This window comes from Clostridium akagii DSM 12554 (genome assembly GCF_000686725.1).
Lineage (GTDB): Bacteria > Bacillota > Clostridia > Clostridiales > Clostridiaceae > Clostridium_I > Clostridium_I akagii.
In genome coordinates this window covers 1-57,671 of the sequence record NZ_KK366009.1, presented here as the reverse complement: position 1 = coordinate 57,671, position 57,671 = coordinate 1, and the positions used below count along the sequence as shown (strand labels likewise).

Genomic DNA, 57,671 nt, shown 5'->3' with positions numbered 1-57,671 from the left:
TTTTAACCTCCAGTTTTCCAAACCAAACTTCCTCAGTTTTGTCCCAAATACGATTTTGAACAAACTTAAAATAGTCTATATTTATCTATAACTTAATAATAGGTTGTTAATCATTTGTATTTTAGGTTGCATAACAATAAGATGTGATGATTGCCACTCTTCTCCTGAACCAACTAGAAATACTCTATTAAAAACCTTTTTTAAATTTGAAAAGTGTTTACAATTTTCTATTTCATCTATTCTCCAACCCGATAAAGGAAGTCCAAAATCCCCATTATTTTTATTGCATTCAGATAGTAAATAAATAATAAAGTTATCATTTAGACTATCATGCATGTTTTCTATATATTCTTGTGTTTTTATTTCAATTGCTATTCCCCTTTGCTGATGGAGTGGGCTATTTCTATGATTATTATCCCTAAATATTGATTTAAGGCTGCTATCTATATTATTTTCTTTACATAATTGCTCATATGCTAATTTTGCTTCTGGACGTAGATTACTTGCCCACACGCCATAAAACTTTTTATTATATGTAAAAGCCCTAACCTTTTCAAAAATACTTGGTATCAACCTAACTGTTGGCACGGTTATAAATTCAATTAAATTCATACCTACCTTAAGATCTATCTGAACTGGCGACTGCTGAAAATCATTATGATAAGCCATTGCCGTCAAAACCTGCACCAAATTATTTGTTTTAATAATTTCCGTACAATTACCTCTATTTATCTCTTCTAAAAATGGAGCACGAACAAATTCATAATGTATTTCATCATTATTATTTTTCCTAAACATAGCGGCTAGTATTTTCAAATCAATTTTTTCTAACATAAGATATTTTTTCCTTTCCTCTAGATTGGATTATATGGAAGGAACTTATAGCAGTGCTGGTAAATTTCAATATAATATTTATTTTGTATAATATATTCTCTCCAGAAATGATCTATTAAAGCTGAGCAATCATTCTGACTTCTTTGTAAGTTCTTCCACCCGATTCATATTTAAACACTTCTTTTTTTTCAAAACCCAATTTCGAATACAGAGCAATAGCAACTGGATTATCAACTTCAGCACTTGTATAAAGTTGTATATGACCATATTTGTTTAAAATAAATTTCATAAATTTTTGTAAAGCCACTTTCCCCATTCCTTGGTTTTGATATTTCACATCTACCATAAATCTGCTCATCGACCATCCTTTCAGTTCAACATCAAAATCGTATAAAATGAAACCAATCATTATATTTTCATTGTAAATACCTAATGGATATAAATTAGGTTCATATGCCGCTTGGACTAAAGAAAACATATTGGATGCGACAAATTTGTTCTGTTCTTCACTTAACTTAAGGTCTATACATTTCTGATAATTTGTTATATCAATTTCTTTAAACTTAATATTCATCTTGCTAATTTCACTCATTAATTTCTCCTTACGAAATATTTTTTTCTTGCAATATAGGCTTTATTCTAAACCAAATGAAAACTCTATAATGGATTTTTCATTAATATCGATATTTTCTACAAATATTTTGTCAATTACTGTCTTAAATTTTCCACTAAAACAACTTAATTCATTGATTACATTATCAAACTCTTTCTGCTCCTTCAATCTACCCACAGTTAAGTGAGGACAATATGTTATCTTCTTGATTAAAAAATTCTGTAATATCCCACTGTATAATTTATCGTGTAATTCAATTATATTGTCATTTCCCTTCTTCACATTAAGAAATAAAAAACCATCTCTAAAATCACCTGTGATATCCTTCAATTGGATATCAAACTTTTTTATTCCTTTCAATGATTCCTTAAAATGCTCATTTAACTCATTAGTGGATATATTACTTTCAAACGGGAAAACGATAGTGATATGAGGTGGGATGCACTTTACGAGTGGGTAATACTTTTCTCTTATGCTATTTATACTATTGTAGTTGTTGAATTTAGGAAATAAGATTACTGATCTTTTCAAAAAATCCCTCCTCTGTAAATGAACTTTGCTCCACAGCATATGTTGAAAGATTTACCTTAAATCTATCCTTAATCATCTTTTCATTTTACTAAAATCCCATAGCAGTTTTTACACTCTCCATTTTTTCCCTTGATGTAAGCATTTCTAAAAGTTTAAATGCCACATAAGGAGCTGTTTCTGGGCAATACGAAGTAATAATATTTTTATCAACTACAATTGGTTCATTTAAAACATTAACACCAAATTCTTTTAACTGTTTTTGCCTATATGCATCTCTTAGATGATATGTAGTAGCTTTACGATTTTTTAAAACTCCGCTTTTACCCACTGGCAACGCTGCCACACAAATAGTAGCAATAATTTTTCCTTTTGAATCAAACTTTCTTATTAAATTCAGAAAGCGCTCATCATAAGCTTCTTCATAAAATCCAAATTCTTCAAATCCACCAGGAATGGCTAGTGCATCATAGTCATCAACATTAATTTCATCTATTGTTTTATCTACTAATACAGGAATATTAAATGTACTTTTAACTTGTTTATGAAATCCACAAGTTACTACTGGAACATCATATCCATAATCATTTCTTGCCCAGCCCATAACATCTACAAATACACTAAATTCCATTGTTTCAAATCCCTTAGCTAAAAAAAGTAATGTTTTCATTTGCCGCCTCCATATTTTTATTTGATATTTTATCGTCACATAAATATCTTTCTACTCAAATAATTTAAAGCAATTTCTTTAACTCTGTTTTTAAACTCTTTTTCATTTCTTCTAGTTCTTCATCAGACGGTATATACTTTTCACTATACATTTCCTCTTTTAATAATTTCCAAACAGGTCCAGGATTTGGTGTATCCGCAGCACACCTTAGGAATAAATGCCAATGAATATATATTCCTTCTCCTTGCCCTAATAACTCATAATTTAATTTATCGGGCTTAAATGCATTGTATGTAGCCTCAGCTACTAATGACATTTCATTTAGGAACTTGTTTCTAAAAAATGTATTTCAGTAGCATGTACCTTGCATAAAAATAAAGTATATCCTTTAAAACGTTGATAATCCCCTAATATGACATAACCAGTTTCTAACTCCTTAACAAAATATCTGTTTTTACCTTCAATGGTTTCTTGAATTCTATCACATACTGTGCACATACAAATCTCCCCACTGCCGATATCGGTTCAGTTCTATATTATGATTCCAAAGCAACTTAAAATACTACTGCATCATAAATCGCATTATATACCTTAGTTAAATCGTAACATAAATATATAACTATGGAAATATCAAGATTTGAGGTGAATGCTCATAGTTCAATCCAATATCTCTGAACTAATCCTTCATCCTCGTGTACTTCATTTTCAAATATTCCACCACAAGATTTTATTGTCTTTGCAGAAGCAATATTATCAGAATCACATGTAATTAATACTTTTTTCATTTCCAATTTTCTACATTCATCCAATGTAATTTTCAGCATTTCCGTAGCATAACCTTTTCTGCGTTCAATTTTTCTTACACTATAGCCAATATGCCCTCCGTAATTATATAAATATTCATTTAATGAATGCCTTAGATTAATCATACCAACTAAACTGTTATCTTCTTCCCTTATTGCCAGGAACACATTTGCAGTTACCTCAGTATGTTTTGTATTCTCTTTTTCGTTATCTAGTACAAACTTTATCCATTCTTCATAAACATCATAGTTTTGCAAATATGATGCTCCCGCCATATCATCACCGTTTTCCATAAATCCTTTTTTGTACTCTAAAACCTGCTCTTTATATTCCATAGATGGTCTTAATAATCTCATAACATTCCTCCCTAGTATTATTTTATGAGGTGCAAAGATAATTGTTTTTAATATATTCCATCCATTTACTTTGCATTTTTTTCTCTGTTATACCAAAAATATCTACAAAGTTATTTGGTTTTTTTATTAAATCATATAGCTTATTGTAACCAAACTCTTCAATTATTGATTCTATTATGGTGTATGAGTATTGATACCCATTGAGCTTAAAAAACGTTTCATAATCCTCGCCAGTATCTAGATCTTTGAATGTAGGAATACAATTTTTTAGTAATCCATTCTTAACGGTTTCCCTTATCCATTTTGCATCATTATCTTTTGCTTCATAACCAGCGATTCCCTCATTAAGCCATCTTGGTGTATTCTCATTTATTTTATTTACTATTATATGAGTAAACTCATGGACCGCTGTATTTAACACGTTATCGAAATTTGAGCCTGGTGGTGGATTTAAAGGAGATGCTATTATAATTTTACCACCACCGATTCCACCTCTTATCCAATCCGGTGCATTGGATAATCCTAAAGCAGTATGAAGCTCGTTACGGCCTGAATAAATCTCAATAGTTATTTTTTCTTGCAATTTTTGCTTATAATTTGTTGTAATTCTCCTATAATTATCTTCGAGAACATGTGCTACTGTATGGAGGCATGTCCTGTCTATTTCTGCATTATAAATTATAAAATGCTCAGTTTCTTTTCCTAAATTTAATTTATAATCTACCATTAATTCATCAACTTTACTCATCATTTTAACATCATTCAAATTTGGATTTTTATCTATGTACCACTGGTATGTTTGCTTTAATCCCTTTTCCAGTGAAATTGTAGGAATATACAAACCGTCTTCTATCAATTTTTTTATATCAAGCATGTATGTTACATCTCTAAAAGGGAAATATGACCTTGACGCCAATTTTATTCGGTTTATATCTATTTTTTTTATGATAGGACTTTTACCTACAACTTCGCCACATTTTGTTATAAAAGTTCCCCAAGAAACTATTTCTGGATTTGTAACATTGTATATCTTTGAAACATTTTTGTTATTCATTGAACTTTCAAATACTCTAATCAAATCATCAATATGTATGAATTGAGTTGTAATACTATTTCCAAAAGGTAACGGAATAGCTTTATTATTTCTAATCCTATCAAAAAAATATGCTTCTCTATATAAATTATTATTTTCACCATAAATATATGTAGGTCTAAAAATCATGTATGGAAGTCCGCTATTTATAACAAGATCCTCTGCTTCTTTTTTATTAACACCATACTTTCCCCAGTTAGGGTTTTCTCCTTTTTCAAAGCATTCTTGTATAAGAACATTACTTGGCTTATATACTGCTCCTGATGAGCAAAATATATACTTTTTTAATAGGCTATTACAAGTTGAACTTAACAAAACCTCCACATCATATTTTGTATATGCAGATATATCAAAAATGAATTCATATTTTCTTCCCTTTAAAACTTCTTGCATTTCCTTCCTTGATTTCCTATCACAAATCAAATGTTCTCTAAATCCATCATAATCTATTTTTTTATTTCCTCTTGTAAGAATATCAACATTATAACCTTGTTCAATAAGATATTTCGCCAAAGAACTACTTACAAACGTAGTTCCTCCCATAACCAAAATAGACTTCATTTAAACACTCCTTCTACTATTTGAATACCATTATTACATAAGGTGTTACAAATTATTAAATTTTCTATTCAAATAGTTCGTTTACAATTGGGATAATATTAATTAGTGGTTCTTCATAAGGATGAATTTCTTTTATAACTTTAATGGCATTCTTAACGTATTCTCTGTTACATCTTATTTCAATCTTACATTCTTCGCCCTCAGATATTTTACCAACTTCACCATTAAAGGGATCCGAGCCTTCTAATGGTCTCCAATATCCTCTTACCCTTGTTATAGATATAACATTATCATAATTCCCAACTTTACCTGCCTTTATTTTATTAAGTTCATTTCTTAATTTTATGATATATTCTTCTGGAACATACATTTCAATTTTCACTTCTTTAAATTCCATTATAATGATCTCTCCTTTCATTTTCTTCGCTGTATATCTTTGATATATTACATCCAATCCAGTACCCCATAAAATTAAATGATATACCCAATGCTCAGTTTATTAACATTAACGAAGAGTATCTACTATCATTTTTTAGCCTATGATCTCAATACGTTTTGTAGTGATTCGAACATTTTTTCTTTTCTGCTTCATCATTAAACTTACCAAAATAGTCCAGTATTTCTATAGAAAAATCTATAAAGGCATTTCCCACCGCCGTAATAATATTATTATCTCTCACTACATTTTCATTTACATAGGTATCCCTTGGAAATGGATCTTCTTGTACCATAGGAAAATATTCCTTAAGCTTATCTTCAGTTAAAGCAGTGGTATATTTTTTCTCTTTTAATATACCTGCTCTAGCTAAATACTGTGGGCCTGCACATATTGCAGATAATAGTTTTCCTTGATCATTTAGTTTATTTATGAGCTCTGTTAACTCACGTCTTTGCTCGTCATTTAAACCATCAACATCTTTATACTCCACAGCTTCTTTAACTGTAGTTATTGGATAATAGCACATACCCGAAGTACTTTTTATAACCTTAATTTCATAAGCAATTGGAACTATTTCTTTACCTATTAAATGACAAGCTAATGTCATTTCAAAATCCACCATATTATCATAAATAAAGCATAAAATTTTTCCCATTAAATAGTCATACTCCTTTACAAACCATATATCACCTATTTTATATTAACCTTTATTGACAATTATACATTTATTGTCTGCCTAATTTCAACATATTATCAATAATCACTCATTTATGATGAACTTTATACCTTTTAAAATCACTATTGTGGAAGTTCTTTATCCCGTAAATCAAAAAAGTATTCAATAGTTTCTTTATCCTTTGAGCTTCCATAGAGGTTAACGCTAAAAGTAATACTGTCATAATCAACTGATGGTATTATGGCAACTTTGAATAATCATTAATCAATTTATGGATTTCATTCAATAGAACAGGAAAATCAGTATATCCATCACGAGCAATAAAATGTTTGCCTGATGAAAGAATAATAAGATTTGCATCTAGGGCTTTTGCTAGTTTTTGTGTAGCTTCGGTTGGAACAATATCATCATCTGTTGCAGTAATAACAATTCTTGATGAAATGAGACTTTTTATTCTTGCAATATCAAGTGATTCATCTAAAAATTCTTGAATGCCTTCTGTTTGGACATCCATTGGATTTTCATTTATGAACCCCGACGCAAGTATTGTACCTTTGATTTTTATGCTTTTTTCTAGAATATAACGCAGTGCCGTAACACATCCAAGACTATGACCAATAAATATCGTATTTTCATCAATATCTAAAATATTTTTACGAAGATGTTTAAGCCAGGGTTCAAGATGTGGATCACTGGAATTAGGCATATTAAGAATATGAATTTTAACATTACTATTTTTAAACTGATCTTTCAGCCATGGAAACCACTCTGCCTTACTGGAAGATGTATAACCATGGATAACATAGATATTAGTACTTTTCATTTTATCATTTCTCCTAATTATATGAATATTTCATTTATTGCTGATGCAATATAACTAAGGGTTTTCATTATATTTATTAAAACTACTCAGCTAAAAAATCAGATATCATTTTTATAAAATTGGTTTTCCATTTTGATTACCTGTCTTAACCAAATGAGTTTTTCCAAACCTTGTATCCACATAAATATCTTCAAATTCTATATTTAATGCTAAAACTTGCTTGTCATACATTTTCCTAACTATTTTCTCGCCTTTTGCACTTTTATAAACAGACTTGCTCATATTCAAACCTCTATAAATTTGACAATTTAGTAGGGTATAATAATACTACAATTGAAGATATTGTCCCAATGCATGCTCCAAGAATTAATGGACAGATAATAAATCGTTGAAAAATAGTGTTTTGCCTTAACTTATCAGTAATTAAAACACCCAAAATAGAAGCCAAAAACAGTCCAACTATATATGTAATTCGATAAGAATTAGAGACTTTAAGTGATGATCTACAATTACTACATTCATATGATTTATGTCCTAATATCTTTGTTTTATCAGTCATTTCATATTTACAAACTGGGCATTTCATTTTAAACATTCTTTCCCTCCTAGCCATCTTAAACATGGCACATTATTTTACCTTTGCGCCTTAAAATATAAAAATACTATATAAAATATTGTTAATGAAAAACGATTTTATTTGGAAATCGCACAGTAAAAAGCTATCGTTATCTAGCTATCCTAGAACCACTTCCACCTAATGAAATTGATGCACCAAGCATAAATCCCAAATCATATAAACGACCTCTATTATTGGTTTCATAAATACGTACATTGACGTTAAATATACTAATTATAAATGTAATTGGTGCGATTAATCCATGCCATAAACCAGCCCAAAATCCAGCACGCTTAGCATTGGGTAACTTATACTTTGAATTTTGTCCCGCAACTGCAAGTATATTTGTCATAATACCATTCATCTCCTTTTAACTAATTATTTAAATTATATTACCTAACTTCAAAAAAGAATTACATTAAAATTAGTTTCATACATATCTCCGCTATTGAAGATATTTCCAGTAACATTTATGATACAACTCTCAACAAATCACCTCTTCAACCTTCTTAATAATAGCCTCTATACTTGGAAACAGGCTTGGATATTTAGTCTCTTTATTTTCAACAAAAATTACCCCATCTTCTTTAAGTATTTTTACATTTCTTTGTACACTTGGTTTACTGTACATTGTGGGATTAATATGAGTTGCAAAAATAATAGGCGCCTTAGTTGATAATAAATTTGTAGTAAGCATATTATCTGCTATTCCATTTGCTGCCTTTCCAATGGTATTAGCAGAAACGGGTGCAACAAGCATTAAATCAGCCTTATATGACAGTGACTGGTGATTCATATCATAAGCTTTGGGAAGTTCAAACTGTTCAATCTGGATTGGTGTTCCTGCCTCTCTCTGCACCATAAGTGGTGTAACAAAATTAACTGCATTTGTAGTCATAACAACATGTACTTCAGCCCCTCGTTTTTTTAATTCCTTAATTAATATAAGTGACTTATCTGCTGGACTACATGCTGTGATTCCTAAAGTTATTATTTTTCCAGATAACATATTTATCCCTCCATTTTTATATTATTTTTACTATTATGTATTAACCTTACGCACTAAGTATACAATTATCATCAGTTGAATTTCAACAGGCAATTAATATAATGTTTATATTGTTGTTTTAAAAAGTATTTACAACTCAGGTATAAATATGTATAATAATATCATCACGTTATATATCGAAGTGATATATAACGTGATGATATCAATTTTAATATATGAAAGGAGTTAACTTTAATGATTGAATTCATAATACTTGGTTTCCTTATGACCAGGAACATGACTGGCTACGATATTAAACAGACAATGAACATAAGTACCTCAAATTTTATGGATGCTAGTTTTGGCAGCATTTACCCATCCTTAAAAAGATTAGTACAAAAAAAGTTAATATATCTTGAGGAAATCGCAACCAATGGTAAATTGAAAAAAATATACTCTATAACAGATCAAGGTAAAGAAGAATTTATTATATGGCTAAAATCCCCAATAGAAGTTTCTAAGACCAATACTACAAGTGCATTATCTAAAATATTTTTTTTTGATAACCTAAATAATGAAGAGATAACTAATTCAATAAATACATATATAAATGATTTAACTAAATTGAAAAATAATTTATTAGATGTAAAGGAAATGCTTAAAAAGCATGATAATAACTTCGAAATTTCCACACTGAATTTTGGGTTAGATTTCTATGACTTCACTATAAATTGGTACAAAAATTATTTGGACAGTGTAAATAAAAAACTATAAAAAGAAAACTATACCAGGGGGAAAATTATGAAAACTACAATTTATTATTTTTCTGGAACAGGAAACTCATTAAAAGTAGCGAAGAATTTAGCTGAGAAGTTAGGACATACAGAAGTCATACCAATTACTAGTGCTATAAAAGAAAATAGTGGGATTTTATTTTCTTCAGAAAGAGTTGGTATTGTTTATCCTGTGTATATTTGGGGTATTCCTCAAATAGTATCTAAATTCATTAAAAAAATATCAAAAACAAATAAGATTAATTATTTGTTTGCTATAGCTACTAATCATACACAAGTAGCTGGTTCTTTAATGATATTAGCTAATAGACTTCGTTCTAGAAGGTTAAAACTTTCAGCAGGATTTTCAGTAATTATGCCTAATAGTTATACACTTTCACAAAAGGAACATTCTATGGATAACTTAAAACCTTTATTTACTGCCTCAGAAAAAAGATTGGACGAAATATCATTACTTATAAAAGATGAAAATGAATGTGAAATTGAAAGAGGTCCTCTCAATCAACGTATTATAAATACTGGACTTATTAATCACTTTGTATCTTTTATTTTTCCATGGCTGGACATACCTTTTTCCACTGATAATAAATGTATTTCATGTGGATTGTGTGAAAAAATATGCCCAGTTCAGAATATTAAATTAAGAAAGGGTAAACCTGTTTGGCTGCATAAATGTGAACAATGTTTTCGATGTATAAATTTATGCCCCCAGCAATCAATACAATATTTAAATAAAACTTCTGGCAAATTCAGATATAAAAATCCTTATGTTAACTTAGATGATTTGATAAAAAAATAATTCAAATAGGAGATGTTTTTATATGAAAATCATAGTATTAAATGGAAGTCCTAAAGGTGACCTCAGTGCTACAATGCAGTATATTAAATATATTCAAAAAAAATTTAGCCAACATGAATTAAAAATAATTAATATTGCTGAAAGAATTGGTCAGATAGAAAAAGATAAAAAAGTTTTTGATGATATCATTAATGAAATTAAGAGCAGTGATGGAGTTATTTGGGGATTTCCTCTTTATTTTTTCCTTGTTTCTTCACAATATAAAAGATTTATAGAATTAATTTTTGAAAGAAATGTAGAAGCTGCCTTTAAGGGAATATATACTTCAATTTTAGCTACATCAGTTAAGTTACTTGACCATACTGCAATAAATTATATGAATTCTATTTGTGATGATTTAAATATGAACTATGTAGATTACTTCTCAGCACATATGGACGATTTAGAAAAAGAAAGTGAAAGAAAAAATTTGTTACAATTTGCCCAGAACTATTTTGATGCAATAGAAAATAGAAGAGTCACTTTTAAAAATTATAGCTCAATAAACTATTCGCCAATACAATATAATTCCGAAACAAATTCTGGTAAAATAGATGTTTTGAGTAAAAAAATGGTTATAGTAACTGATTCTTTAGAAGACAGTAATTTAAAAAACATGATAGAACAATTTAGAAACTCATTCTCTAGTAATATCGAGCTAATAAGTCTTAAAGATATAGATATAAAAGGCGGGTGCCTAGGATGCATAAGGTGTGGATACGATTTTACATGTGCTTACACTGGTAAAGATGGTTTTATTGACTTTTATAATAGCAAAATGAAGACTGCTGATATAATAATCTTTGCTGGCACCATTAAAGACAGGTATTTATCTTCTATCTGGAAAAGATACTTTGATAGATCATTTTTTAATGCACACACACCCTCTCTTTCTGGCAAGCAACTAGGATTTATAATATCCGGTCCTCTAAGGCAGATACCTAATTTAATGGAAATGCTAGAAGGATATGCACAATGGCAGATGTCAAACATAGTAGGATTTGTAACTGATGAGCAAAAAACATCTAAGGAAATTGATGAACAGTTATATTCTTTAGCACTGAATGTTACTCATTTTTCAATTATGGATTACCATAAGCCTTATACCTTTCTTGGAACAGGTTTTTGGAAGATAGCTAGAGATGAAATATGGGGAAATTTAAGATTCCCGTTTATCGCTGACTATAAGGCTTACAGGGAACTTAATATATATGATTTTCCCCAAAAGAACTATAAATCTAGGATAAAAAACTTAATATTGATTCTAATGGTTAAAATTCCAGCTATAAGAAAAGAAACTTATGCAAATAGATTAAAACCTAACATAATTGCTTCCTTAAAGAAAATTGTAGAAGATCCAAACTTATAATCCAGATAAAAACAGTGAATTTGATTTTTCCAATTCTAAAGGAAGCATTTCTACCTCCTCAATTAGTGAATAATGTAACGTAATTTATTTTAGTGTGCGTCCATTATAACATTTAAGTGGACGTTCTTCTACTCCTATCATACAATAATTACAGTTTATACACCTTGATCCATTTTGCTTACCTTCACTAAATTTTCTGATATTTCTATCTTGAATTTTTCATAAGAGAAAATAAATTCTTTCTTTTATTGTCATTTTATTTATAAGGAAAGTAATGTGGGATTTTAGATTGAAATTCTTTTAACCTTACTATATGATTATCACCATTAAATTCAATCAGTGATACACCATCAAATTCTCCTATATTTCCATCATATTCACATTTGAAATACCATTCAACTGCAATCATATTTCCTTCATGAATAAATTGCTTTATATCCCACACTTTTACTGTTCCTCTTTTATTCCACTCTTCAAACCATTTTTGAATAACTTCTACTCCAATGTACTCAGGTCCATAACATTCACTGTAGATTGCTTTTGAATCAAAAATTTCTTTTAATAGCAAACCATTCTTATTTAACCAAGACTGAAAATAGTTTTTAATAATTTTTTCTCGTTCCATAATCAGATTCACCTTCCTCCATCCAGTCTTTTGATTTTATTTGTAAATTCCACTACATCCTGATTAATAAATTCTACATTTTCATTCTTGCCTTTTTCTGATTTAGAAAATACATAACACTTTTTATTCTTATAAGGAAATTCACCTTTTTCTTTCTCAATAATCCAGTCATAAGTTCTTCTACCAATTAGAATAGTATCAACTGTGTTGTAGAATTCAGAATATCCATTATCTCCTTCACCTTCAGTTTTAAACAACCATTCCAAAGAATCATCTTCTGTCGCTATGTAACCATCTAAACTTGTTGCAATATATAAAACTAACTTTCTATTGTTAGACATATATAAACCTCCATATTTATAAAATTCAATCTAATTATAAAATATATTTAGTGAACAATAATTTACGATTGGCCAATAATAAATTAATATGATGTCTTAAATACGCTTACTTTTATTACTATAATTATTAGTCGGGTAGGAATGGAGTCTTATGCATCTTTCCACCTAATAACCAGTCTTTCGTGTTTTCACGCACCCGGCTCAAACCACTATTTACCTCGAGCAAACTGAAAATCAAATTTAACTTATATTTACCTAATATAATGGATAGTTATATACTTCTGATTGGGAAAAATAAATACAATTGCCCATTTTCTTTAGGGCAATTATAATCAACTACATCACTTTCTAAATATAACCCTTTTGTAAAATTGTCTTCCCAAGGTTTGAAATTTCTTGAAATATCACTCATTAATCCCCAAACACCTAAAATATTTCCTTTTCATCTTTCTTTTCCATAAATTCAATCTCATCAAAACGATTATCGGCATTTTCCCATAACTTTTTTAGTTCCCCTTTTTTTAACAATCAAATTGAAATGTTTAGACATATTTTCTGTATTTTTCAGGTTATACTCTGTTTGTTCCACAGGTATGTTAATAAAATCAAATTCAACAAAATATTTTCTTATATCTTCAATATCAACATAAAAATGAGGAACATTCATTTCTGTGTCATCTTCATCTCTCAAGATAGTATTATTATCAATATGTTTATACAGATCAGCATTTTGATATGTCAAACTATCTTTTGAGAGTAGGGTAATAAATAATTCTCCTTTGTTTTTTAATACTCTCTTTATTTCTTCAAGGGATTTAATAAACCCTTGAGTATCTGCATGATAGATAACATTGTAAGCTATTATACAATCAAATGTACCATTAGCAAATGGTAGGTTAAGCATGTCGCATACGTCTGCTGTAATATTTAAACGTTCTTTCTCTGCCCAGTTTTTTAAGTGATTTACAGCATAATCGGATAAGTCTACAGAATTCACTTCAAATCCTTTTTGTGCAAAATAAATTGAGTGTCTCCCCAATCCGCATCCTAAATCAAGAAACTTTTTAAATCCTTTTGATTTCCATGATTCAGTTAAATAACATGACTCTATTGTTGGAATTAACCATTGGTTACTTTCATTTTTGCTCCAATCCCAAGCTTTTGATTCAGTCATATATTCTCCTCCTTTTTTAGCAATAGTGCCTTCATATAGTAATGATTTTATTATCTTTATAAAAAGTATTAAGCTTTTACGCAAAAAAACAATATATAAATTATTTAAATTACATTAACTACATTAAACCCTTGTTTTTCAGCTTTCTCCACGAAATTTTCTCCATCGATATGAATACAATAGACTTGTTTTCTATATTTTTTAGGAATAATTTCACTTAAAACCCTTAGTGATGTGTGTACATTACCCTTAAAGTCCTTAAGGCACGTATCATGATATATTATATTACCTAACTTCAAAAAAGGGATTACGTCAAAATTAGTTTCATATGTATCTCCACTATAAAAAATATCATTTCCCTCATAAAATTTTAATGTATAAGAATATGTATTAATTGTTTTAGAATGCTTAGTTAGTGAAGGGAAAATCTCCAAATCCAAAGAATCTATTTTTCTATTTTTAGTATCCATTATCATAAAACTCTCGTCTTCAATCAAGCCAAGAAGTTCTAAAAAACTCCTTACTTTATCTTTTTCATAAAAATAAACGTTTGTTACTATCTTGTACTTCCAATAGCAAAATCCAATGAAACTGGCTAAGGAACCTACATGATCTGAGTGCATATGTGTAATTAATACATGAATATATTTTACTCTCGCAATTAAATTTTTTTCTACAATTGTTTTAAATACAGATTCCCCACAATCTATAAGTAATAATGTCTCATTCTTTTTCAAATAAGCAGAGGTATTTCCTTCTTTAGTATTATATCCTGATCCTCTCCCTAAAAAATATAATTTATTCACAACATCACTCCTTGTATATTTACATTAATATGGTAACATTTAGTGTTTCATTTCAAATTCCGTTTTCCACTTGTCATTTTTCAGCCAGTTGAACAACTGTTTAGATTGAATATAACTTTTTTTCCCATCATTATTAAGTTGAAGTACATCTCTAATATATTGAATATTAAGAGCATTCTTTGAACCAAGATAGAAAGCTGGTTGTATAGTTATATTAACTTTATTTGAATAAGATATATTAAGTATTGAAGGTCCGACATTTGCTTTAAATAAAGCAACATTTTGTGATTTTGGGATTTTGCCTCTGTATATTGTGGCTCCATGTAGCCAATATGTAATTTCACTCAAAGTAATTTTTTGATTTCTTGGCGCCCATGAAAATGCGGCAGGCGAATCATCTACTAAACTAACAACTCCCCCCCTTGCTATACTTTTAAGTTCCATGGTAGAAATCACCCTAGCATTATCGGTAACTTGCTGCACAGATTTTGAAGAATCATTCTCTTTACTATGTTTTGCCACATAACCTGCTATGAAAATTAGAGATATTATTAATATCAAAACACAATATATTATAGTTTTTTTATTACTAGCCATATAACCCCCAATTAAATATCATAGTTCCTATAATTAATTCATAATTATTTACACAATTACTATTTTAAAATAAGCATTTATATATTTTTTAATATTATTAAACTCAAGCCTAAATACTCCATTAATACTATTTTCATAACTTATGTTTTTTATTATTTCACATCCATAATAATATCCTGTTCTATAAGACGTGAATTTTTGAGTTTTGACACAAAATAATTTATTATATATGCTATTATCAAATTCTTCATCATCAATTATTTTTTTAAGATTTATCCCCATATTTGTTTTCATTTTTTTGCAATTAGTAATCCATTCACCAACTTCATTATTCTCTAACAATCCAAACCAATATGCTGAATTTTCCGGTATGCCAAATAGTATCATACTCATATATGTAGCCATACCTTCTACAATTAATGTTCTAAAATATTTATCATCAATTAAATTATAATTATCTGGATAGAACTCTTTATTTAAATCATAATGTGCTGCGTGAATCATTTCGTGTGACATAAAAGCATCTAAATTATATTTTCCCTTAGAACGTAGCATGATTGCTTTTAAATCAACAAAAACATAAGAGTAGTTATTTATAATTATACTATGTCCATCTATAACCCCGTCTCCAATAAAAATTATTAGTCCAATATCATTTTTAAATCCATTTTTTTCCATCATATTGGCCATTTTTTTGAATTTAATAATTAGAGTGTTTGATAAGTTAATTACATCGTCAATATCTAAATCAGTTTGTAGAGAACTCATAATATCTTGGTCAAATGGTTTTTTATAACAAAATACTTTAAAATATTCTTTAAAAAAAACTTCTTGATCGATTATTTCATTTATATTATTGGATCTCATTTCCTTAATTGCTAGATTCATTATTTTATTTTCCATAAGATTCTCCTACTAATAAAATCTAAAATTACATATATATGTTGATTTTAATATTACACAGAATTTATAAAGATGCAATGCTCAATCAAATTTTAGTATATGATATAAAATATCCTTTTATTTCATATCATATCATTTATTACAAATAATCTCTATATAAGCGACAAATTTTATTTGGCTTAATTTAAAAACTTATTTATTAATGTACAAGGCTAAGCTGTGGATAAGCGCTATATTTTTATAAACATAGTTAAAATCAAAAGACCCCATATTTAGACATTTAAGCCTAAATATGAGGTCTTTTATGATTGTACAAATGAAAATTTTATTTGTTAGCTGATTGTTCAACAGCAACTGCAACAGCAACTGTAGCTCCAACCATTGGATTATTACCCATTCCGATAAGACCCATCATTTCAACGTGAGCTGGAACTGATGATGATCCTGCGAATTGTGCATCTGAATGCATTCTTCCCATAGTATCAGTCATACCGTATGAAGCTGGACCTGCTCCCATGTTATCAGGGTGAAGTGTTCTTCCAGTACCACCACCTGAAGCAACTGAGAAATATTTCTTTCCTTGATTAATACATTCTTTTTTGTATGTTCCAGCAACTGGATGTTGGAATCTTGTTGGGTTAGTTGAGTTTCCTGTTATTGAAACATCAACGCCCTCACTATGCATTATAGCAACGCCTTCTCTAACATCGTCAGCGCCGTAACATCTAACAGCACCTCTTGCTCCATCTGAGTAAGCAGTTTCTTTAACTACTGTAAGCTCTGATGTATAATAATCGAATTTAGTTTGAACATATGTAAATCCGTTTATTCTTGAAATTATAAATGCAGCATCTTTTCCAAGACCGTTAAGTATTACTCTTAAAGGCTCTTTTCTTACTTTGTTTGCAGCAATAGCAAGTCCAATTGCTCCTTCAGCAGCAGCAAAAGATTCGTGTCCTGCAAGGAATGCGAAACATTTTGTTTCTTCTCTTAAAAGCATTGCAGCTAAGTTACCATGTCCTAATCCAACTTTTCTGTCATCTGCAACTGATCCAGGGATACAAAAAGCTTGTAAACCTTCTCCTATTGCTTCAGAAGCTTTGTCAGCTTTAGTACATCCTTTTTTAATTGCGATTGCAGCACCTACTGTGTAAGCCCAACACGCGTTTTCAAAGCAAATTGGCTGAATTTTTCTAACTATATCATAAACGTTTATTCCCTTTTCATCACAAACTGCTTTAGCTTCTTCTATTGTATTCATACCATATTTCTTTAATACTGGTATGATTTGGTCAATTCTTCTTTCATAACTTTCAAATAATGCCATTATGTTTTCCCTCCTTACCTCTTATTCTTGTCTTGGATCGATAACTTTTACAGCTTCTGCAAATCTACCATAACTTGAAGTAGCTTTTTCCATTGCTTCGTTAGCGTCCACGCCTTTTTTGATCATATCCATTACTTTACCAAAGTTTACAAATTCATAACCTATAACTTCATTGTTAGCATCTAGTGCTACATGTTTAACGTAACCTTCAGCCATTTCTAAATATCTTGTTCCTTTAGCCTTAGTTCCGTACATAGTACCAACTTGGCTTCTAAGTCCTTTTCCTAAGTCCTCAAGACCTGCTCCGATAGGTAGTCCACCTTCTGAGAAAGCTGTTTGAGTTCTTCCGTATACTATTTGCAAGAATAATTCTCTCATTGCTGTGTTTATAGCATCACAAACAAGATCAGTGTTTAATGCTTCAAGAATTGTTTTTCCAGGCAGTATTTCTGAAGCCATAGCTGCTGAATGAGTCATTCCTGAACATCCGATTGTTTCTATTAATGCTTCTTCGATAATACCTTCTTTAACATTAAGAGTTAATTTACATGCACCTTGTTGTGGAGCACACCAACCTATTCCGTGTGTTAAACCTGATATATCTTTTATTTCTTTAGATTGTACCCATTTTCCTTCTTCTGGGATTGGCGCTGATCCGTGATTAGGTCCTTTAGCAACGCACATCATACTTGCTACTTCTGTTGAATAAATCATTAAAATTTCTCCTTCCTACACAAATACTTAATTCGTTAATACTTTAACAAAAAAGATATTGTATTGTACATAACAATACATAGTAACTACATAAGTAATTACAACAACCATTTAATTTTAACAAATAAACCTCACAGTAACAACATTTTTTCAAAAAAACATTATTATAAGAGCTGTTTTTATTATTTTTAATCTACTGATTATATAATATAATCTAAATATGTATATTTTTTAACACTCTTTAGAAATATATATGTCAAACTAAAAATACAACTTGACTATAATACATCCCCATGGTATAATTCTTAATGTTGACTTTGCCGATGTGGCGGAACGGCATACGCTCACGACTCAAAATCGTGCGGGAAACCATGTGGGTTCGAATCCCACCATCGGCACCAAGATTTTTTAAGAAACCTGTTAAGTGTTGAAACCATTGTGTTTCATAACTTAACAGGTTTTTATTTTTAATATGTTTAGGTAATTCTAAATCTATTATTTTATTCCAAATAGGTAAAACTAAAGCAATAAATGGACTTACAATGCAAATGCTGTGGATTTTAGTCCCATTATATTTTGCATAAAGTAATTTATTTTATTCTCTTTAGAATTCTTCTACTATTAACCCTCATTTAAGGGTGCATACACATTTTATTTCCTATGATGCAAAATTAAAATATAATAAATTCAAACTCGCCTGTAGCTTATACAATGGCACATTATTATGATTATGCCTATCCTCTCCATTCTCCGCTAATTTTGTGTTTTCTGCAAATTCATGCACATGCGTTTGTATCCCTGTTGAAGACTGTTTGGTTAGGCCATTATTACCTTTATCAAATGTAGGAAGATTAAGTATTTCCTGCTTACTTGGTATTCTATTTACCGGCAATTTATTAATATGCACATTAGCTTCTATTGCTGTAGAATGTGCACCTCCAACATCATGATATGCGATCATCATATTTTTCATATATTATAAATTATAAGTACCCTAAGAATATATAAAAAATCGTCTCAAATTAATAAAATAATATGAAACAATCCCTTAAAATCCAATAACATATCTAATTTAAAATTGTAATGAAATATTTTTCAAAAGTACAATACTTAAAGGATAACTATAACACTACATTATTTAATAGACTCTGAAAAGTCATTCAATAATTATTTATTTTAATGTATCTAAACTGCCCTTCCAGGAATTATTGCATCTAATATTCCTACAACCAAAGCTGCTAATATCGCCCCAATTATGGATACCCTCATATAAGGAACTAAAAATTGAGTGGCATATATTATCACCACAGTGACCAAGAACCCACTTATCCCCCTTCCAAAAGGTGATGCATCAACTCCCATAATTAACTCTACTAAATAATCTAATACAATTATTATAGCTGCAGCTAACAAAAAACCCCACAGCCCATTTATTGTAAAACCTGGTGTTACATATGACGTTATTGATAAAATAATAGCCACATATACTAATCTCCAAATCCAATGTAAACCACCCTTATCGTGGGTATTTTTACTTTTTTCAAAATCTTTGTTATGTGCCATTTATAATTACCTCCATTATCAAAATAATAACTATTTATAAGACATATATAATTTGTTCATATTGTAACTAAATTATTCAATTTTTAAAGAACCTTGTTCGCATTTTCATTTATAATTTACATCACATTCTTTTCAATATGTTAACTAACCCAAGGTTATAGTGCAGATACTTAATATACCATTACCTATATAATTTTGAGTGTTAAAAAGAGCTCCTTTAAGAGCTCTTAAATATTACCTTCGCGTATTTGAAAGTAAATCTGCTACGATATCACATGTAACCGTTATGTAATCAGCTGTCCATAGTGCCCCCGAAGAGTTTATTAAGACTGGTGACAATCCAGAAAGTACATGGGTTTCAATTTCTCCACTTCCCACAGCTTCACGGTTTACCTCGTGACCATTTAACAAATTTATAGTTTCTTCAACTATTTCCATATGACTAAGCTCCTCAGTTCCAATGTCAATAAATAAATCTTTTATTGTTTACTTTGTCACTATATTTATACGCAATATAAAAGAAACACTCATTTGTGAATGTTTCTTTATTAATTCTTGCTCTCTTTATTTCTCTAACTACATGCATAATGTCACAGATTATGCCCCCATTACTGCAAACTTTTTTAATTATATTCTTAATCCCCTGATTTTTGCAAATAATTTCCTTGCTGCCCCTAAATAATAACAACAACAACAATAATAATAATAATAATAATAATATATTGTACGTTCACTTGCTGGAATGCTTAACTCAGCTTCATATTCCCTATTATTGATATCTCCTTTTTCAAGTTCTCTATCTGGCTCTTTAAAATAAACAATTTGGATTTCACCTATGAACATCTTTTGTTTTATTACTAAACAAATTTCATCATTGCCTATATATTTCATTGTTCCCTTGTAGCAAATGTAATAGTTCCTGTGCCATAAGTCTCCATATGTTTTGTATGTCACTAATAATACTGATGAAGAATGTATCAATAATAAATCAGGTAATTATGGTAAAAAAAATCTGTTAATATTTTTTTCAAAATCTGTAACGAAATCTATGTTTTATTTTCTTCATGAATCTTTTTGTGTTAAATTACAAATACTACTAGTGTACTCAAGTACATATGTATTGGAAAACTTAGGAGGTATCATTAGATGGAAACAAAAAACGCTAAACAACATGTTCAAGATGTAACAACTAAGCTTCAAGATGCAAAGAATTGTTTGAACCAAGCACTTAGCTCAGTAGAAAAACCTGAAAATAAACAACAAATTGCAAATACTCTTGACTCAGTAGATATTGCTTTACAAGATGCAAATGCTACACTTTCAAATTACAAGGAATAAATTTTGAGTAAGGAGGAATGTATCTTATATTCCTCCTTAAATTTTGTTATGTCTTATTTTAAGATCCTGAAGCTGCTTTTTGAAATGTGTATCGGTTTACCCAAGTTGGCTATTGAAATATGTATTTCTATTAATCATTATTTTTAAATGGTGAAACTTTGATGTTACTCAAGACTTCTTTTCTTCCAGTTCCTTAGTATTTCTTACCCATTTACTAATCTCATATAGAATTTTAGTTTTCAAAATTTTTTCTACATTTGATTTACTGGACCTTATTTCTTTTGCGATTTGTTCATAAGTTCTATAATCTCTATATCTCATTTGTAATATTGTTTCTTTCTCTTTATATTGCCCTATGGCTCTTTTCATTCCCAACTCTATATTATTTAGGTCAGATTCTTTTTCGTCTATTTCTGCTCCTAATATGCTTATCTCTGTAGCTGTATCTATTATTCTTTTTTCTATCCAAGTTTCCTGCTTAATAAATTCTCTCTGCTTAGTTAGCATACGTTAGAAATTGTCCATAATAGAGGGAGCAATCGTAATTGTGTACTTAAACTTAAAAATGTAAATTAATTCTCAATGTTGCAGCCTCAGAAGATGTTGATGAAAATCTTAACACTGCAGAACGAAATAAACTTATCTCGCTATGTTTCCATAATAAGATAAGTTTATTTTTTATTCAACACTACCCTTGTATATCTTTGTATACAAATATTCTCATTTCACCCCCATATGGATTTGCCAAACTATCTATAAAATGGTCGGTACTGATTTTTTTGAAGATCAATACAATTTCATGCTTGTTTTCCTTCAAACTGTAAATTATATAGTCTTGAATAAATACCATTGATATTAAGTAAGGTTTCATGATCTCCTACCTCTGGAATGATTCCATTATCTAAAACCAAGATTTTATCAGCATGTTGGATGGTGGATAGCCTGTGTGCTACTACCATTGTGCTTCTACCCTTCATAATGATGTCTAAGGCTTTTTGAACTGCATCCTCAGACTCAGAATCCAAAGAGGAGGTAGCTTCATCTAAAAGAAGTATAGGTGCATTCTTAAGTATAGCCCTAGCTATTGCAATTCTTTGTCTTTGCCCCCCTGAGAGGTGTGCTCCTCTTTCCCCAACTTCAGTTCCATAACCAGAAGAAAGCGTCATTATGAACTCATGAGCATTGGCAGACTTTGCTGATTCAATAACTTGTTCTAATGTGGCATTCTCCTTTCCATATGATATATTATCTGCAATTGTTCCGCTAAAAAGATAATTATCTTGAGGAACATATGCTATGAGACTTCTTAACTCTTCAAGACTAAAGGTATTTATATCTTTTCCAAATACCTTTATACAACCTTCTTTAATGTTGTAAAATTTTAAAAGGAGTTTAAACAAAGTACTTTTACCACCTCCGCTGGAGCCTACAATAGCTATAACTTCATTTTTGCCAACCTCTATATTTACACTATTTAAAACATTAGTTTCTTCATATGCAAACTTAATATTTTCAAATTCTATAATTCCATCTTGAGCATCCCTTTCTACATTTTCTAAATTGTTTAATGTTACAGTGGTTTCTTCTTCTTTTATATCTAAAATTTCAAATATTCTATCTATTCCTGCAAGAGAACTTTGAAGCTGGGTCAAAAATACCCCTAAGGAATTAAACATCCACATTACACCATTTAACATCTGGATTATAGCAATAAGTTTCCCAAAAGTAAGCGTGTTATTAATAATAAAGACTATACCTATTACGTAAATACCAATAAAGCTCATATTTCCGAGAAAGCTATTGATGCCATTTAAGAAAGAATTTTTAATTACACGATTTATGGACCACTTTCTAATATCTTCATTATTCATCTTAAACTTTTTCTCCATTAATCCTAATAGATTAAATGATTTAATAACTTGTATACCACCTAAAGTATCTGTAAGGTTTTGATTTAAGGAAGATAATAAATCTTGTATTTTATCACTAACCTTTTTTAAGGGTTTGATAAATATAGTGTTTGAAATTATGGTAGATGCTCCAATTATAACTCCCAAAATGGCCATACGCCAATCAATATAAAATATAACTATAATAGACCCCATACCAGATACAATTGGCATCATTACCATTAAAAGCTGATTACCATAAGCATTTTCAGCAGTTTGAACATCATTTGTTAGCCTTGAAATCAAATCTCCACTATGATTATTTTCAATGTATTTTACAGGAAGCTTTTCTATATGGAAAAATAATATTCTTCGAATTTCACCTGTAGTCTTTTTTATACTGCTATCAAAGGCATAAGATAAAAAAGGAATAATTATTACTAATATACCAAATCCTGTCGCCATAAAAATGATACCTTTCATTAGTGCATTCATGTCTTTACTTAAAAGTGCATCTGTCATTGCCTTTATTCCAACCGCTGAAAAAAAGTTGCAAATAAAATTAATAAAACTAAGTCCAATTAATCCTATGCTATATAGAGGCCAATTTTTCTTTAAAAATTTGGTTATTCTAAATAAATTATTATTTTTTAGCTTTTTTAACATATTATTGCCTCCCTATGCATCTAATTTTCCAATTTTATTTTCAGGTTTGTCAATAAATTGTTTTAAGTAGAGTTGTTTGTATAATGCATCTTTTAGAAATAACTCTTCATGATTACCTTCTTCCACAACACATCCATCATCTATCACAAGTATTCTATCTACATTCTGAATGGTAGATAGTCTATGGGCAACAACTAATGTTGTCCTATTTTCCATAAGCTTCAAAAGTGCATTTTGTACTTCCTTTTCTGACTCTGTATCTAATGCAGAGGTGGCTTCATCTAATAGAAGAATAGGCGCATTTTTAAGGATAGCTCTTGCTATAGCAATTCTTTGCTTTTGACCTCCTGATAACTTGACTCCTCTTTCACCAATTAAAGTATCATATCCCTTAGGCAGTGACATAATAAAATCATCACAATTAGCTAGTTTCGCGGCAGTGGTTATTTCCTCCTTCGAAGCCTGATGATTTCCATATGCTATGTTTACATAAATGCTTTCAGGGAAAAGATAATTATCCTGAGATACTGTAGATATCAAATTTCGCATATCAGTTAGCTTCCAAGATCTAATATCATGATTATATATTTTTATACTACCTTTATTAACGCCATAAAAACCGTTAATTAATTTTAGTAATGTGCTTTTGCCACAGCCGCTACGACCCACTAAGGCCACCGTTTCGCCATTTTTTATATTGAAGCTTAATTCTTTTAAAATATTTTTGTCTTCATTATATGAAAAACACACACCTTCAAATCTTATGGTATGAACTTTAGCGTTAATATTAAATTTAGTACCATTTGTTCTTTCCTTTGCTTCATTCCATATTTCATTTATTCGCTCAGTACCTGCCGAAGCTGACCTAAATCCCTTTATCAGATTAGGAACATTACTCAAAGGATTAACCACGTAGTCTACAAGCTGGATAAATGCTATTAACATCCCGACTGTAATTTCACCATGAACACCTAAATATCCTCCGTAAGCAAAACAAAGAACAAATGGAATTATATTCATAAGGATACCAAAAGGAGATACTATAGCCTCAATTAAACAAGCCTTCAATCCTTTGGAAACAGATTCATTAACAGCCTCATCGTATCTTCCCTTCATATTTTCTTGAAGAACAAAAGATTTTATAACAAGAAGACCAGAAATACAATCTTCTGCTAGAGAATTTACCTTACCTATCTCATCCTGTTGCTGTTTTATATATTTTTGTACCGGCTTGCTTAAAGTTATAGAGAGTACCATCAACAGCGGAATTGAAATTACAGTGAACAAAGCAAGCTTCCAACTTATTATAAATAGATATGTCCCAGATACAATCACTCTTAAGGGAATAGCTAAAAGATCAGCTAATGTACCTTGCAAAAAGTTTTGTATGAGTACTAGGTCAGTATTTATTCTTGAAACTAAATCTCCAGAGGAATGTTTGTCCAAATAAGGAATTGGAAGATTACTAATGTTTCTAAAGGTTTTCTGCCTAATATCAAATAAGCAACACTCTGTAAACCTTCCTGTAAAAAATGCTTTAATAAATTTTATTGCCATATCTAAGAATATTACTGCAAAAAATAAAACTAAAAACTTTTTTAGCGCTATAAAGTTCTTTGCAATAGCTGCATCCGCAATTCCACCTAATGCTTTTGCAAAATATATTCCTATAATAACTTCAACGACAACTGCAAATAAAGTTATTATTATGTAACTTCTATATTTTTTTACAAATGGAAATAAACTTATAACAGCCATCTTTGTGGACGATTTTTTTTTACTCATAAACAACACTCCTCTCAATGCAAAAAATCCACTACCTTGTCCTCTAATGGACTTTTGGATTTTTAGGTTAACGAATAATAGACGCAGTTCGACTATTGGTAGCATATATTTTCTTAATAATTGTTTCTTTTTAATGTTTAATATTTTTTCTATTAAGTATATTTTAATTGTATTGCCTATATCAAATTTCGTCAACTATATTTTGTATTTTTATGAAATAATATATAACATTTCAATATATTGTTTCCATTAGACCATCAGTTATCATTTTTGATATTACTTAAACCCTAGACAAAATCAGCAAATGTTATTCACTGCCTGCGAACTTTTGTTGTTTTATATTCCTGTGATTTTTAATGCCTATAAATCATCATTTACTAAAATTAATTGTTTTAATGATGATTTTAGTGTAAAATGTAGAATAATATCCAACAAGTTACTTATATTTGAATTAATCGCTTTGTTTAACAGTATATATTTAAATGGATAGTTCAGTAGTAGTGTTCACACTTGCGTGTCCTAGAAAATTTTATCTATAAAATAAATAAGATTTCAATATGATATAAATGGGAAATTCGAAATTTACAAAGATACAAGAAAGAAAACTAGTGCACTATTTTACCATGATAATGGCTTAGGAACCGATAAAAGTATAACAACTCCTTATGATTCACAATTTTATGATTTAAAAGAAAAATACAAATATCCATTTGGAAAACATAGTTCTGCACTCAGACTAAAAAATAGCCACTGTGAATTGTGTGGGGCCAATAATATATCGGTAATAGTAATAATGCACTAAGTAAGAAAGCTCACAGAAATAAAATCTGATAAACCCTGGAACATTGCAATGCTAAAAAACAATAGGAAAACTCTAGCAGCATGTGAAATCTGCTATAGCTTAATGCAAATGCAAACCTAAGGTTATATGATTTGTGGAGAGCAACATACATAGAGAAGTGTACGTGTGGTTCGGTGGAGAGTATGTGGGAAAATCATTACTATGATTGCACCCTTTACTTATCCTACTGAATAGTTATACAAGAGGAGCATATTGTAAGTTATACGTGATTATGGATATATTAAGCAGAAAGATGGTAGCTTGGGAAGTTTGCCATGAGGAACTTGGAGAACTAGCATCAGATTTAGTAGAAAGAGCTGTTTTAGCAGAGCAAATTAGTGGAAGACCATTAGTGCTACATTCTGATAATGGAGTTCCTATGAAATCTTACACACCGAAGACAAAGCTTGAAATGCTTGGTATTATGTCATCATATTCAAGACCTAGAGTAAGCAATTATAATCCTTATTCGGAAGCATTGTTTAAGACTTGCAAATATACTTCAAGCTATCCTAAAGATGGATTTACAAATATAGAAGAAGCAAGAGATTTGGTTTACAAATTTGTAAATTGATACAATAATATACATTATCATAGTGGATTGAATTTTGTAACGCCAATGAGTAGGCATACCGGTAATGCCTAATGTATAATTTATCCCAGAAATTAAGTTTATAAATCAGCCAGAGAGTTGCATCCAAAGAGATTTAATAGAGGAGTACGAAACTGGGAATTACCAGAAATCGTGACATTAAATCCGATATCTGAAAATAAAGCGAGTGTTAAGAACATAATTTAGTCTACATAGATCTACATGTTAAATATTAACAACGGCGAATGAAAAATATTATGCGACAAGTATCTTGACAGTCACCGGTACTCTACCGTGGGTATTTGTTTTTTTTTAATAAATCTTGAAGCATATTAAGCTCTAATTCTTTTTTACCAACGAGTTCTCTAAGCTTACGATTTTCATCTTCAAGTGCTCTTTCTTTAGTGCTTGGTTTATATTCGTCTGGCTCAGTAGCATTAATTACATTAAGTTGTCGCTTAAAGGTGGAGAGTGTGGATGGTGATAATTCGTATTTTTTGCAAACCTGGGAATTTGTTAACCCACTATTTAATTCTTCAATAATCTTTATTTTATCATCTAATGTAAATCGTCTTCTTGCCATATTTTTAACCTCCATCTTATATTTTTATGTTAACATGTTCGTTATAAACTGTCGAAGACTATTATGGGTTCAGAATTATATTTGTAATGAATTTTTTAAATAAGATGAACGTTCATCATCATTCATTGCCAATAGTTAATCTCTTATTTTGAATTGGTAATTTCTCAGTTACATTACTTGATTCCACGTTGTCTTCTACATCAATTGTTACTTTTGATTTCAAATACTTCATCAAATAGTCTCTACAATATGATGTTAAATTTTTCAAAATTTGAAATCTGCATCTTTTCCCGAGCTACTTAAGCCAGTGAATCGTATTTTTCGAACAAAATAGCTGTTACACTAATTTCTTAGTGCAACAGTGTCATTATACATTAAACATTCTTGATATACCATTTATCAGTAGCCATACACCAGCAAATCTTACAGGAAAGTATGATAAAGTACCACCCTTTTTAAATAAAAGCATGACTATCTTTTTTATAAATATATTAATCAGTACTCCCAAAACTATCTCTACACATCCTATAATTAACATTGAATTCATATTAAACACCCCTTTTTATTATTTTTTTAAAAACCTTTTTCAGTTTTACTTATAATCTTCATCAGTATTGTAGATACTAATAATCCAACTATGCCAGCAGACCCTAATACAATTATGGTTTGAATTTGTGCTTCCAAAGAGGCGTTATTAAATATGATATCTTTAAGTGATTTTATTCCCCAAGTTTCTGGCATAAATTTTGAAATAATTTGAATTGCTTTTGGCAATTCTAGTTCATCCATTGAGAAGAAGCTTCCTCCAAGAATTCCCGTTAAGGCCATTATTGATGCGCCTATTATAGTAAAGGTTTGATGTTTTTTCACAAAAGGTACAAACACCATTACTATTCCAACTATAGCAAAGAAATATATTGCTAATATGATTACCTCTGGAACAACATTATTAACTATTTTTGCATTCAACGCATATTTTCCAACTAAAAGTATTATTGCTATAATTATCATTCCAAATATATAGTTAGCTATAATTTTGCTTAACAAATATTTCGAATATTTTGTTGGTGTTCCTTTTATTCTATTAGAAGTATTATTTTCTTTTTCCTCTACTAATGTTCTAAATCCTTGGATTGCAACGAACCATAGAAACATTAACAAAAATCCAATTAAACTTTGGGTAATTTTATTCTCTGAATTTTGACCATTTTTTAAATTTTCGTATGAAAATTTAACACTACTATCATTATTTGTTTTTTTAATAAGCTTACTATATAGACTATGATTATTATCACCTAAAATTTTTGAAATGTTTTTTGAATCTAAATTGACCTTTTGCAATGTATTTTCATCGGATATAATAATCTGTGAAAGATTTTCTCCATCAATATTATCATAATTTTCAATAAGAGTAGCATCTAAAGATTCATTATTTTCTAATTTATACTCAAACCCTTTATTAATAACAACTCCAACAGTGATATTATCACTATCTACTTTATTTTTTATTTCACTTTCTGATGAACTTATTAAGTTTAAATCATGTTGATTTTTCATCATTAATATCAATTGTTTTGAAGCTTCACTATTATCTTTATCCGCAAAATATACATTTGTTTTATTCACGCTACTACTTGAATATGATACTAAAAATGTAAGCAGTAACGGTGCTAAAATTATAGCAAAAACTGCTAATCTGTTATTAAATAAGAGTTTTAATTGAATTTTTATCATGTTTAATATATGCATTTTTACCGTCCTCTCTAGATTATTTAATTACATTATTACCCATTAAAGCACTTTTCTTATTGCTTCTAAACTTAATTTTATTACCTTGACTTGCTAAAATTAGCGCTATTAGCACAAATATTACTGTCATACCTAATAATTCAAAAATATCTTTATATATAAAATTAATTCCATTTCCTTCGCAAATCCCAAGATAACAATTAACTGCTTTTCCATTTGGAATTATTTTTTGAATAATTCCAAGGGTATATGGAAAACTATTTTTATTGAAAAGACTTCCTCCAAGAAAACTAAATCCCCATAAAATCGGTGCCATAACACTTGAAACTGCCATATGATCTTTTGCAAGTATTCCAGCACAAACTACAATACTTCCTATGGTAAAACCATAAACAACGGTTATTAGTAAAATTTCAGGTACATTATTGTACTTTACATTGAAAGCTATACCGCTTACAACTATTACCGTAATCATTTGCACTACTATTGCTATTACTATTCCTATAATTTTCCCAAGAATATATTGAAAATTTGACGTTGGTGTTGATTTTATTCTATTCATAGTATTATTTAATTTATCGCTTACTATATTATGGGTAAGCTCAAAAGCTGTTATTATAGAAAACATTACAGTTATTGCAAAAACTTCATATTGCATCATATTTAATGGTTTTGCGTTACTTCTTGTAGCAACTTCTAAAACTTTTGATGACATACTACTAGTATCTTCTATAGAAGTAACTAATTTATTAAGATCTTCTTTGCTTATTGAAGTTTTACTTTTCATCTCATCTTCAGCTTGGTCTTGTTCTACCCTCATTGTAGATATATTCTTATCAAAGCTATTTAAAATAGTTTTTACTATTAAAACATCATCAGATTTACTATTATCACCTAGAACTCCAATCTTGATTTTTTTATTGTTTAAGTAATCTTTTGTAAAATTATTAGGAACATATACAAGTGCTGCCGCAGTTCCATTGCTTACAAGCTCCTTACCTTTAGCATAGCTATTAACTTTTTCTAAATTCATTACTTTTTTTATATCTTTGCTTTTAAATACATCATCTCTTAAAGTTTCAGATAGATTTAAACTTTGATAGTCAGTATCCTCGCTATAATATGCCACATTGAATGTTTTCAATATATTTTTATTACTGCTGTTAAAAACAGATCCAAGTATTAGAATAATTGCAACTGGAAATAATACTAGCTTGAAATAAAATACTTTTGATTTTAATAAGAGTTTTGTATCTAACAAAAACAAATGTAATAACTTATTCATGATTTTTATCCCCCATTCAATTAGTCCCTTAAAGATTTACCTGTGATTTGCAAGAAAATACTTTCCAAATTTACTTCTTCATATTTAAAACTTGATAAATTTATTCCTAGATTTCTTATATCTTCAACAACATTAATAATATTTCTTTTACGCTGATCTACTAATAATGATATCTGATTATTACTTATTCTAACCTTTTCTGTTCCAGCAACATTTTTAACTTTCTCTAAAGCCTCTTTACTAGCTTTGGTATATGTAACTGTCAACTTATCTTTTGACTGTGAATTTTTCTTTAACTCCTCCTTAGTTCCTAGTGCTATCAACTTTCCATGGTCTACAATAGCAACTCTTTTACAAAGATACTCAACCTCTTCCATATAATGACTTGTATAAATTACTGTCATGCCTCTTTCTTTATTTAATTTTTTCACTGTCTCTAGTATATGATTTCTAGACTGTGGATCTATTCCAACTGTTGGCTCGTCTAGAATTAGAAGCTTAGGATTGTTCATCAAAGCAACTCCAATATTAACTCTTCTCTTCATTCCACCTGAAAACTCTCCAACAGTCTGATTTTTTCTATCTTCAAGCTCAATTATCTTTAGGATTTCACTAACCCTTTCTTTTAGTTTTTTTCCTTTCAATCCATAAAGGCATCCAAAAAACTCCAAATTATCTTTTGCGCTTAAAGTGTCATATAAAGCTATATCTTGAGGTACTATTCCCATTACTTTCTTTATTTGTATAGGTTCTTCTCTTAATAATTTATTATCAACTTTTATCTCTCCGCTTGTTGGCGATATTACAGTACTTATCATGGATACTATAGTAGATTTTCCTGCACCATTAGGTCCTAAAAGTCCAAATACCTCACCATCATCAATATTAAGTGAAAGATTGTTCACAGCAGTAAAATCTCCATATTTTTTTGTTATATTCATTAATTCTAACATTTTAACGCCTCCAATTTTCTATAGTTTTATTCTACTTAATAGAGCTTTATTTTACTATTGACTAAAGTAATAGTTTTACATATTACTTTAGTAATAGTTTTACATTTTACCTAGTAATAGTTCTACATATTACTTTAGCAACTATAAACGAACGAATTTGGTAACATATTTTACTATTTAAATTTAAATAGAATTTCAAAAATCAAAAAAACGGATAAAAAATGTCCTTTCTTTTCTGACCCTTTTTACATTTCAATTTCAATTTCAAAAAATATAAATCTACTCCCAAAATTTAAAATATGGTATAGAGGAATTGCTGTGCATAGTGATTTGAAAAATCGCTAATGCAACAGCCCCATCTAATGTCACAGGTAAAATACAAAAAAATTATTCTGATATTTATAATAAAAACTAAGCAATTACGCAGAATTTATACAAATATCAGAATAATTTATTAATGAGAATGACGCTAAATTATTATCGAATAGAATATTAAAGTCATACATAAATGAAAGTATCTGTACATCCTATTTTTCTAACTTCTGTAAAAGCCTTAAGGCATTGTTTTTTTACAGTCTTTCCTGTTTTCTTTGATATTTTGACAGAACATTTTTCTGTATCTTCTTCTTTACCTTTAGCTATGATATTTTATACCTTTCATCATAAACCATAGTTCCTTCAAATTCCGAAATAATACCTATCTCATTGGTAGCTATTGCCAATCTTTTCTTATGCATAGCATAATGCGTAGTATGATTTTTATTTCTCTCAAATGTGTATATTATTTGACACTTAGTTTTATTTAGCCTTATCGCACTCAATGATACAATAACTACTAGATGTTTTTATAACATTCAATAAATTTAATCCTGAACCTTTAATTAGCCTTTCAAACTCATTTTTACTTCTAACACTTCCCCCATGTGTGCAAACCAAAAATAGCAAATCTCTAAATGCTTCTTCTAGAGAAATTTTATCCTCAGAAAGTAAATTCTCAATTATAATAACTCTTCCTTTATCCGACATAGCTTCACTAATATTTTTAAGTATATTCTCTACATGTTCATCATCCCAATTATTTAGTACTTTACTTACTATATATAAATCTCCACCATCTGGGATCTTTTTGAACATATCACCAGCAACCAATTGGTAGCGGTTACCTAATTCTTCATTTTCCATATTATTTTTTGCTCTCTCTATTGTGTCTGGAAGATCAAACAATACACATTTAGAATTATTGCTTGACCTCATTATTTCTGTTATTAATTGTCCCATACCTCCTGCAACATCCACAATTAGATTGAACCTTTCAAAATTATATGCATCCAATAATGAAGGTAAACTTATTCTTGAATAAACCTCCATGGCTTTATCCATAGATTCTAAGTTACTTTTGCCGTCACTATTATTTTCATCATACTTATTACCATAAAACTTTTCAAAAGAAGATTGTCCTTTTTTAATGCTGTAATCCATTTTAAGCATAGATTGTATAACAGTTTCATGCATCAGATATTTCACCATTGGATAAATTGATTTAGGGCTTCCAGGTATGAGAACTTCGCCGTATTCCGTTACTACATAATTACCCTCTTCATCCTTAGTCAATAATCCTATGGCTTGTAATACTCTTAGTAATCTATTCAATTCTGAAGATTTTAAATCCAAAGAATCTGCCAAACCTTCAACTGAAATTTTTTTATCCTTTAATAATGAAAATAAATTAAGATCTACGGCTGTTTTCATTGCAAGGGCAAATCCTACCCCAGATACAAGCTGCATTATAGCAGCTTGCGGATAAACCTTAGATTTTTGTTCTTCATTTTTACTCTTATTAACCATCTCTTAATTCCTCCAATATATTAATATTACTGATTAATTCTTACCCTTACATGAAAATCTTATATATAGGGTATATGTTCCGTAATCTTATTTAAATTCTTTATATAATTGTCAAAAAACACGTTAATTGTGTCTTCCTTAAACTGATTCTTATTATATTCAATATTAATATTCAATCTATTTGTTATAATCATTGTAAATATTTTCAATTTATAACTAAAAACTTCTTCACCACTTATATTTTTTCCACTAGGTAATGTAGATATTTTAAATACATCTGTGTTTAAATCCGTGTCAAAATTGCCCATATGGCTAAACGATATTTCTGGATTTAATTTTAAATTAATGCGTAGTTTTTTATCTAAGCTAGATATATATCTCAAAATGCCATAACCAATACCATCATTGGGAATATTTTTTAAAGATTTATTGAAATATTCTAAGCACAACTTGTAATTTTCTGTTTCAGGAAGCTTAAAAGCTGCTGGATACATTGCAGCAAATCTTCCAACTGTTCTTGAAATATTGACACCTTCTAATATTAAATCTCTACCATGACTTCCCAAATTCACAATAAGATCATTACTTCCGGTCCATTGTTTTATCGTTACCCCTAATGCATACAAAAATATAGCTTCTATTTTTACATCTTTCTTATTTTTAACCAAATTAATTAATCTTTCAGTATCCTCATAATTTAATTTTCTTTGTACAATAAAATTATCCCTTATAAAAGGAGCACCAATTTTATTATCTACAGGTAATTCTACTAATTCAGTATTTTCAACTTCGTCCCAGTAACTTTTTTCACTTAAAAGCTGGCTGCTTTTTGCATATTTATATATATATTCAACCCACTTTTTAAATGAATCTGTTTTATTAGGTAATACAATTTGTTGTTTATTACTTAACTGCGTAAATGCTGTAATAAAATCCTCAAAAATTATTCTCCATGACATATGATCTATAACCATTTGATGTATTACAATCAATAAATGTTCGCCAGCGTTGCCTTTTATAAGTCCAAGTTTTACTAATGGTCCATTCTCTAAATCAATACTTGCATGTATACTATCTATAACATTTTCTGCATCCTTAACAAAATCTTGAGAATTCTCTAAATCAACAACTTTAATATCAAAAAGCTTTCCATCTATTCCTCTATTATACTGATATATCTTGTCACTTTGTCGTTTTAAGATTATTCTAAGAGCATCATGATGTTTAACAATTTCTGTGAAAATCCTCTCGGTATTTTTCTTTCCAAACCCTTCTTTCCTATACAATACAAATGCAAGATTTCTATACCCTAACGTTCTTGTATTACGCTGTAACATCCAAAATTGTATAGGCGAAAAAGGCATTCCTCCTAATACTAAAGAGTTATCAATTTCTTTAGTATTTACCTTTATTTTAGATGAAAGTTCCCCTATTGTTTGATACTTAAATATATCTTTTAATTGCAATGACAGCCTGTATTTATCCATTTTTGCAATTAACTGAATTGCTTTTATTGAATCTCCGCCTAACACAAAGAAGTTATCTTTAATACCTACTTTATCTACTCCAATAATCTCTGCCCATATGTTACATAATATCTCTTGTATTTCATTTTGAGGTGCGATATACTTTTCCTCAATTTTTAACTCTTCTTCAGTATTTGGCAGGAAACTAGTATCTACCTTCCCATTATTGTTTAAATTTATCTTTTGAACAGGTATAATATTTTGTGGAACCATATAATTAGGTAAATGCTCCATAAGATAATCTTTTAAATTTATAGGTTCTATCTCTTCACTGCATGTAATATAAGCGGAAATATACTGTATATTTAGATGGTTTTTTCTGCATAATACAACTGCATCTTTTATGCCTTTATATGATAATATTCTGTTCTTTATTTCGTCTAATTCAATTCTATATCCCCTGATTTTTACTTGGTTATCTTTTCTACCTATAAACTGGATATTTCCATCTTCTGTCCATCTACCTAAATCACCTGTCTTATACATTTTTCTTTTGGAATCTATTATATCCTTAACAAATCTTTCTCTAGTTAATTTTTCATTATTAATATATCCTTTCGCAACACCTTCGCCTGATATACAAATTTCACCCACAACACCTTCAGGTACTAACCTATGTTTTTTATCCAGTATATATATATTATAATTTTTCAGTGGTTTACCAATTGTTATATCCTTTAAAGAATAGGTCTCCTCTGGTTTTATAGTATATGCTGTTGCATCAATACAACACTCTGTTGGTCCGTATGTGTTAGTTATATATGGCTTATTCTCTCCAAAATTATCATAAAATTTTTTTACTTCCTCTAGCAATAATGTTTCTCCTCCTATTATGAAGTGTTTAACATGAATTCTATTATAAAAACACGTATCTGATAAAATGGTAATATAAGAAGGAGTTCCATCAGATATATCAATCTCATTTTCTTTATAAAATCTTATAAGTTCAATTGCATTAGTTCTTATATAATTTGGTATAATATATAACCTGTGTCCTAAAAGAAGAGATGGAAAAATCTGTTTACACGAAGCATCAAATACAAATGGAGCTAATAATGCTAAATTTAAACTGCCTGTATACATACTATAAATTTTTTCCTCAAAAGCTTGTACAAAATTTATTACGCTGCTTTGCTTAATCATTACACCCTTGGGTTTTCCTGTAGAACCCGATGTATATATAACATAGACTAAATCTTCTGGCATAGATAGCTTTCTTAAATTATGTGACTTTCCAAAATATATTTCCTCATCTTCAATACATATTTCCTTTACTTCTGATTGAAATTTATTTTTATTAACATTATCAGTAAGTAATATACGAACATTACTATCATCTAGCATGTATTTTATTCTCTCTTTTGGATAGATTGAATCAATTGGTAAATATGCAGCACCAGCCTTTAATACCCCAAGTATACTAATTATAAACTTTTCAGTACGTTCAACCATAATTCCTATAATTTCATTTCTAGAAACATTATTTTTAATTAGTAAACTAGCAAGCTGATTTGCCTTCTCATTTAATTTCCTATAGGTTAATGATCCATTTACGCCTGTTACCGCAAAATTATTAGGCATTTTCTCTACTTGGGTTTCAAAAATTTCACATATTGTTTTTTCATTTGTACAATCTACCGATATATTATTTCCGAATTCAATAATTTTTTTCTTTTCACTTTTTGAAAGTAGCTTTATATCACTAATAAGATTGTCTTCGTTACTAACCATAAATTCAAGTATATTTAAAAAGTGTTTTACTAACCGCTTAGCTGTGCTTCTTTTAAATAGTTTTGAGCAATAATTAAGTTCAAATTTCATATCATTTTCTTTAGGATATCCATATAGAACCATATCAAATTTAGAAGTGTTGTTTTTATAAGTATAAGGTATGTACTTTACGCCATTTACTTTTATTTCTGTATTTTCTATTGATTGTAGGACAATCATTGCATTAAACAAGGCGTTTACATTCAAATTTCTATCAATTTTGAGTTTATCTATAAGTCTTTCAAAAGGATAATCTTGATTTTCGTAAGCTTTTAAAGTACTGTCTTTTACCTCTAAAAGAAAATCTTTAATTACTTTTTCTTCCGTTGGGTAATTTCTAAACGCCAATGTATTAACAAACATTCCTATCATATTTTCAAGCTCTTTATTACTTCTACCAGAAATAGGTGATCCTATTACTATATCCTCTTGATGTGTATACTTAAGTAGTAATATATTAAATGCGGTCATTAACGTCATAAAAGGAGTAACTTGTAATTTTTCGTTAAGTTTATTAAACTTTAATGCAAGCTCCCTACCTAAATAAAATTCTATCCTCTCTCCATCATAATTTTTAAATGAGGTTCTAGGAAAATCCAGTGGCAAATTAAGAATAGGTAATTCTCCTTTAAATCTATCTTCCCAATATTTTTCTTGTTTTTTCATATCTTCAGATATAAATAACTGATTTTGCCATATTGCGAAGTCTTTAAACTGAATTCTAATTTCTGGCATATCAATATTTTCGTAAAATGAAATAAGTTCTTTTTCAAAAACTTCAACTGATGCACCATCAGCTATAATATGATGCATATCAACCATTAAAAAATGTTTATTACTATCATTTATCCTTGCCAATGAAGCTCTAATAAGTGGTACTTCTTTTAGATCAAATGGTTTTATGAATTTATCAATTAAGTCATCTAGCTCATCATTATTACAATTAAACTTATTTATTTTAAATTTAACATTCTCTTCAATTTTTTGAACCGGTTCACCATTTACAATGTCAAAAGATGTTCTTAAGGTTTCATGCCTTTCTATTACTTTTCTAAAAGCATTTTCAAAACGCAACTCATCTAATATACCATCTATAATTAAAAATAATGGAATATTATATGATATGTCGTTTTTATTTATCTGCTTTAATATAAAAATTCTCTTTTGAGATGACGAAAGAGAATAATATTTAGCTTTCTCAGCTCTAGGTATAATTGAGTACCCAGTCTTTTTTGAATCATTATCAATAAAATCTGCTAACTTTTTAATAGTAGGATTATTAAATAAATCTGAAATTTTAATATTCATTTCCAGTTCTTTATTAATCACATTGGCTATTCTAATTGCTATAATTGAATCTCCACCTATTTCATAAAAATTAGATTCTATATCAATTTGATTAAACCCAAGAGCATTTCCCCATACTTGTCCTACTATAACTTCAAGTTTTGAATATTTATCATCTTTTTTACCAATTAATTTTATATCGATGCTATCACCTTTGTGTGCTACTAAGTGCACTCTTGGTTGCATCCGGATATTAGCCCAATATCGCTCTCTAAGAAAAGGATATGTAGGTATACTAATTCTCCTTCTTTTTTCTCCTATATATATATAGTTCCATTTAATATCAATTCCATTTTCATAGAATTCACCTATTTGGTACAATATTATAATGTCTTCCTTGCCACCTGCTACAAACTCTTCAATTTTTTCATTTGCAAGTTTTATTGAGCCTTCATTACTTATATTAGAAATTTTATTTATATCTTCAACATTTAACAATGATTTGTACAACTCTTTTAACTTTTGCTTAAAATCAGTTTTATCTTTTATAACTATAAACTTTTTATAGTTACATTGCCTCCTACCTGTATTAGCTGTATAACAGAAATCCGATAAACTATAATTTTCTTCTTTATTAGCAAAATCTATGTACTTTTTTACTAACTCTACAAGGGAATTTTTGCTTTTTGCAGAAATAGTTAATATTTCTGGCCCATGCTTTTCTTCTAAATTGTAATTTATTTCTGATACTTCTTGTAAAACAATATGAGCGTTAGTTCCGCTAAACCCAAAGGAACTAACACCTGTTATAACTGGTGTGCTTCCTTTTTTCCATTTAGATACAATATCATTAAAGTATATTGGCGAATTGCTAAAGTCAATAAATGGATTTGGTTCATGAAAACCTATATTAGGAGGAATAACTCCATTTTTTAATGCTAATACAACTTTAATTAAGGATGCCATTCCAGAAACTGCATTTGTATGTCCTATATTAGGTTTTGCTGAACCTATCCCACAAAATTGCTTTTTATCGGTATATCGCCTAAATGCGTTTGTTATACCTTTAATCTCTATTGAATCACCTAATTTTGTTCCTGTTCCATGAGTTTCAATATATTGTATTGATTCTGGATTGATTTTAGCCCTTTTCCATGCCCTAACTAATAAATTTTCTTGAGCTTCTGCACTTGGTGCCGTAATTCCATTTGATGCTCCATCATTATTTATTGCACTTCCCTTAATTACTGCGTAAATATTATCTCTATCCTCAATAGCTTTATTCAAAGGTTTTAAAACTATTGAGGATACACCTTCTCCCCAAGCAGTTCCTTTTGAATTTTTATCAAATACATTTATTTCTCCAGTTTTTGATTCTATTTCCCTCATATCTTGTATTTTAGTAGGTAATAAAAATAAGTTTACCCCACCCGTTATAGCCATTTTACATTCTTTATTTTTTAATGCTTCACATGCCATATGTACTGCAACTAATCCAGAAGAACACGCGGAATCAATAACTAAACTTGGTCCTTTTAGATTTAAAATATAGGATACTCGACTTGCAAGTAATCCTGGAAGATTCCCTGTGGTTACAAGAAAGTCTTCATCTTCTATCAAAGATCCATAATGAGCTTTTAAATCAACACTATGATCATTTCCTACATAAATGCCTGTATCTGAACCATATATTGCCTTTCCAGCATATCCTGAATCCTCAATAGCATTATAAATGACCTCTAATAATAGCCTTTGTTTAGGATTCATTAATTTTGCTTCTTTTGGTGAAATTCTAAAAAATGATGGATCGAATTTATCAATCTCATCTAAAAATCCAGCCTTAAAATATATATCTTCATCCTCTTCATTTAAAATTTGATTTAAGTACTTTTTTCTTTCAAGTGGCACACCTGTAATATTACACCTTCGATTAACAATATTATCCCAATATTCTTCCTTATTTTTTGCTTTTGGAAAGCGACAGCTCATACCTATAATTGCTATATCATTACTTTTATTATAGGGTTTATCTGCTAATTGTTTTAATATTTTTAATGCCATATTCTTTTCAATTTTTTTATCTCTGACTTGCTGTAGTATATATTTTGTTACTATTATATTATCATCCATAATTACACCCCCATTTTATGCTAAGTGATTTTTCCAAGGCACAACTAAATACAACTACATTCCACGTAGAGTTTATAGAAATATTTATTTCAAATAAATATTAGAGCCTAGTTGTTGTAAATACTTTTTCATCATTTTTACAAATTACTTGAACTAAATTTCTAGCCTGTAAAACTACGGTTGGTAAACCTCCTCCAACTCCGACCCAGTGACCAATCATATAAAATCCATCAAGTCCAGGTAGTGTTCTTTTTAAATTCTTCTCATTTTTTATGCATTCAATTTCCTTTGACCATCCCATCCAACTTCCATTTCTGTTATTTGTATATCGCTCTATAGTGCATGGTGTTGAAACGTCAACAACTTCAATATTGGATTTTATTCCTTCAATATATTTATCTAACGCATCAATTACTTCACTTGCTATCCTTAACTTCTCATCATTATATTTTTTACTACTGCTTTTTCTAAGCTCTTCCCAATATTCATAGTTTGTATTATTGTATACTACAACACTCGTTTTACCTTCTGGTGAAAAATATTGATTTTTATTGTAAATTTTTACAAAGATATTATCTATGCTTTCATTAGCATAAGTTTTTATAGGCTCACTTAATTCCAAACTCATATAATGAGGAAATTCATCAAGTTTTTTTGACACACCTAGTCCTATATATACTTTAGGCTGATTTGTCTTTAAATTTTCATAACAATATTTTATTCCGTCATCAACATATTTACCTTTAAGCATTTGAAAAATTGTATTGTAGCCGTCAGCAGCAGAAACAATTAAATCCCCATTATCAGTTTTACCATTTTTTAATTTGGCTCCCACAGCCACATCATTTTTAACTAATATTTCAGATACCTCTGAATTGTAATATATTTTTCCTCCGAGATTAATATATCTTTCTTCAATTATATCTGAGAATCTCCTAGAGCCTTCTACAGGATATCCTGCAACTTTAATGTTGTGCCAAGCCATAGTAACAATAAAATTCACTATAGTGTTATCGTATTTAAACCAGAAAATCCTCTTAAAATTTTTTCGAACAAATTCACTTTTAAATCCTTTTGCAAACTCTTCTATTGTGATTTTGCACCATTTAGTAATAACTTTCTTATAATTAACGGATTTAGCATTGTCTGAATTTAATTGAGCAGTTGACACTTCTCTAATAGAATCTGTTAAAGATAGTATCTTTTCTTTGTCCTCTGGTGCAACCCTAATAAATTCTTTTTCCAACTTGTCCACATCTGAATATAATGTAAATTCACTTCCATCTTTAAGCTTTATAACCGCAAAATCATCATCATTAATAAAATTCATATTTTGAATAACATTTAATTCTTTCCAATACTCGTAGAATTCATTTTTAGAATCTGATCCCATAAGCCAAGTAATGCATCCTTCAAAGTAATACTCTCCTCTCTTCCAGCCTGTGCAAAGACCTCCTGAAGAGTAACCCTTCTCATAAATAACTGTTTCATAACCATTCATCTGTAAATAACATCCCATTGACATTCCAGCTATACCGCTACCAATTATAATAATTTTTTTATTTTCCATATTTTCACCCTCGCTTTATATATTTAATTGTTTTTCAAAATTTCCAGCCCATCATCAATATTTATATTTCCACTTTTTAAATTATCTAATAAGACTTCAATTTTACTTTGTAAACCATGGTTATTTGAATTTTCTCCATGCGTTACATTACTTTTTTCTAGTTCGTTATCAATATATTCTGAGAGTTCTACAACTGATGAATAAGTGAAAATATCGGAAATATCAACTACATTAGGATACTTTTTATCTATTAACTTCAACAATTGAGTTGCCATAATAGAATCTCCCCCAAGGCTATTGAAGCTTTCATATAAATCAACTTCCTCAATAGCTAAAACTTTACCATACATTTCAGCAATATTTTTTTCCGTCTCAGTATAGTCTTCACCTTTTCCCTTTATTACAACATTACTGTCTATTATCTTCTTATCCGTTGTTACGTTTTTATTACTATTTTCAACATTATAATTTAATTTTTCTCTGATATTCGTTGCTAATAAAAAAGGTAATTCGTCCTCAACACTTGATAGTACTTTTATATTCATTGCTCCTGGAATAACATTTGTAAGATTATTATCAATAACTTTATTTAATACTTTAATTGCACTATTAGTATCAATTAACTTAAATATTGACCTTTCTTCAGTAATCCCATACTCAGCTGATATACCTACATCACGCCACGCCTGCCAATTAATTGAGATTGTTTTTTTGTTGGTTTTATTCCTATAATATGCAAATGAATCCAAGTACGCATTTGCAGCAGTATAATCGCCTTGTCCTGAACCACCAAATATAGCTGTAATAGATGAAAATAAAATCAAGAAATCAAGATTTTCCTCACGTGTTAAATTATCAATTAACCATGTTCCTTTTATTTTAGGTGCTGTAACCTCATTAAATACATCATAACTTTTTCTAAATAAGAAGCCTTCTCCTGCAACACCTGCACAATGAAATACTCCATTAATTTTTCCATATTTACTTTTTATATCTTTAAAAGTCCTATTCATACTTTCATAATCACAAATATCACAGCTATAGCATACTACATGCGTTCCTTTATTCTCTATATCTTTAATTTTCTTTAATTTTTTTACAAGATGAGCATTTTCATTTTGTTCTATTATGCTATCCCATTCATTTACCGCTGGTAACTTTGAACGGTTAATCAATATTAATCTCACTTTGCTTATACTTGCTAGGTATTCGGATATTTCTAATCCTATATCTCCTGTTCCACCAGTTACAATATAAACTCCGTTATCTCTAATATTTAATCCGCTACGCGCATTTTCATCAGCTTTATTATCAAAATCACCTTGTATCATTTCACTCATATAACGATAGTTATTTCTAAATGCAACCTGATAGCTCTCATATTTCTGTTCTATTTCCTTACAAATGCTCTCTACAGAGGTTTTGTCATCTATATCAAATGCTCTGCATTTGATATTTTTGAATTCATAGTTTACTACTTTTCCCACTCCAATCATAGCGGCATTAAGGGGATTAATAACTCTCTCATCTCCTGTTACCTCTGTAGCATAATCCGAAATGAGAATTAACTCTAAATCTTGTTTAAATTTATTTTTACTTATACCTTTTACTAGATAAAATACACTATTTAAACCTTTAAGTTGCTTTTCACTTAAGTCTTCATAAGAATTTATAGTATCACCTGATATGGAAGATAAGTGAATTATCTTATCAACTTTTCTATTACTATTAGTAATATCACACAGTAAATCCACATAGTCATTCTCTGTGCCTTCAATAATATAATAATTATTATTAATTTTTTTGTAACAATCTCCAAATTCTACTTTTATTACTTGTTCCTCATTATATGTTAATTTATTAACGATCTTATTATACAATCCCCTAGAATCCATAAATACCAATATGTTATCTTTATTGATAATTTCACCGTTTTGGCTCTGAATCTTTTTTTCAATCCACTTCAATCTGTAGTATGAATTTACCGTTTCAGTTTCATTTTGAATCAGTTTAGACATACTATTAACCCTTTTTAATATATAGTCGCTTATCTCAGCAAAAATATTACCGTTTATGTCTATTAATTGTATATCACATATTTTAGTCTCTTTATTGCTAGATTTCTTTCTAACATATGCATAAAATTTAGCTGGCATTGCAGAATATATTTTAAAGTCCTTGTAAGATATCGGCAAAAATGTATCTTCATCATCTTCATTAATAAATACATTTACTGCATTATCTAGTAATGCTGGATGTATTATTAATTCATTTAAATCGCTCTTAAATTCATCTGATATTTCCAATTCCACTAGCTGTTCATTTGGTGCCATTATTACTTCTTTAAAATTTAACCATCTAGGTCCAAATGAAAATACATTGCTATGTAAATTGTTTGCTTCGTATTTTACTTTAACTTTTTCTCTTGTTTTATCACGTTTTATTCTATCTAAATCAAAGTTTAATTGCTCTTTATTAGCCATTTGGTAAACTTTTCCCTCAGCATGGACTACCCACTTATCTTCTTGCTTACTTGCTATTATAAATGTCACAAAGCCCTTTTCTTTTTTAACAACTGTGTTTACTAATTTATTTTCATCTCCTCTAACAATTAGTGGAGTAAGAAAAATTACATCTTTTAGTTCTAACATGTCATTTTTATAAAATACCGAGCATGCTTTTCTTGCCATTTCTATATAAGTTGTCCCAGGCATTACACTCTCACCCATTATTTTATGATTACTTAATACCCAATTCTTTTTCACATTAAATGTAGTTAAAAATATCATTTCATCAACTGAATCTGCTAGACATATATCTATTAACGGGTGTTTAATATCCTTAATAATTTTCTGTTCTGTTTTTTGTCCCTTTATTTTCCCCCAATATTTAGTTCTTTCAAAGCAATACGTGGGTAGTTCTACTGTTCTTCTGAATTTATCTTTATATAATAATCCCCAATTGATTTTTGCACCCTTTGTATACAATCTACATAATCCATCCATACTTAACAGTATATAATCTCCTTTTTTCTTCAAAATTTCCACTAACAAATTATTAGCTTCAGCACTTATATTTTTATGCTGTGCAGTAGTTATCTCACCATCTTCGATTATTTTTTTTTGGTTTGATCCAATTTTATGGTATCCATAATATACACCACTACTTGATATATCCTTTAGGTCACTTGATAAAATCATATCCATTTTTTTCGATAATTCATGAAAATCCTTTACTATAATAGCTATCCTATAATTGTAATGGTCCCTACCTTGATTAGATGTATAGCAAATATTTTTTATATTAGTTTGCTTTTCTTCCTCAATAAATTTACTGTATTCCTTTAATAGTCCCTTAAGGGACCTCTCTGTTTTAGCTGATACCGTGAATATTTCATAGGGTAAATCAAATTCTATATCAGATTCTGTAATCTTAGGCGGCTCCTCAACAATAACGTGACAATTGGTTCCTGCAAATCCAAATGAACTAATTCCAGCTCTCCTTGGTGTATTACCCTTTTCCCATTTATGTGGTTTATCAACTAAATAGACTGGAGATTTAATAAAATTAATAAATGGGTTTAACTCTTTAAAATTAATACTAGGTGGAATCACCTTATTTTTCATTGCTAAAATAACCTTAATTAATGAAGCTAATCCCGAGACGGCAACAGTATGCCCAATATTTCCTTTAGCAGATCCTATTCCACAAAATTGATTTTTATCTGTATATTTTGAAAATGCATTTGTTATTCCCTTAATTTCTATAGGATCACCCAATTTTGTACCAGTGCCATGTGCCTCAATATATTGAATAGTAGTTGGATCTATATTTGAATTTTTCCAAGACTTAATAATTACGTCTTCCTGGGCCAAAGCGTTTGGCGCTGTTATTCCATTAGTAGCCCCATCATTGTTAACAGCACTTCCCTTTATCACTCCATAAATATTATCTCCGTCTTTTTCTGCTTTACTTAATGGCTTCAATATAACAGATGCTACTCCTTCACTAAATAAAGTACCATCTGCATCCTTGTCAAAAGTTTTTACCTTACCGTTTTTAGATTCCATCATTGAACGTGGAATCTTTTTAAAATACGGGAAAGATGCTAAAGCAACAGCACCCACTATTGCCATATGACATTCATTATTTTTTAATGCATTACATGCTAGGTGTACCCCTAGCAAACCAGAACTACATGCAGAATCTATAACTAAAGAGCTCCCCTTTAAATTATATAAATGATTGATCCTGCCTGCCAATAATGCTGGCCAATTTCCTGTCATGCTAGTAGATTCTTCTTTTGTAATATATTTATACATAGTGTCATTTATACAGTCTCTACCTACAAATACTGATGTATTTGTGCCATATAATTTATCTCTTGTATATCCTGCATCTACAATTGCTGTCCATACTGTTTCCAGTAATACTCTATGCATTGGGTCCATGCCTTTTGCTTCTATTGGTGATATATTAAATATTCCAGCATCAAACTTATCAACATCTTCTAAATATCCCGAATTTCTGGTGTCTTCAAGTTCATCTTCATTTATAAGCATTGTTGATAAGAAATCAGTATATTCACTATTAGTAATAACTGATTTAATATATTCAAGTCTATCCTTTTGAAAAGTTGTTTTGCATTCTACTCCCCTAATCAAATTATACCAATATTCATTTACATTTTTTGCTTTAGGCAATCTACAACTAATACCAATAATTGCTATGTCCTCACTGTTATGCTCTCTGATTTTTAATTCATTTATCATTTTTTTAGCTTCTTCTTGTGATAAATTATGTTTTGCAACCTGATCAAATATATACTTTGGGATTAAGCTCAATGTTCATCACTCCTTAAACTATTTCTTATAGCACAAGCCGTATAAATTGTGCTTACATATACTTAAATTAATTTATTGGCTTCATCGGCATTAATTTCTCCAAATACCAACTTATTTAAAATATTATCAATATTTTCATTTTCTCCATCACACTTATCGCCTTTTAGAGTTTTATATATGTAATTTGAAATTTCAGATATTGATGGATATGAAAATATATCAGATATATCTAACAATGAAGGAAAATCTTTTTGAAGTTCTTTTACTAAGTAGGTGGCTAATATAGAATCTCCACCTATTTCATAGAATTTATCATTTACTGAAATTTGCTCTAAACCTAAAACCTTCGTCCAACATTTAAGAACCATTTTTTCTAAAGTATCATAATCGTATAGTGTAATTTCATCTTTTCTCTCCTTTACTTCACTATTCAATTCATCATCATAATATTCTCCAGAGGCTTCTATATTTATTAATTTTAATATTTCTTTAGATAACATAAATTTTAATTTATCTTTGTATAATCCAAACACCTTATAATCTATTTCTCCTATAATAACCTTATAAATATCTTTGTTAAGAACATTATCAAAACAAATAATAGCTTCTTCTTTATCAATACTTTTAAATCCCTTTTCATTATTATCCTTACCCAAATTATTTTTATCATTACCATATTGATCTAAATAATTAGCTAACATTCCAACTTCGTTCCAGGCTGTCCAATTTATTGTTAAAGTTTTCTGTTCTGGTTTCCTTCTCCTTCTAAAATCAACGTATGAATCCATATAAGCATTTGCAGCAGTATAATCTGATTGCCCAATACCTCCATTCAAAGATGTAATTGATGAAAACATAATGAAAAAATCAAGTTTTTCATTATCTGTAAGATAATCTAATAACCACGTACCTTGAATTTTAGGTCTAATTACGGAGCTAAATTTGGTATTGCTTTTACTAAAAATAAATCCATCTCCTGCTACACCAGCACTATGAACAATCCCATCTATATGACCAAATTTATGCTTCACGTCATAAATCACTTGTTTTAGTTTCTCAATACTTGCAACATCAGCTTTATAATAATTGAAACTAGATCCACTTTCCTTAATTTCATTAATTATTCTGATTTTATATATATTTTTTTCATTTTCTTGGTATCTATTTGAAAATTCAGAACGCCCTATAATAATTAAATTTACTTGTTCTCTTGATGAAATGTATTTAGCAATTTCAATACCTATTCCTCCCATGCCTCCTGTTATAATGTATACTCCATTTTTCCTTATATTTACCTTTTCATCCTTTAGTTTTTGTAAATCAACCTTCTTCAATTGCTGAATATATCTACTGCCATTCCTATATCCAACAACGCCTTCTCTGCTTTTGTAAATTATTTCCTTCATGAGGTCATCTATTTCTATACTACTATCTATATCAATACATCTTACAGATATCTTAGAATACTCCTCTCCTATTACCTTGCCAATACCAAAAAATGAAGCATTATGAGGCTTTATGGTGATTTCCTTACCATCTATACCCTGCGCATAATCAGCTATAAGCAGAAGTTGTATATTCCTTTTTATGCTTTTCGTAATTGCTTTAGTTAAATAAAATAAGCTGTATACTCCTTTTTTCATACTGGTTTTAAGCTTAGCTACATCATTAATATTTTCATTGTCAACAGTCATCATATGAATAACTTGTCTAATTGGTGATTGTTCTAAATCATTAAATAACTTTTCATAGTCATCTTCTGTACCTTCAATTTCAAATTTAAATTCATTTACTTTAGAATATTTTTCTCCTAATTCCACCTCAATGACTTCTTTTCCATTCGACAATAATTTTTTGATAATTTGATCAGATATCCCCCTTTTATCTTTAAAAATTAAAATACAATCATTTTCAAGTTTATCAAGTTTATCAACTTTATAATCATTTTCTATTACCCACCCTAAGCTATGGTACATATTTATATCACTAGAACTTCTCCCCACCAAATCAAAATCATGAACCTTTTTTACAATATAATTAGTTATTTTTCCAAATGCTTTCCCCTGTTCATTTAACAGCAATATATCAAATTTACCAGTTTCATTATTTGTATTACCCTTTTTTAGTATATAACTATAGAATTTTTTCGGAGTAGGTCCAAAAATTCGGAATTCCTTATAGTAATAAGGTAAATATAATCCATCCAACAGTAAGTTTCCCGAATTAACAGCACAATCCATCATTGCAGGATGAAGATAAAAATCTTTTAAATCATTTTCATATATATTAGGAATTTCAAGTTCACATAATGCACCTTCATTACTAGTAAAAAGCTTACTAATACTATGCCACCTTTTTCCAACTTGTACTAATTTTCCCCTGGATCTTGTATCTTCCTCTACGATATTAAAAGTTTCAAAATCACATTTGTTTATACCATCTAATATATATTCTGTGTTACTTGATACATCATTTCTTTCTACTATGTAAGCAGTGTTGCATTTCTTCACTAATTTTTTAATATCATATAATTTAGCATCTTCTTGATTTTCGTCCTTATAAATTAAAGCTTCTGAATGTCTTATCCATTCTCCATTTTTAGCCTTGCTAATGACTTTGAGTTCTAAGTTATTATCTTTAATGTTAACTATAGCTTGAACTTCTCGAACATCTTCTTCCACAATTAAGAGATTATAAAACATTACATTTTTCAGAACTATATTACAACTACTGCCATAATGGGCTTTCCCTATCTCTCTAGCCATCTCTATATATGCAGTTCCTGGCACTGCATATGAACCATTAACCATATGTTCATTTAAAACCCAGTATTCTTTAACATTTAGATAAGATACATATATCTTAATATTTGGAGAATCTAATGCAATGAAACCCATTAAAGGATGTTTATATTCCTCAAAAAATACATTTTCCAGTTTCTTCTTCTTTAGATCTAACTCAATCCACAATCTTTTCTTGTCAAACTGATATGTTGGTAGGCTTACTTTTTTACACCCAAAGCCCATATATATATCTTCAAAATCTATATCTATTCCTCTACAATATTGACTACTTAAAATATGCAAGCTTGATTTTTCAATATTCAACGGCTTTTCTCTTATACCGGCAATTATATTTTTAACCTCTTCCCCTAGATCTCTTACTTGAGAATTTTTCTTAATTTCTCCATAATATATACCTTTAGAAGTATCATTTTTCAACTTCCCCTCCATCAGCTTATTGAGACTATTTATTAGTTCCCTTTTATTTTCTACAACTAGGGCTATCCTGTAATTATTTTGTCCTCTTCCCGTATTAACGGTATAACATACATCAACTAATACAACATCTTCTTTTTCTAAAAACTCAATATACGCATTTATTAAATTACATAATGCTTCCTTGGTTTTGGCAGATAATGTGAAAATATGTTGTTTAAACACTTCTATTCTATCTTGTTCAACCTTTGGCGGTTCCTCTAAAATCACATGACAGTTTGTACCACTTAATCCAAAGCTGCTAATTCCACATCTTAGAAACTCTCCCTCAGGTTCCCACTTAATTATTTTGTCATTAACATATACTGGTGAATCAATGAAATCTATATTTTTATTAGGACTAATAAAATTTAAACTTGGTGGTATTTTTCTATTTTTCATTGCCATAACCATTTTTATAAGCCCAGATAATCCTGCTAAACTATCAAGATGCCCAATGTTGGTTTTCACTGAGCTAATTGAACAAAACTGTTTTTTGTTTGTAAATCTACTAAAAGCGTTTTTAATTGCATTAACTTCTATTGGATCACCCAGTTTAGTACCAGTTCCATGTGCTTCAATATGAGTAATTGTTTTAGGATCAATATGTGCATCCTTCCATGCATCTAAGATTACATTTTCCTGTGCCTCTACATTTGGGGCTGTAATTCCTACTGAAACTCCATCATTATTTATGGCACTTCCCTTTATAACCGCATAAATATGATCATTGTCAATAATAGCGTTGCTTAATGATTTAATCAAAATTGCTGCTACTCCCTCACCACTATTAGTTCCATCTGCTTCATTATCAAAGGTTTTTATTTTATAATCAGAAGAGGCATTCCCTATATTCACTAGATTCTCATCATCAATCTTTGGCAATATCTTTATATTTACGCCTCCAACTAATGCAGTTTCACATTGATCATTTTTTATTGACTGACAAGCTAAGTGTAGTGCTACCAAAGATGATGAACATGCAGTATCAATAACAATAGCCGGACCCTTAAAATCTAAAATGTATGCTAATCTACTCGCTAAAATAGATCTAATATTTCCAGATGTAGAGAGTCCCATCAATGATGGAAGTCCCTCCTTAATCATTTCCAAATATTCATTAAACCCATCGTCGCTTAATCCTACGTAGATTCCAGTCTTTGTTCCTTGCAATTTATTAGCTCCATATCCTGAATCTTCTATGGCACTCCAAGCTGTCTCTAAGAACAATCTTTGTCTTGGATTCATCAGTCTAGCCTCATTAGGAATGATACCGAAAAAATCACAGTCAAATTTGTCTATCTCATCCAAATATCCTATTCTTGTATATTTAATTTCTTCGCTTTTATTATTAATTCCTGAACCGTCAAAATATCTATCTGAATCCTGCTTCCTATTAAATGGTATATTTCTAATACATTCCTTACCTTTTGCAAGTAGATCCCAATACTCATTCAAATTATTTGCTTCTGCAAATTTACATGAAACCCCTATTATGGCAATATCATTTTTAGGGACTTGATCTATTGCTATATTTTTGTCTTCTGCATCTTTAAATTCCAGATTGTCTAGTTTCAAATCATCTAAACTAATATAGTTATCCATTCTGATACCTCGCTTAAATATTATTAAATACACTAACTAGTATTTTATATTTGAAAATCGTGAAAATATTTAAAACTGTTACTCTCTCTAAAAAGTTGGTTAAATCTTTGAATTTGTTCTTCTTTTGGTGTTTTTTTGGTTTTGAATACTGACTTCAACATTTCAACCGCCATATTCATTTGTCCTAAGGTAGGTTCTCCACCAGTACTTGAAAGTACTTCTTGTATTTGTTCAATCCTTTTGTAAGGCTCAACTACTCCTTTTTCGTATTCCTCATTATTCCAATTATTATTTTTAGTGCACACAGCAATTCCTAAGCTTCTCGAAATTATAGAATATACCTTTTCTTCTCCTTCTATTACATGCTCACTTTTCATTTGTTCCAGATCCTCTTCTTTATCATAGCTATATGCATTAATCCTAGATATATTGTTTCTGAAAAGATTTCGAAGCACTGCCTTAGGTCCAAACTCTACTACACTATCGATATTGTTCTTATCTAGATATTCCATAATAGATTTCCACTTTACAGGTTTAACTATTTGCTCAGATAAGTTACCAACAATTTCATCACTGCTTTTGTACGGTAATGCACTTGCATTTGACAATATTGTATACTTTGGATCTTTAAACACGTATTTTAATAGCTCAGATTTCAATTTTATTGCTGCTGGTTCCATAAGCTTAGAGTGAAATGCCCCACTTACGTTAAGCTTAATTACTTCCGCTCCCCTATCTTTTAACATTTTACTAAGTAATTCTACAGCAGAGGCTTCACCAGATATAACCACATTATTCAAAGCATTGTAATTTGCTATACCAATAATCATCCCTTGGGAAGAAAGCTTAGAACATTCTTCTTGCACAACTTTTTCATCAAAATTTCTAATAGCAGCCATGGTCCCTTTACTATTTTCAGCTGATTCCTGCATTAACTTTCCTCTTAATCTCACTAATTTTAATGCATCCGCAAAGTCAATTGCCTCAGCGCAAACTAATGCAGAGTATTCTCCAAGACTATGTCCGACTAAAAAATTTGGTATTTCTCCTTTCTGTTCAATATAAGCTCTAAATTGAGCTACACTTGTTGTTAATATAGCTGGCTGTGTATTTTCTGTTTTAGAAAGCTCCCTTTTGCCATCTTCAAAACACATACTCTTTAAATCGAAGCCTAATACTTCATTTGCAGTTTCATATGTTTTCTTTACAATATCAAATTTATCATATAATTTTTTTCCCATTCCTATATATTGTGATCCTTGTCCTGAAAATAAAGATGCTATTTTAGACATAATTTTCCTCCCTAATTCTAATTTAAATTTCTTCAAAGGTTAATACTTGATATCCTTTATACTGAATCATTCCCAATTATTGATTTAATTAACTTTATATAATTATAAAATAATTGTTGAATCTTACTTTGTTTAAGTTTTTTAGAGTTATATTTGCACACAATATCAATTTCACTGTTGCCTTTATGAACTTCAAATATCAAATCATAAAGTGTTAAATAATTAAACTTCGATTGAGTTACTTCTGTAAACATTGCTACTATTGAATTCTCATTAGTCCTATCTACTATTATGTTACTTTTATAGGTATCGTACATTATTTCATTATTGAAGTTGTTCAAATTATCCTTAACATTTTTAGCAATGTCATAAAAATTCTTCATTCCTAGAAGATTAAATTTCAGCTCACTAACTATATCATCTTCACTTATTGATGCCTGAATACTAAATACACTCTCTTTACAAATTTCTGATATTAAAAATACATAACTAGCCATTAATATATGTGTTATTTCATAATTTCCACCTTGCTTCATTTGTACTATTTTTTCAAACATTTTATCTTTAAATTTAAATCTAAATGTGCTATCTGCATTGTGCTCATTTCCTTTTACAATATAGTCTGCTGGAAATTGTATTGATTTTACATGTTTATCTAATTTCTTTTTTGTTTTTTCCTTATTATCAATTCTTTTAGCTAAGCTATAAATTGTTGGATGTGAGAAAATGTCTGTGATTTCAATTTTATTTGGATAAATCTTTTTTATTTCATTATACATTGCTACAATTTTTATAGAATTCCCTCCAACTTCAAAGAAATTATCATATATACCAACATTATTCATTTCTAAAAGTTTACACCATATACTACTTATGTTTTTTTGCGTATCTGTATCTGCATCTTGATAATAATTTCCTACATCTTTACGGTTATTTATAGGTTCTGGTAAATCTTTTAAATTCACTTTACCATTATTTGTCAATGGGATTTTTTCAATTTCAACAAATCTTTTAGGCACCATATAATATGGTAATTTATTAGATAAATACCTAACCACTTCAGTAATAGTTATATTCCCATTTGCTACATAGTAAAGTGCTAAATCCTGACTTCCTATTCCATTTTTTATTCCCACTGCTATGCATTCCTTTATTTTTTCATGTTTATTCGCAACACTCTGAACTTCACCAAGCTCAATACGATAACCATTGATTTTCACTTGATTATCTAATCTACCTATTAATTCTATATCACCATTAGGCAGCCATCTTGCCAAATCTCCTGTTTTATACATTCTTTTGCCCTTTGAAAAAGGATTATCTACAAACTTTGATTTAGTTAGTTCTTCCATGTTCAGGTATCCTCTTGATAATCCATCTCCAGCAATACACAGTTCTCCAGCATTTCCATTTGGTATAAGATTATCGTTTTTGTCTAAAATATACATTTGAGTATTGGAAATAGGTTTACCAACATTGACATCATTTTCTTCCGTTAAATCCTTTATTGATGACCATATTGTGGTTTCAGTTGGTCCATACATATTATAAATTCTTGCCTTTGTTAACTTACGAATTTCAAATAATAAATCCTTAGGGAATACTTCTCCACCAATCATCATTACCTTTAATTTTTTAAAACTATTTTTTGCATTGTCAGCACTAAGCATTAATTTGATTCTTGATGGTGTAGTTTGAATTACATTCACATCTGTTTTTATTATTAATTCATTAAGCAATTTTGGATCCATTTGTTCTTTGAGGCCGGCAATAACCACCTTTAATCCCTTAGATAATGAAAAAATACTCTCTAATCCAAAAATATCAAATGAACATGTTGTTACAGAAACTATTACATCGTCATCTTGAATTTTAATTTTGCTATTTATTCCATCAATGAAATTATTAACTGATCTATGTTCTATGGCTACACCTTTTGACTTTCCTGTGGAACCAGATGTATAAATAACATATGCTAAATCACTTGATATATTTATATTATTTAATCTTGAATCTGATTGTCCTGCTATATCCTCTGATCTAATATCAACAATATTTCCACTAAAATCAATTTTCGATTTCAGATCACTCTCAGTCAAAACAATTTTTGCTTTACTGTCGTCTAACATATAATTAATTCTATCCATTGGATAATCTGAATCTATTGGCAAATAACATCCTCCTGATTTTAAAATTCCAATGATACCGCTGATAAGTTCAAATGATTTTTTAACTATTATTGGTATTATATTATTATTTTTTATACCTTTATTTATAAGATATCTTGCTACTTTATTTGATCTTTTCTCTAGTTCAAAGTACGTAAGCTTAGAACCATTAAACTCCAAGGCTATAGCATTTGGTGTTCTCTCAACCTGTTCTTCAAATAGCTCTTGAATTGTCTTTGCTTTCATATAATCCTTGTCAGTATTATTAAACGTATATAGCAACATTTCTCTTTCCTCTCCGCTTATCATATCTATTTTAGATAACTCTATATTAGGATTGTTAGATACGTGTTTTATTATAGTGAATAAACTTTCAAATATCTCATTTATAGTATTTTCCAAAAAAATACTATTGTTGTATATAATTTTTACAGTTATTTCCTCCCCCGGTACTATTAACACTTCCAAATTATAATCTGTTTGCTCAAATACATCTTCCTCTTTAATTCTTAAATCTGAGTCACCTTCCTTATCTAGACTTAATAGCTTTTCATCAATAGGATAATTCTCATATATAACTGTATGATTAATAAGTTTATTTCTCATATTTGTAAAAGCTTGTACTTCTGCTAATGAGGCATATGCATATGATGCATTCGATTGAATAAAATCTGTATTTACCTTCTTTGCAAGTTCTATAAACTTTGTATCCACTTCACTTTTCACTCTCAAAGGAACTGTATTTATAAATAATCCAACCATATTTTCTATGTTTTGAACTTTCACTTGTCTCCCTGAAATTACTGTACCAAATACAACATCATCTGCATTATTATATTTTTGTAGCAGCACTCCCCAGGCCGCTTGTATTATTGCATTTAATGTCAAGTTGTTTTTTTCTGCTATGTTCTTCAATTTTGCTGTTAATTTTTTATCGGTTTTTTTTATTGTTTTTTTATATTTGAATTTTTTTTTGTTTGTATTTAATTTTGGAAATTCTACCTTTTTTTCATAGCCATTAAGATAACTCTTCCAATACTCTAAAGCTTCACTTTTGTTACATTTATCTAGCCATAACAAGTAATCATTATATGCTTGAGTTTCTTCTATTACTATTTTTTTACCCTCAGCTAGTGCTTTGTACATCTCCACTATTTCTTTCATTACTATTCCTACACTCCAGCCATCCATAATAATATGATGGAAACTGCCCACTAGCCTGCATTTGTTTTCTCCAGTTCTTATTGCACTTACCCTTATTAAACAATCATTTTCTAAATCAAACCCTCTATTTTTATCTTCATTTTTGAACTCTTCTATATAATCTTTCTTATTTTTTTCATCAAGATTTCTTATATCCTCATATTGTATTTCTATCTCTCTTTTTCTTAAAACTGCCTGCTTCAATTTACTTATTCCTTCATAAAAAAATGCAGTTCTCAATATCTCATGTTTTTCTATTATCTTATTTAACACTTCTGTTAATATATAAAGGTTTAAATTTCCCTCTATTTTAAAGTCAAATTGTTCAAAATATGCATGCGAGTCTTTATCAGATATTAAGTTATACAACATACCCTCCTGCATAGGTGTTAATGAATGTATTTTTTCTATATCCTTTTTTCTCAAAAGTATCTTTTCTAAATCTTCTATACTTAATTCACTATCTCCATAATCACTAGGTGTTTTTTCACTTTCTTTTTTGCTTTCGCAATGATTAATAATTTCTAATAATTTTTCTATATAAAGCTGTGATAATTTTTTTATGCTTTCATATTTATATTGCCCTGTACTATAGTTAAAAACTAATTCCAGCTTCCCATTAACAATTAAACCATTTATAGATATTGACTCTATTTTATTATTTAATTTAGATATACTTTCTCCGCCTGACAAATCTGAATATTTAAACGATTTTCCTTCTGGATTGTTTGTGAATTCTCCAAGATAATTAAAACCTATTTCTGGTTTTACATTAAAGCATATATTGTCCTTATTTTGCGGCTCAGTTAAATATTTTATTATTCCATAACCTACACCCTTATTAGGTATATGTCTTAAAGTCTCTTTAACATATTTTATTGAATATCCAATATCACCACTGTGTTTAACATCAATAATTACTGGGTACATTGAAGTAAACCAACCTATAGTTCTTTCTATCGAAATGTCCTCTAAAATAGCCTCTCTTCCATGCCCTTCAAGGTTTATTAATATTTTTTCTTTTTCAGCCCATTTTTCTATTGCAAGTGCTAAGGCGCAAAGTAATATGTCATTTATCTCTGTCCTATATGCTTTATTGGTTTTTCTAAGTAATCTTTCTGTTTCCTCTTTAGTAAATTTTGCAGTAATATCTTCGCCTTGGCCAAATGTTCCATTATTATTTTTATAGTCCTTTGGCAATTTTCTAACTTCTTCAGCCTGAACTGCCTTCCAATACTTACCTTCACTGATAAATTTCTTTGAATTAGCGTATTCTTTAAGCTTTTCTACCCACTTTTTATAGGAGCTAGTCTTCCTTGAAAAGCTTACTTCTTCTCCATTTTCAATGCTCCTATATGCTTCTTCTAAATCCTCATGTAGTATTCTCCAGGAAACTCCGTCAATTACTAAGTGATGAGCTACTATTAACAAATAATCTCCA

Annotated in this window: 46 protein-coding genes, 1 tRNA gene and 3 pseudogenes; 7 read left to right on the top strand and 43 right to left on the bottom strand. The window is 29.4% G+C overall.

What is annotated here, in order from left to right; translation table 11 throughout:
* Window positions 1-81: 81 nt before the first annotated feature.
* The 15 genes from BR66_RS0121265 to BR66_RS0121195 form a co-directional block, all read right to left on the bottom strand.
* Window positions 82-834, bottom strand: a complete 753-nt coding sequence (locus BR66_RS0121265) for a hypothetical protein (RefSeq protein WP_026884723.1) — start codon at window positions 832-834, stop codon at window positions 82-84.
* 115 nt (window positions 835-949) lie between these two features.
* The gene (locus BR66_RS0121260; RefSeq protein ID WP_242841200.1) at window positions 950-1,426 is read right to left on the bottom strand and encodes a GNAT family N-acetyltransferase; all 477 of its coding nucleotides are present in this window, start codon (window positions 1,424-1,426) and stop codon (window positions 950-952) included.
* A gap of 42 nt (window positions 1,427-1,468) precedes the next feature.
* Window positions 1,469-1,978, bottom strand: a complete 510-nt coding sequence (locus BR66_RS0121255; RefSeq protein WP_026884721.1) for a 2'-5' RNA ligase family protein — start codon at window positions 1,976-1,978, stop codon at window positions 1,469-1,471.
* A gap of 88 nt (window positions 1,979-2,066) precedes the next feature.
* Entirely contained in the window at window positions 2,067-2,645 is a 579-nt protein-coding gene (locus tag BR66_RS0121250; protein ID WP_026884720.1) for a DJ-1/PfpI family protein, read from the bottom strand.
* 64 nt (window positions 2,646-2,709) lie between these two features.
* Window positions 2,710-2,961, bottom strand: coding sequence for an HIT family protein (locus BR66_RS26725; protein WP_341350086.1), 252 nt, complete (start codon window positions 2,959-2,961; stop codon window positions 2,710-2,712).
* Between the two features lie 5 nt (window positions 2,962-2,966).
* Entirely contained in the window at window positions 2,967-3,143 is a 177-nt protein-coding gene (locus BR66_RS26720) for an HIT family protein (protein ID WP_341350085.1), read from the bottom strand.
* A gap of 152 nt (window positions 3,144-3,295) precedes the next feature.
* Window positions 3,296-3,805, bottom strand: a complete 510-nt coding sequence (locus BR66_RS0121240; protein ID WP_026884719.1) for a GNAT family N-acetyltransferase — start codon at window positions 3,803-3,805, stop codon at window positions 3,296-3,298.
* Between the two features lie 22 nt (window positions 3,806-3,827).
* Window positions 3,828-5,459 (bottom strand): NAD-dependent epimerase/dehydratase family protein, encoded by a 1,632-nt coding sequence (locus BR66_RS25410; protein WP_084156578.1) that lies wholly within the window; start codon window positions 5,457-5,459, stop codon window positions 3,828-3,830.
* Between the two features lie 64 nt (window positions 5,460-5,523).
* Window positions 5,524-5,856, bottom strand: a complete 333-nt coding sequence (gene cutA / locus BR66_RS0121225) for a divalent cation tolerance protein CutA (RefSeq protein WP_026884718.1) — start codon at window positions 5,854-5,856, stop codon at window positions 5,524-5,526.
* A gap of 148 nt (window positions 5,857-6,004) precedes the next feature.
* On the bottom strand, window positions 6,005-6,553 hold the full coding sequence (locus BR66_RS0121220) for a DJ-1/PfpI family protein (RefSeq protein ID WP_026884717.1): 549 nt from the start codon (window positions 6,551-6,553) through the stop codon (window positions 6,005-6,007).
* Between the two features lie 259 nt (window positions 6,554-6,812).
* Complete coding sequence (locus tag BR66_RS0121215; RefSeq protein ID WP_026884716.1) at window positions 6,813-7,397, bottom strand: RBBP9/YdeN family alpha/beta hydrolase; 585 nt, start codon at window positions 7,395-7,397, stop codon at window positions 6,813-6,815.
* 111 nt (window positions 7,398-7,508) lie between these two features.
* Window positions 7,509-7,679, bottom strand: coding sequence for a hypothetical protein (locus BR66_RS25910; RefSeq protein ID WP_156946347.1), 171 nt, complete (start codon window positions 7,677-7,679; stop codon window positions 7,509-7,511).
* Between the two features lie 10 nt (window positions 7,680-7,689).
* On the bottom strand, window positions 7,690-7,992 hold the full coding sequence (locus tag BR66_RS0121205; RefSeq protein WP_026884715.1) for a hypothetical protein: 303 nt from the start codon (window positions 7,990-7,992) through the stop codon (window positions 7,690-7,692).
* 130 nt (window positions 7,993-8,122) lie between these two features.
* Window positions 8,123-8,365 (bottom strand): hypothetical protein, encoded by a 243-nt coding sequence (locus BR66_RS0121200; protein WP_156946346.1) that lies wholly within the window; start codon window positions 8,363-8,365, stop codon window positions 8,123-8,125.
* 132 nt (window positions 8,366-8,497) lie between these two features.
* On the bottom strand, window positions 8,498-9,022 hold the full coding sequence (locus BR66_RS0121195; protein ID WP_026884713.1) for a flavoprotein: 525 nt from the start codon (window positions 9,020-9,022) through the stop codon (window positions 8,498-8,500).
* A gap of 234 nt (window positions 9,023-9,256) precedes the next feature.
* On the opposite strand from BR66_RS0121195, the gene BR66_RS0121190 reads away from it, so the two are divergent.
* From BR66_RS0121190 to BR66_RS0121180, 3 genes are read left to right on the top strand one after another with little or no spacing between them, the layout of a single operon-like run.
* Window positions 9,257-9,775, top strand: a complete 519-nt coding sequence (locus tag BR66_RS0121190; RefSeq protein WP_026884712.1) for a PadR family transcriptional regulator — start codon at window positions 9,257-9,259, stop codon at window positions 9,773-9,775.
* Between the two features lie 27 nt (window positions 9,776-9,802).
* A complete protein-coding gene (locus tag BR66_RS0121185) occupies window positions 9,803-10,594 on the top strand; it encodes an EFR1 family ferrodoxin (protein ID WP_026884711.1) in 792 nt (263 codons plus the stop codon).
* A gap of 22 nt (window positions 10,595-10,616) precedes the next feature.
* Window positions 10,617-12,002, top strand: a complete 1,386-nt coding sequence (locus BR66_RS0121180) for an NAD(P)H-dependent oxidoreductase (protein WP_026884710.1) — start codon at window positions 10,617-10,619, stop codon at window positions 12,000-12,002.
* Window positions 12,003-12,258: 256 nt separating this feature from the next.
* Here BR66_RS0121180 and BR66_RS0121175 read toward each other — a convergent pair whose 3' ends face one another.
* The 9 genes from BR66_RS0121175 to BR66_RS0121135 all read right to left on the bottom strand — a co-directional run bounded on the left by BR66_RS0121175 (window position 12,259) and on the right by BR66_RS0121135 (window position 18,489).
* Complete coding sequence (locus BR66_RS0121175; RefSeq protein WP_026884709.1) at window positions 12,259-12,627, bottom strand: nuclear transport factor 2 family protein; 369 nt, start codon at window positions 12,625-12,627, stop codon at window positions 12,259-12,261.
* Window positions 12,628-12,635: 8 nt separating this feature from the next.
* A complete protein-coding gene (locus tag BR66_RS24475) occupies window positions 12,636-12,968 on the bottom strand; it encodes a dihydrofolate reductase family protein (RefSeq protein WP_035796886.1) in 333 nt (110 codons plus the stop codon).
* A gap of 271 nt (window positions 12,969-13,239) precedes the next feature.
* Window positions 13,240-13,380: a hypothetical protein gene (locus BR66_RS26535; RefSeq protein WP_242841199.1), complete on the bottom strand. Its 141-nt coding sequence runs from the start codon at window positions 13,378-13,380 to the stop codon at window positions 13,240-13,242.
* 69 nt (window positions 13,381-13,449) lie between these two features.
* Window positions 13,450-14,142 (bottom strand): class I SAM-dependent methyltransferase, encoded by a 693-nt coding sequence (locus tag BR66_RS0121160; RefSeq protein WP_026884708.1) that lies wholly within the window; start codon window positions 14,140-14,142, stop codon window positions 13,450-13,452.
* A gap of 104 nt (window positions 14,143-14,246) precedes the next feature.
* The gene (locus tag BR66_RS0121155) at window positions 14,247-14,948 is read right to left on the bottom strand and encodes an MBL fold metallo-hydrolase (RefSeq protein ID WP_026884707.1); all 702 of its coding nucleotides are present in this window, start codon (window positions 14,946-14,948) and stop codon (window positions 14,247-14,249) included.
* A 39-nt stretch (window positions 14,949-14,987) separates the two neighbouring features.
* Complete coding sequence (locus BR66_RS0121150) at window positions 14,988-15,545, bottom strand: hypothetical protein (RefSeq protein ID WP_026884706.1); 558 nt, start codon at window positions 15,543-15,545, stop codon at window positions 14,988-14,990.
* A gap of 48 nt (window positions 15,546-15,593) precedes the next feature.
* Entirely contained in the window at window positions 15,594-16,448 is an 855-nt protein-coding gene (locus BR66_RS0121145; protein ID WP_026884705.1) for a DUF2268 domain-containing putative Zn-dependent protease, read from the bottom strand.
* A gap of 325 nt (window positions 16,449-16,773) precedes the next feature.
* The gene (locus BR66_RS0121140; RefSeq protein ID WP_026884704.1) at window positions 16,774-17,775 is read right to left on the bottom strand and encodes a GGGtGRT protein; all 1,002 of its coding nucleotides are present in this window, start codon (window positions 17,773-17,775) and stop codon (window positions 16,774-16,776) included.
* 21 nt (window positions 17,776-17,796) lie between these two features.
* Window positions 17,797-18,489: an iron-sulfur cluster assembly scaffold protein gene (locus BR66_RS0121135; RefSeq protein WP_026884703.1), complete on the bottom strand. Its 693-nt coding sequence runs from the start codon at window positions 18,487-18,489 to the stop codon at window positions 17,797-17,799.
* Between the two features lie 319 nt (window positions 18,490-18,808).
* Between BR66_RS0121135 and BR66_RS0121130 the strand changes: the two genes are divergently transcribed.
* Window positions 18,809-18,890 (top strand) — tRNA-Leu (locus tag BR66_RS0121130).
* 431 nt (window positions 18,891-19,321) lie between these two features.
* Here the strand turns inward: BR66_RS0121130 and BR66_RS26530 are convergent.
* From BR66_RS26530 to BR66_RS24465, 4 genes and pseudogenes are all read right to left on the bottom strand, one after another.
* Window positions 19,322-19,453: pseudogene (locus tag BR66_RS26530) on the bottom strand (DUF3189 family protein); the annotation flags it as partial.
* A gap of 221 nt (window positions 19,454-19,674) precedes the next feature.
* Window positions 19,675-20,052: a phage holin family protein gene (locus BR66_RS0121120; RefSeq protein ID WP_026884701.1), complete on the bottom strand. Its 378-nt coding sequence runs from the start codon at window positions 20,050-20,052 to the stop codon at window positions 19,675-19,677.
* 246 nt (window positions 20,053-20,298) lie between these two features.
* Window positions 20,299-20,535: pseudogene (locus BR66_RS24470) on the bottom strand (manganese catalase family protein); the annotation flags it as partial.
* Between the two features lie 144 nt (window positions 20,536-20,679).
* The gene (locus BR66_RS24465) at window positions 20,680-21,006 is read right to left on the bottom strand and encodes a hypothetical protein (protein WP_207641276.1); all 327 of its coding nucleotides are present in this window, start codon (window positions 21,004-21,006) and stop codon (window positions 20,680-20,682) included.
* 192 nt (window positions 21,007-21,198) lie between these two features.
* Between BR66_RS24465 and BR66_RS0121100 the strand changes: the two genes are divergently transcribed.
* Window positions 21,199-21,390: an EscE/YscE/SsaE family type III secretion system needle protein co-chaperone gene (locus tag BR66_RS0121100; RefSeq protein ID WP_026884699.1), complete on the top strand. Its 192-nt coding sequence runs from the start codon at window positions 21,199-21,201 to the stop codon at window positions 21,388-21,390.
* 168 nt (window positions 21,391-21,558) lie between these two features.
* On the opposite strand, the gene BR66_RS0121095 is transcribed toward BR66_RS0121100, so the two are convergent.
* The 3 genes from BR66_RS0121095 to BR66_RS25000 all read right to left on the bottom strand — a co-directional run bounded on the left by BR66_RS0121095 (window position 21,559) and on the right by BR66_RS25000 (window position 25,730).
* Window positions 21,559-21,897, bottom strand: coding sequence for a hypothetical protein (locus BR66_RS0121095; RefSeq protein ID WP_026884698.1), 339 nt, complete (start codon window positions 21,895-21,897; stop codon window positions 21,559-21,561).
* A gap of 290 nt (window positions 21,898-22,187) precedes the next feature.
* The gene (locus tag BR66_RS0121090; protein WP_026884697.1) at window positions 22,188-23,945 is read right to left on the bottom strand and encodes an ABC transporter ATP-binding protein; all 1,758 of its coding nucleotides are present in this window, start codon (window positions 23,943-23,945) and stop codon (window positions 22,188-22,190) included.
* 12 nt (window positions 23,946-23,957) lie between these two features.
* Entirely contained in the window at window positions 23,958-25,730 is a 1,773-nt protein-coding gene (locus BR66_RS25000) for an ABC transporter ATP-binding protein (RefSeq protein ID WP_026884696.1), read from the bottom strand.
* Between the two features lie 814 nt (window positions 25,731-26,544).
* On the opposite strand from BR66_RS25000, the pseudogene BR66_RS26885 reads away from it, so the two are divergent.
* A pseudogene (locus BR66_RS26885) lies at window positions 26,545-26,652 on the top strand (HNH endonuclease); the annotation flags it as partial.
* An 85-nt stretch (window positions 26,653-26,737) separates the two neighbouring features.
* A complete protein-coding gene (locus BR66_RS24995) occupies window positions 26,738-27,145 on the top strand; it encodes a DDE-type integrase/transposase/recombinase (protein WP_278246828.1) in 408 nt (135 codons plus the stop codon).
* A gap of 307 nt (window positions 27,146-27,452) precedes the next feature.
* Here the strand turns inward: BR66_RS24995 and BR66_RS0121075 are convergent, their stop codons facing one another.
* The 12 genes from BR66_RS0121075 to BR66_RS24445 form a co-directional block, all read right to left on the bottom strand.
* A complete protein-coding gene (locus BR66_RS0121075) occupies window positions 27,453-27,746 on the bottom strand; it encodes a transposase (RefSeq protein ID WP_026884694.1) in 294 nt (97 codons plus the stop codon).
* Window positions 27,747-28,113: 367 nt separating this feature from the next.
* Window positions 28,114-28,293, bottom strand: a complete 180-nt coding sequence (locus BR66_RS0121065; RefSeq protein WP_026884693.1) for a hypothetical protein — start codon at window positions 28,291-28,293, stop codon at window positions 28,114-28,116.
* 26 nt (window positions 28,294-28,319) lie between these two features.
* Window positions 28,320-29,495, bottom strand: a complete 1,176-nt coding sequence (locus tag BR66_RS0121060; RefSeq protein ID WP_026884692.1) for an ABC transporter permease — start codon at window positions 29,493-29,495, stop codon at window positions 28,320-28,322.
* A gap of 19 nt (window positions 29,496-29,514) precedes the next feature.
* The gene (locus BR66_RS0121055) at window positions 29,515-30,780 is read right to left on the bottom strand and encodes an ABC transporter permease (RefSeq protein ID WP_026884691.1); all 1,266 of its coding nucleotides are present in this window, start codon (window positions 30,778-30,780) and stop codon (window positions 29,515-29,517) included.
* Between the two features lie 20 nt (window positions 30,781-30,800).
* Entirely contained in the window at window positions 30,801-31,733 is a 933-nt protein-coding gene (locus tag BR66_RS0121050; RefSeq protein WP_026884690.1) for an ABC transporter ATP-binding protein, read from the bottom strand.
* A gap of 798 nt (window positions 31,734-32,531) precedes the next feature.
* Complete coding sequence (locus BR66_RS0121040; RefSeq protein ID WP_026884688.1) at window positions 32,532-33,578, bottom strand: methyltransferase; 1,047 nt, start codon at window positions 33,576-33,578, stop codon at window positions 32,532-32,534.
* Window positions 33,579-33,637: 59 nt separating this feature from the next.
* The gene (locus BR66_RS24450; protein ID WP_051624339.1) at window positions 33,638-40,291 is read right to left on the bottom strand and encodes a non-ribosomal peptide synthetase; all 6,654 of its coding nucleotides are present in this window, start codon (window positions 40,289-40,291) and stop codon (window positions 33,638-33,640) included.
* Window positions 40,292-40,391: 100 nt separating this feature from the next.
* Entirely contained in the window at window positions 40,392-41,861 is a 1,470-nt protein-coding gene (locus BR66_RS0121030) for a phytoene desaturase family protein (RefSeq protein WP_026884687.1), read from the bottom strand.
* Between the two features lie 23 nt (window positions 41,862-41,884).
* On the bottom strand, window positions 41,885-46,705 hold the full coding sequence (locus tag BR66_RS0121025; RefSeq protein WP_026884686.1) for a type I polyketide synthase: 4,821 nt from the start codon (window positions 46,703-46,705) through the stop codon (window positions 41,885-41,887).
* A gap of 62 nt (window positions 46,706-46,767) precedes the next feature.
* On the bottom strand, window positions 46,768-51,567 hold the full coding sequence (locus BR66_RS0121020) for a type I polyketide synthase (RefSeq protein WP_026884685.1): 4,800 nt from the start codon (window positions 51,565-51,567) through the stop codon (window positions 46,768-46,770).
* Window positions 51,568-51,611: 44 nt separating this feature from the next.
* Entirely contained in the window at window positions 51,612-52,859 is a 1,248-nt protein-coding gene (fabD, locus tag BR66_RS0121015) for an ACP S-malonyltransferase (protein WP_026884684.1), read from the bottom strand.
* Between the two features lie 56 nt (window positions 52,860-52,915).
* Entirely contained in the window at window positions 52,916-57,661 is a 4,746-nt protein-coding gene (locus tag BR66_RS24445; protein ID WP_242841198.1) for a non-ribosomal peptide synthetase, read from the bottom strand.
* Window positions 57,662-57,671: the final 10 nt, after the last annotated feature.

Excerpts from the sequence above, each read along its gene's own strand:
- BR66_RS26535 (WP_242841199.1), bottom strand. The coding sequence starts at position 13,380 with ATGAGTGATATTTCAAGAAATTTCAAACCTTGGGAAGACAATTTTACA.
- BR66_RS0121215 (WP_026884716.1), bottom strand. The coding sequence starts at position 7,397 with ATGAAAAGTACTAATATCTATGTTATCCATGGTTATACATCTTCCAGT.
- BR66_RS24475 (WP_035796886.1), bottom strand. The coding sequence starts at position 12,968 with ATGTCTAACAATAGAAAGTTAGTTTTATATATTGCAACAAGTTTAGAT.
- BR66_RS0121120 (WP_026884701.1), bottom strand. The coding sequence starts at position 20,052 with ATGGCACATAACAAAGATTTTGAAAAAAGTAAAAATACCCACGATAAG.
- BR66_RS0121160 (WP_026884708.1), bottom strand. The coding sequence starts at position 14,142 with ATGACTGAATCAAAAGCTTGGGATTGGAGCAAAAATGAAAGTAACCAA.
- BR66_RS0121065 (WP_026884693.1), bottom strand. The coding sequence starts at position 28,293 with ATGAATTCAATGTTAATTATAGGATGTGTAGAGATAGTTTTGGGAGTA.
- BR66_RS0121180 (WP_026884710.1), top strand. The coding sequence starts at position 10,617 with ATGAAAATCATAGTATTAAATGGAAGTCCTAAAGGTGACCTCAGTGCT.
- BR66_RS0121185 (WP_026884711.1), top strand. The coding sequence starts at position 9,803 with ATGAAAACTACAATTTATTATTTTTCTGGAACAGGAAACTCATTAAAA.
- cutA (WP_026884718.1), bottom strand. The coding sequence starts at position 5,856 with ATGGAATTTAAAGAAGTGAAAATTGAAATGTATGTTCCAGAAGAATAT.
- BR66_RS0121090 (WP_026884697.1), bottom strand. The coding sequence starts at position 23,945 with ATGTTAAAAAAGCTAAAAAATAATAATTTATTTAGAATAACCAAATTT.
- BR66_RS0121075 (WP_026884694.1), bottom strand. The coding sequence starts at position 27,746 with ATGGCAAGAAGACGATTTACATTAGATGATAAAATAAAGATTATTGAA.
- BR66_RS25410 (WP_084156578.1), bottom strand. The coding sequence starts at position 5,459 with ATGAAGTCTATTTTGGTTATGGGAGGAACTACGTTTGTAAGTAGTTCT.
- BR66_RS0121095 (WP_026884698.1), bottom strand. The coding sequence starts at position 21,897 with ATGCTAACTAAGCAGAGAGAATTTATTAAGCAGGAAACTTGGATAGAA.
- BR66_RS0121200 (WP_156946346.1), bottom strand. The coding sequence starts at position 8,365 with ATGACAAATATACTTGCAGTTGCGGGACAAAATTCAAAGTATAAGTTA.
- BR66_RS0121175 (WP_026884709.1), bottom strand. The coding sequence starts at position 12,627 with ATGGAACGAGAAAAAATTATTAAAAACTATTTTCAGTCTTGGTTAAAT.
- BR66_RS24450 (WP_051624339.1), bottom strand. The coding sequence starts at position 40,291 with ATGGATGATAATATAATAGTAACAAAATATATACTACAGCAAGTCAGA.
- BR66_RS0121150 (WP_026884706.1), bottom strand. The coding sequence starts at position 15,545 with ATGGCTAGTAATAAAAAAACTATAATATATTGTGTTTTGATATTAATA.
- BR66_RS0121050 (WP_026884690.1), bottom strand. The coding sequence starts at position 31,733 with ATGTTAGAATTAATGAATATAACAAAAAAATATGGAGATTTTACTGCT.
- BR66_RS0121220 (WP_026884717.1), bottom strand. The coding sequence starts at position 6,553 with ATGGGAAAAATTTTATGCTTTATTTATGATAATATGGTGGATTTTGAA.
- BR66_RS0121190 (WP_026884712.1), top strand. The coding sequence starts at position 9,257 with ATGATTGAATTCATAATACTTGGTTTCCTTATGACCAGGAACATGACT.
- BR66_RS0121265 (WP_026884723.1), bottom strand. The coding sequence starts at position 834 with ATGTTAGAAAAAATTGATTTGAAAATACTAGCCGCTATGTTTAGGAAA.
- fabD (WP_026884684.1), bottom strand. The coding sequence starts at position 52,859 with ATGTCTAAAATAGCATCTTTATTTTCAGGACAAGGATCACAATATATA.
- BR66_RS0121055 (WP_026884691.1), bottom strand. The coding sequence starts at position 30,780 with ATGAATAAGTTATTACATTTGTTTTTGTTAGATACAAAACTCTTATTA.
- BR66_RS0121205 (WP_026884715.1), bottom strand. The coding sequence starts at position 7,992 with ATGTTTAAAATGAAATGCCCAGTTTGTAAATATGAAATGACTGATAAA.
- BR66_RS0121250 (WP_026884720.1), bottom strand. The coding sequence starts at position 2,645 with ATGAAAACATTACTTTTTTTAGCTAAGGGATTTGAAACAATGGAATTT.
- BR66_RS0121145 (WP_026884705.1), bottom strand. The coding sequence starts at position 16,448 with ATGGAAAATAAAATAATGAATCTAGCAATTAAGGAAATGAGATCCAAT.
- BR66_RS25000 (WP_026884696.1), bottom strand. The coding sequence starts at position 25,730 with ATGAGTAAAAAAAAATCGTCCACAAAGATGGCTGTTATAAGTTTATTT.
- BR66_RS0121040 (WP_026884688.1), bottom strand. The coding sequence starts at position 33,578 with ATGGTTAATAAGAGTAAAAATGAAGAACAAAAATCTAAGGTTTATCCG.
- BR66_RS0121135 (WP_026884703.1), bottom strand. The coding sequence starts at position 18,489 with ATGATTTATTCAACAGAAGTAGCAAGTATGATGTGCGTTGCTAAAGGA.
- BR66_RS26725 (WP_341350086.1), bottom strand. The coding sequence starts at position 2,961 with ATGTCATTAGTAGCTGAGGCTACATACAATGCATTTAAGCCCGATAAA.
- BR66_RS0121060 (WP_026884692.1), bottom strand. The coding sequence starts at position 29,495 with ATGCATATATTAAACATGATAAAAATTCAATTAAAACTCTTATTTAAT.
- BR66_RS0121195 (WP_026884713.1), bottom strand. The coding sequence starts at position 9,022 with ATGTTATCTGGAAAAATAATAACTTTAGGAATCACAGCATGTAGTCCA.
- BR66_RS0121020 (WP_026884685.1), bottom strand. The coding sequence starts at position 51,567 with ATGGATAACTATATTAGTTTAGATGATTTGAAACTAGACAATCTGGAA.
- BR66_RS0121240 (WP_026884719.1), bottom strand. The coding sequence starts at position 3,805 with ATGAGATTATTAAGACCATCTATGGAATATAAAGAGCAGGTTTTAGAG.
- BR66_RS0121140 (WP_026884704.1), bottom strand. The coding sequence starts at position 17,775 with ATGGCATTATTTGAAAGTTATGAAAGAAGAATTGACCAAATCATACCA.
- BR66_RS0121030 (WP_026884687.1), bottom strand. The coding sequence starts at position 41,861 with ATGGAAAATAAAAAAATTATTATAATTGGTAGCGGTATAGCTGGAATG.
- BR66_RS26720 (WP_341350085.1), bottom strand. The coding sequence starts at position 3,143 with ATGTGCACAGTATGTGATAGAATTCAAGAAACCATTGAAGGTAAAAAC.
- BR66_RS0121100 (WP_026884699.1), top strand. The coding sequence starts at position 21,199 with ATGGAAACAAAAAACGCTAAACAACATGTTCAAGATGTAACAACTAAG.
- BR66_RS25910 (WP_156946347.1), bottom strand. The coding sequence starts at position 7,679 with ATGAGCAAGTCTGTTTATAAAAGTGCAAAAGGCGAGAAAATAGTTAGG.
- BR66_RS0121260 (WP_242841200.1), bottom strand. The coding sequence starts at position 1,426 with ATGAGTGAAATTAGCAAGATGAATATTAAGTTTAAAGAAATTGATATA.